The sequence below is a fragment of the uncultured Clostridium sp. genome (assembly GCF_947039605.1).
Lineage (GTDB): Bacteria > Bacillota > Clostridia > Clostridiales > Clostridiaceae > Sarcina.
In genome coordinates this window covers 1-48,162 of the sequence record NZ_CAMQZG010000027.1, presented here as the reverse complement: position 1 = coordinate 48,162, position 48,162 = coordinate 1, and the positions used below count along the sequence as shown (strand labels likewise).

General features: G+C 27.0%; 46 protein-coding genes and 1 pseudogene. 38 read left to right on the top strand and 9 right to left on the bottom strand.

What is annotated here, in order from left to right; genetic code table 11:
• The 6 genes from Q0V24_RS11120 to Q0V24_RS11095 all read left to right on the top strand — a co-directional run.
• On the top strand, positions 1-233 hold a 233-nt coding region (locus Q0V24_RS11120), incomplete at its 5' end, for a hypothetical protein (protein WP_297521463.1).
• Positions 234-356: 123 nt separating this feature from the next.
• A complete protein-coding gene (locus Q0V24_RS11115) occupies positions 357-1,307 on the top strand; it encodes a hypothetical protein (RefSeq protein WP_297521461.1) in 951 nt (316 codons plus the stop codon).
• 18 nt (positions 1,308-1,325) lie between these two features.
• On the top strand, positions 1,326-2,066 hold the full coding sequence (locus Q0V24_RS11110) for a class B sortase (RefSeq protein ID WP_297521459.1): 741 nt from the start codon (positions 1,326-1,328) through the stop codon (positions 2,064-2,066).
• A gap of 909 nt (positions 2,067-2,975) precedes the next feature.
• A complete protein-coding gene (gene pnuC / locus Q0V24_RS11105; protein WP_297521457.1) occupies positions 2,976-3,776 on the top strand; it encodes a nicotinamide riboside transporter PnuC in 801 nt (266 codons plus the stop codon).
• Positions 3,777-4,023: 247 nt separating this feature from the next.
• Positions 4,024-4,449 (top strand): hypothetical protein, encoded by a 426-nt coding sequence (locus Q0V24_RS11100; RefSeq protein ID WP_297521455.1) that lies wholly within the window; start codon positions 4,024-4,026, stop codon positions 4,447-4,449.
• Positions 4,450-4,495: 46 nt separating this feature from the next.
• Positions 4,496-5,023: a hypothetical protein gene (locus Q0V24_RS11095; RefSeq protein WP_297521453.1), complete on the top strand. Its 528-nt coding sequence runs from the start codon at positions 4,496-4,498 to the stop codon at positions 5,021-5,023.
• A gap of 58 nt (positions 5,024-5,081) precedes the next feature.
• Here Q0V24_RS11095 and Q0V24_RS11090 read toward each other — a convergent pair whose 3' ends face one another.
• The gene (locus Q0V24_RS11090) at positions 5,082-6,215 is read right to left on the bottom strand and encodes a hypothetical protein (RefSeq protein ID WP_297521451.1); all 1,134 of its coding nucleotides are present in this window, start codon (positions 6,213-6,215) and stop codon (positions 5,082-5,084) included.
• 190 nt (positions 6,216-6,405) lie between these two features.
• Here Q0V24_RS11090 and Q0V24_RS11085 point away from each other — a divergent pair, with 190 nt between their 5' ends.
• The 9 genes from Q0V24_RS11085 to Q0V24_RS11045 all read left to right on the top strand — a co-directional run bounded on the left by Q0V24_RS11085 (position 6,406) and on the right by Q0V24_RS11045 (position 14,052).
• Positions 6,406-7,392, top strand: a complete 987-nt coding sequence (locus tag Q0V24_RS11085) for a hypothetical protein (RefSeq protein ID WP_297521449.1) — start codon at positions 6,406-6,408, stop codon at positions 7,390-7,392.
• 151 nt (positions 7,393-7,543) lie between these two features.
• Positions 7,544-8,272, top strand: coding sequence for a VanZ family protein (locus Q0V24_RS11080; RefSeq protein WP_297521467.1), 729 nt, complete (start codon positions 7,544-7,546; stop codon positions 8,270-8,272).
• Positions 8,273-8,383: 111 nt separating this feature from the next.
• Positions 8,384-8,893, top strand: a complete 510-nt coding sequence (locus Q0V24_RS11075; protein ID WP_297521447.1) for a hypothetical protein — start codon at positions 8,384-8,386, stop codon at positions 8,891-8,893.
• 153 nt (positions 8,894-9,046) lie between these two features.
• Positions 9,047-9,367, top strand: a complete 321-nt coding sequence (locus Q0V24_RS11070; protein ID WP_297521446.1) for a hypothetical protein — start codon at positions 9,047-9,049, stop codon at positions 9,365-9,367.
• 538 nt (positions 9,368-9,905) lie between these two features.
• On the top strand, positions 9,906-10,049 hold the full coding sequence (locus Q0V24_RS11065) for a hypothetical protein (RefSeq protein WP_297521444.1): 144 nt from the start codon (positions 9,906-9,908) through the stop codon (positions 10,047-10,049).
• A gap of 112 nt (positions 10,050-10,161) precedes the next feature.
• Entirely contained in the window at positions 10,162-11,400 is a 1,239-nt protein-coding gene (locus Q0V24_RS11060; protein WP_297521442.1) for a DUF1576 domain-containing protein, read from the top strand.
• Between the two features lie 6 nt (positions 11,401-11,406).
• Complete coding sequence (locus Q0V24_RS11055) at positions 11,407-11,748, top strand: hypothetical protein (RefSeq protein WP_297521440.1); 342 nt, start codon at positions 11,407-11,409, stop codon at positions 11,746-11,748.
• Between the two features lie 170 nt (positions 11,749-11,918).
• Positions 11,919-12,791 (top strand): UTP--glucose-1-phosphate uridylyltransferase GalU, encoded by an 873-nt coding sequence (galU, locus tag Q0V24_RS11050; RefSeq protein WP_297521465.1) that lies wholly within the window; start codon positions 11,919-11,921, stop codon positions 12,789-12,791.
• A gap of 163 nt (positions 12,792-12,954) precedes the next feature.
• Positions 12,955-14,052: an aminoglycoside phosphotransferase family protein gene (locus tag Q0V24_RS11045; RefSeq protein ID WP_297521438.1), complete on the top strand. Its 1,098-nt coding sequence runs from the start codon at positions 12,955-12,957 to the stop codon at positions 14,050-14,052.
• 56 nt (positions 14,053-14,108) lie between these two features.
• Here the strand turns inward: Q0V24_RS11045 and Q0V24_RS11040 are convergent, their stop codons facing one another.
• Positions 14,109-15,503 carry an O-antigen ligase family protein gene (locus Q0V24_RS11040; protein WP_297521436.1) on the bottom strand — a complete coding sequence of 465 codons (1,395 nt, stop codon included), beginning with the start codon at positions 15,501-15,503 and terminating at the stop codon, positions 14,109-14,111.
• 1,091 nt (positions 15,504-16,594) lie between these two features.
• Here Q0V24_RS11040 and Q0V24_RS11035 point away from each other — a divergent pair.
• From Q0V24_RS11035 to Q0V24_RS11020, 4 genes and pseudogenes are all read left to right on the top strand, one after another.
• The gene (locus Q0V24_RS11035; RefSeq protein WP_297521434.1) at positions 16,595-17,557 is read left to right on the top strand and encodes a hypothetical protein; all 963 of its coding nucleotides are present in this window, start codon (positions 16,595-16,597) and stop codon (positions 17,555-17,557) included.
• 25 nt (positions 17,558-17,582) lie between these two features.
• On the top strand, positions 17,583-18,035 hold the full coding sequence (locus Q0V24_RS11030; protein ID WP_297521432.1) for a hypothetical protein: 453 nt from the start codon (positions 17,583-17,585) through the stop codon (positions 18,033-18,035).
• 105 nt (positions 18,036-18,140) lie between these two features.
• Positions 18,141-18,272, top strand: a pseudogene (locus Q0V24_RS11025) (RNA-guided endonuclease TnpB family protein); the annotation flags it as partial.
• Positions 18,273-18,429: 157 nt separating this feature from the next.
• On the top strand, positions 18,430-19,035 hold the full coding sequence (locus tag Q0V24_RS11020; RefSeq protein WP_297521430.1) for a sortase: 606 nt from the start codon (positions 18,430-18,432) through the stop codon (positions 19,033-19,035).
• A gap of 77 nt (positions 19,036-19,112) precedes the next feature.
• Here Q0V24_RS11020 and Q0V24_RS11015 read toward each other — a convergent pair whose 3' ends face one another.
• The gene (locus Q0V24_RS11015) at positions 19,113-20,240 is read right to left on the bottom strand and encodes a hypothetical protein (RefSeq protein ID WP_297521429.1); all 1,128 of its coding nucleotides are present in this window, start codon (positions 20,238-20,240) and stop codon (positions 19,113-19,115) included.
• Positions 20,241-21,250: 1,010 nt separating this feature from the next.
• On the opposite strand from Q0V24_RS11015, the gene Q0V24_RS11010 reads away from it, so the two are divergent.
• The 12 genes from Q0V24_RS11010 to Q0V24_RS10955 all read left to right on the top strand — a co-directional run bounded on the left by Q0V24_RS11010 (position 21,251) and on the right by Q0V24_RS10955 (position 34,782).
• On the top strand, positions 21,251-21,880 hold the full coding sequence (locus Q0V24_RS11010) for a sugar transferase (RefSeq protein ID WP_297521428.1): 630 nt from the start codon (positions 21,251-21,253) through the stop codon (positions 21,878-21,880).
• 243 nt (positions 21,881-22,123) lie between these two features.
• Positions 22,124-23,305 (top strand): glycosyltransferase, encoded by a 1,182-nt coding sequence (locus Q0V24_RS11005; protein ID WP_297521427.1) that lies wholly within the window; start codon positions 22,124-22,126, stop codon positions 23,303-23,305.
• Positions 23,298-23,948 (top strand): haloacid dehalogenase-like hydrolase, encoded by a 651-nt coding sequence (locus Q0V24_RS11000; protein ID WP_297521426.1) that lies wholly within the window; start codon positions 23,298-23,300, stop codon positions 23,946-23,948. Before Q0V24_RS11005 ends, Q0V24_RS11000 begins: the two co-directional genes overlap by 8 nt.
• Positions 23,949-23,951: 3 nt before the next feature.
• Entirely contained in the window at positions 23,952-24,752 is an 801-nt protein-coding gene (locus Q0V24_RS10995) for a hypothetical protein (RefSeq protein ID WP_297521425.1), read from the top strand.
• Positions 24,753-24,787: 35 nt separating this feature from the next.
• The gene (locus tag Q0V24_RS10990; RefSeq protein ID WP_297521424.1) at positions 24,788-25,600 is read left to right on the top strand and encodes a glycosyltransferase; all 813 of its coding nucleotides are present in this window, start codon (positions 24,788-24,790) and stop codon (positions 25,598-25,600) included.
• Between the two features lie 32 nt (positions 25,601-25,632).
• Positions 25,633-26,664 carry a glycosyltransferase gene (locus Q0V24_RS10985; RefSeq protein ID WP_297521423.1) on the top strand — a complete coding sequence of 344 codons (1,032 nt, stop codon included), beginning with the start codon at positions 25,633-25,635 and terminating at the stop codon, positions 26,662-26,664.
• Between the two features lie 5 nt (positions 26,665-26,669).
• Positions 26,670-28,187, top strand: a complete 1,518-nt coding sequence (locus Q0V24_RS10980) for an O-unit flippase (RefSeq protein WP_297521422.1) — start codon at positions 26,670-26,672, stop codon at positions 28,185-28,187.
• 154 nt (positions 28,188-28,341) lie between these two features.
• Positions 28,342-29,436: an LCP family protein gene (locus Q0V24_RS10975; protein ID WP_297521421.1), complete on the top strand. Its 1,095-nt coding sequence runs from the start codon at positions 28,342-28,344 to the stop codon at positions 29,434-29,436.
• Positions 29,437-29,490: 54 nt separating this feature from the next.
• Complete coding sequence (galU, locus tag Q0V24_RS10970) at positions 29,491-30,363, top strand: UTP--glucose-1-phosphate uridylyltransferase GalU (protein WP_297521419.1); 873 nt, start codon at positions 29,491-29,493, stop codon at positions 30,361-30,363.
• A gap of 80 nt (positions 30,364-30,443) precedes the next feature.
• On the top strand, positions 30,444-31,454 hold the full coding sequence (galE, locus tag Q0V24_RS10965) for a UDP-glucose 4-epimerase GalE (RefSeq protein WP_297521417.1): 1,011 nt from the start codon (positions 30,444-30,446) through the stop codon (positions 31,452-31,454).
• Between the two features lie 150 nt (positions 31,455-31,604).
• The gene (locus tag Q0V24_RS10960; protein WP_297521415.1) at positions 31,605-32,660 is read left to right on the top strand and encodes a M24 family metallopeptidase; all 1,056 of its coding nucleotides are present in this window, start codon (positions 31,605-31,607) and stop codon (positions 32,658-32,660) included.
• Positions 32,661-33,108: 448 nt separating this feature from the next.
• Positions 33,109-34,782: a polysaccharide biosynthesis protein gene (locus Q0V24_RS10955; protein WP_297521413.1), complete on the top strand. Its 1,674-nt coding sequence runs from the start codon at positions 33,109-33,111 to the stop codon at positions 34,780-34,782.
• Positions 34,783-34,861: 79 nt separating this feature from the next.
• Here Q0V24_RS10955 and Q0V24_RS10950 read toward each other — a convergent pair whose 3' ends face one another.
• The 5 genes from Q0V24_RS10950 to Q0V24_RS10930 form a co-directional block, all read right to left on the bottom strand.
• Positions 34,862-35,143 carry a hypothetical protein gene (locus Q0V24_RS10950; RefSeq protein WP_297521411.1) on the bottom strand — a complete coding sequence of 94 codons (282 nt, stop codon included), beginning with the start codon at positions 35,141-35,143 and terminating at the stop codon, positions 34,862-34,864.
• Between the two features lie 236 nt (positions 35,144-35,379).
• Positions 35,380-36,012, bottom strand: coding sequence for a response regulator transcription factor (locus Q0V24_RS10945; protein WP_297521409.1), 633 nt, complete (start codon positions 36,010-36,012; stop codon positions 35,380-35,382).
• The gene (locus Q0V24_RS10940) at positions 36,005-36,739 is read right to left on the bottom strand and encodes a histidine kinase (RefSeq protein ID WP_297521407.1); all 735 of its coding nucleotides are present in this window, start codon (positions 36,737-36,739) and stop codon (positions 36,005-36,007) included. Before Q0V24_RS10940 ends, Q0V24_RS10945 begins: the two co-directional genes overlap by 8 nt.
• A gap of 440 nt (positions 36,740-37,179) precedes the next feature.
• Positions 37,180-37,653 (bottom strand): CcdC protein domain-containing protein, encoded by a 474-nt coding sequence (locus Q0V24_RS10935; RefSeq protein ID WP_297521405.1) that lies wholly within the window; start codon positions 37,651-37,653, stop codon positions 37,180-37,182.
• Positions 37,654-37,822: 169 nt separating this feature from the next.
• Positions 37,823-38,299, bottom strand: a complete 477-nt coding sequence (locus Q0V24_RS10930; RefSeq protein WP_297521403.1) for a CcdC protein domain-containing protein — start codon at positions 38,297-38,299, stop codon at positions 37,823-37,825.
• Positions 38,300-38,508: 209 nt separating this feature from the next.
• On the opposite strand from Q0V24_RS10930, the gene Q0V24_RS10925 reads away from it, so the two are divergent.
• From Q0V24_RS10925 to Q0V24_RS10905, 5 genes are all read left to right on the top strand, one after another.
• Positions 38,509-40,200 carry a hypothetical protein gene (locus Q0V24_RS10925; RefSeq protein WP_297521401.1) on the top strand — a complete coding sequence of 564 codons (1,692 nt, stop codon included), beginning with the start codon at positions 38,509-38,511 and terminating at the stop codon, positions 40,198-40,200.
• 20 nt (positions 40,201-40,220) lie between these two features.
• Complete coding sequence (locus Q0V24_RS10920; RefSeq protein WP_297521399.1) at positions 40,221-40,424, top strand: hypothetical protein; 204 nt, start codon at positions 40,221-40,223, stop codon at positions 40,422-40,424.
• A 6-nt stretch (positions 40,425-40,430) separates the two neighbouring features.
• On the top strand, positions 40,431-41,396 hold the full coding sequence (locus Q0V24_RS10915; protein WP_297521397.1) for a GTPase domain-containing protein: 966 nt from the start codon (positions 40,431-40,433) through the stop codon (positions 41,394-41,396).
• 285 nt (positions 41,397-41,681) lie between these two features.
• The gene (locus Q0V24_RS10910) at positions 41,682-42,494 is read left to right on the top strand and encodes an LCP family protein (protein WP_297521395.1); all 813 of its coding nucleotides are present in this window, start codon (positions 41,682-41,684) and stop codon (positions 42,492-42,494) included.
• Between the two features lie 206 nt (positions 42,495-42,700).
• Positions 42,701-42,907, top strand: a complete 207-nt coding sequence (locus tag Q0V24_RS10905; protein WP_297521393.1) for a hypothetical protein — start codon at positions 42,701-42,703, stop codon at positions 42,905-42,907.
• A 72-nt stretch (positions 42,908-42,979) separates the two neighbouring features.
• Here Q0V24_RS10905 and Q0V24_RS10900 read toward each other — a convergent pair whose 3' ends face one another.
• Positions 42,980-43,411 (bottom strand): hypothetical protein, encoded by a 432-nt coding sequence (locus Q0V24_RS10900; protein ID WP_297521391.1) that lies wholly within the window; start codon positions 43,409-43,411, stop codon positions 42,980-42,982.
• Between the two features lie 155 nt (positions 43,412-43,566).
• Here Q0V24_RS10900 and Q0V24_RS10895 point away from each other — a divergent pair, with 155 nt between their 5' ends.
• Positions 43,567-44,661 (top strand): mechanosensitive ion channel family protein, encoded by a 1,095-nt coding sequence (locus tag Q0V24_RS10895; RefSeq protein ID WP_297521389.1) that lies wholly within the window; start codon positions 43,567-43,569, stop codon positions 44,659-44,661.
• 571 nt (positions 44,662-45,232) lie between these two features.
• Positions 45,233-48,162, top strand: a 2,930-nt coding sequence (locus Q0V24_RS10890; protein ID WP_297521387.1) for a SpaA isopeptide-forming pilin-related protein, incomplete at its 3' end; no start/stop codon positions are given.

Sequence of the window (48,162 nt, the reverse complement as noted above, 5' to 3'; positions counted from 1 at the left end):
TGACACCAGTGACACCAGTGACACCAGTGACACCAGTGACACCAGTGACACCAGTGACACCAGTAATACCAGTAACACCAGTGACACCAGTGACACCAGTAACACCAGTAATAACTAAACTTCCTGATACGGGAATTAATTATATCGGAGCAGTTGAAGATACTGGTAAAGTATTAGGTCTTATAAGCTTGCTTGGATTAGGTTTAGGCTTATTATTAAGAAAAAAAAGATAATATTTTGAAATAAGTAGAAAAATGATTTAAGTAATATGAGATTAATTTTAAATGTAAGGTATGAAGTATTCATATCTTACATTTTTTTAAAAAAAGTTAAATATAGAGGTTAGGAGAGTACAAATGAAAAAAAAAATATTGACTTTACTGTTGGTGGGGAGTATTACAACAATAGCTTCTACGCAAGTCTTAGCAGATAGCAATGAACAAGTGAAGGATAATATTGTTTCTGTCGGCGAACAATCAAAAGTAAATAATTTAATTACATATACTACAGGTACAAATAATCTTTCGGAGATAAGCAGTGAAAAAGGAATAATATTTGATAAACCTAAGGCTACTGATAGAGGGATATTATTAAAAATGGATAATACTATAATTCAAACTCAATATGGTAAAATGAAGATAGTAAATGAAGGGGAGAATAATGGTTACAAGGTAATAAATATCAGTAATCCTAAAGCTCCTATTTTAAAAGTTGGGATTGTAAATAATATTTATGAAGTTGGTAATCAAGTTGATTTAAAAGCTTTGGTGGCACCGGTTTTATATAATAGCAGTGGAGAAAAGATAAAGGGGGATATAATATTTCCGAATGTGGATACATCTAAGGAATCTTATAATGAAACATATATTAAGGCAAGTGATGGAGCTGGAAACATTACAATTGCACCATTTATTTATAATGTAGTGAGATTTAAGGCAACTATAAATGTTTCAAGGGATTTTAATGTGCAAGATTTATCTGTTAAAGATATCTTAAGTGGTGGTGAAGGTAACTTAAGGGCATATATCGCTCACTACGATAAAAATTCTAATAAGATAATTGTTGGTGTGAGCAGAGGTGTAGCATCTATAAGAAAAGAAATACCTATAATATTTGGTGAAAAGAATAATATTAATCAGGTATCTAGCATTAAAAAAAATAATCCTAAAAAAGAAAATTCTGTACAAAAGAAGGGTGAGAATACTGACTATAGTGTGTCGGTATTTATGCAAATATTTATTAGTCCAATTACATATTTTGTGATTGGTGCATTATTAATTGCATTGATATCTTTTTTATTTTTATAAGTAAAGGAGTAGAGTTTTTTGAAAAAAAGAAAAAAAAGAAAAAAATTAGCTATTGTTTTAATAGCTTTAGTTATTATTATATTAGGAAGTATTTACGGTTATGTAAAATGGACATATAGTACATATATGAATATGGATTTAAGTTTTGCAACTCCGCAAGGAAGTATAGCTACAACAGATAGCTTTATAGCTCCGATTGAGAAGGTTGGAGACTTAAAGACTTATTATGATAAAGCTCATAATATAAATAATGGTGTAATTGGATGGATTGCAATTCCAGGGACTAATATAAATTATCCTGTTAATTTTGGTAAGGGTGATAACTATTATTTAGATCATAATTGGAAAGGTGACTCTTACTGGAATGGTTCAGTATTTTTATCAGAACATAATAAAGGTGGTTTTGGAGCTGTCTCTTTAATTAATGGACATAATATGTTAAATGGAATTATGTTTTCACAGTTACAAACTTTTGCTAATAAAAATGCTTTTGAAAATCAAGTTATTTATGTTTATAATGGCCAAACTAAGCAATTAGAAAAATTTAAAGCTATAATTGCTATGTATTCTGTACCGACGGTAGCTATGACATTAGGAAATTTAAGTAAGGAAGAAAAAATTAAGGAGGTTGATTCACTTATGAAAGATTCAATATATGGTAAACAAGAGTATAGCGGAAATAATTTAATGATACTTAATACTTGTTTATCAAATGGATCAGGAAAACATTTTTTAGTTGTTGCTGAAAGGGTAAATTAAGATATAGATAAAGAAAAATTTATAACAATAAATTAGTATTGAATTGTAAGTGTTCGTATGATATTAAAAATCTTGAAAAAGAAAACTTCCGTGGAATTATAAAATTCTAGGGAAGTTTTTTTATAAAGCTAAGAGGATTAGAATTAGCAGATGAAGAATAGCAGTATGTAGAAAATAAAGGTGTTATTATAAATAATTATGCTATAAAGCTTATGGAAGCTGAGAATAAGAAATTACAAGAAATTATATTATATTTAAATTATTTTTTTAAATAGGAGTTTATAAAAATTTAAAGATACAATATATGTAATAAAATTATTTGAAAAATGATGAAGGATTAGAAGGAAATAGTAAAAAATAAGAATTATTCCCTTAAAATTACAAAAAAACTTGTGAAATGAGATTACCTTAGAAATTTTAGAATAAGTAGATTTATATAAAAATTTATTAAAATTCATAAAACAAAAAAATGTCGAAAAATATCAATTAGTTTTTGTATATAAATAACTTTTAAGGTGATAGAATATAAATTGTAATAATTGTTAAAGTATTTTAGTTAAGACAGGGGTAGTTTTCAGCTAAGGTAATGAGTAGTGGGATAATTTGAGAGAGATAAATAAGTAGTAGTCATGCCAAGGGGTTGGTATGGCTATTTTTTTATTTATAATTAAATATTCGGAAATATAAAAATATTAATACTGACAATAGTATAAAAATTTGAGAATAGAAAAGTTTAAATAAAAAAAGACGAATGAAATTATAATAAAATTAAATAAAAAACGATTAATTTTGTGAAAAGTATTGAAATTTTGCGAAAAATGTATTAAGATTTAAAAGTAATATTCGTTAGATATTAACACATAAGATAAATTTTATATTAATTTAATATAATATGGAGGGATTTTTTTAATGCAATTTTTTAAGCAATTATCACCTTTTCAAAAAGGATTTTTAGTATTTTTCATAGTAGCCTCATTTGTATCATTCTTTATTCCATTAATAATGGGACAAGAGTCATTTATAGGATTGTTCGGTTTCTTTAGTATAATAGGACTTATATCAGCTATTTCAGGGGTACTAGCATCTATCTTCCAAGTTAGAGCAAAAGCTGCATATTATTTATGGTTCTTATTAAATACAGTAACATATGCAATTATTTGTCTACATGAAAATTTATATGGACAGTTCATACAAAACTTTATTATTTTACTTCCTTTAGAGGTAGCAGGTTTTATAGCTTGGAAAAAGCATATTGAAAATTCTAAGGAAAAGAAGCTTATAGTTAGAAGATTTACAAAGATGAATTGGGTTGTATCAATTATACTTGCTATTATAGCTTGGGGAGTATATGCAGTTTTCCTTAAGTATTTACCTAATATATTTAGTTCATTATTTGGCATGCAAATAGCAGCAGATCCACAATTTAAACTTGATGCATTAACATCAGTTATGACTATATTTGCAGTTTATATAACATCTAAAAGATTTATTGAGCAATGGTATTTTTGGCTTGTTGCAAATGCAGGAATTATAATATTTATAAAAAGTATTATTGAGAGTGGAGTATTCTCTATGTCAGATTTATCTGGTGCAATAGTTCTAGGTCAGTATGGAGTAATTTCTCTTTATGGATTATATTCTTGGATAAAAATGTACAAAAAACAAAAAGAACAAGAAAATGTACATGCTACATCAATTGAAAGAGCATAGTAATTAAATAGATATAAAAGGCATCTTCAAGTTTGTGAGGGTGTCTTTTTAGTTAGAAATATTTATGCCTTTGATAGTATTCTATAAAAAACACTTTACGTATTCTTAATAATTGTTCTTATATTGCTAAAGTAAATTTAAAGTTCTAGTCACAAAAAATCAAATTACCTTTTATTTTTATATGGTTTAATAGATATATAGTGTTTTAGTTCAGAAAAAATATTTTAGCAATAAGGAGTAATTGTATATGAGGTATATCGAGGGGGACATAAGCTTAGAACTTGCAAATATCTTAGATAAGAAGCTAGGTAAGTTATTAGGTTTGATTTTTGAATTCAATAGTGAAATTATAGGTGAAATAACTTGTGAGTTTCCAAGTATAGTGACAGTGAGCAAAGAATTAAATGAAAGTTTAATTGAAAAAATAGAATTGTATAGCGAAATGTTTGTAGGACTTAAAATTAGTGAAGAGTTTTCTTTAGCGATAGATAGAAATCTTAGTGGTGAATTTAATAATGAGGTTAGTGCACTTATAGCTATTAGTTATAAGTTAGCTAAGGGGATAGAAAATTCGAGTTTAGATGAGTTGGAAAATAGCATATCAGAGTTTGAAGATATTTGTAAGGAATATAACGAAGAAATTATTTTAGTTGGGGATTATGATTCTATATAAGTTATAAGGATAGTACTTTAAAATTGGGGCTAGATTTTATATATTAATGAAGGGTATAAAGGAAATAGTTATGAAGATTAAAGTTTTAATGGTTATTATGGGTGCGGTTTTGTTTTCAGGGTGTGCAGGTGGTGAAAATACTTCGATAGAAGATTTTAAGGATAAGTTTACTAGTGAAAATTATTATCTTGCAAGTAAGGTATATAAGGAGAATATAAAAGATTCTAATTTTAAGAAGTTTGCAAATACATTTATAGAAAATGATATAAATGGTAAGAGTGGATACTTAAATAGTTTAAATTTTACAGAAATTGAAAAAGATTTAAATGGAATATCAACTTTTTATAATAGTGATAATTTAGTATTAGCTAGAGGTAAAGTTGGTGAACTAAAAAATAGTGGTGTAAATGAAAGACAGGAATTAGTGGAAACTAATAATTCTTTAAAGGAAACTAATAGGATTTTAGAGGAAGAACTAAGTAAAGTTATTGATGAAAAAACTAAGCTAGAAGCAGATATAATTGTACAAGCTAAGGAAAAAGATGAAAATTCTATAGAAAATCAAGAGGGATAATATAGAATTTAGTGTATACATAATAAAGGACAAGCTTGCTGAGAGCTTGTCTTTAAATTTAATGATGTAAAAATGCAGAGGATGCAAACTGATTTAGTAAATTATAAGATTCCATTTGAGTAAGTCTAATTGACATTCGCTTTTTAGCAAGCTCATTTTCAAGTGGGTTTGAGTACATTTGTCCTTCTAGATTAACCATTTGTTTTTTATAGTTAAGCCATATTTTATCATACTCATAAGGTGTTTCAGATTGTTTACTTACATTACTTAGTTCTTGATAAACATCATTTAATGTATCATTCCAAGCACCTAAAACATTATTATATGCGGTTGTCATAGATATTTTACTTTGTTTAGCTGCATTTATATAATTATTAGAAATTTGAGTTGTTTCTAAAAATTCATTTTTATATTGATTAATAAGGTCTAATTGTTGTGGAGTGTAGTCAGGTATATGTCCATTATCAGCTAAGAATATATTTGAATTAGATGAGGCATATTCATCAGTGAATTGTGGATTTTCTCCATTATCGATTATATAGTTATAGAGCAAGAAATTTGCAGCTCTACCAGACATATAAAGTCTCTGAGTTGCAGATTCAAGGTATTGCATACTACCACCACTATGTGCATTTTGAGTTTCTTTAACTTCGTTCTTTATAAATTCTTTGCTAATTTTAATTTGTTCATTAAAGATTTTAAGTTGCTTTTCACCAAGGTTATTTTGAATATTTAAAAGTATTTTATCTATCTGTGCATTCCAGAGGTTAGCAGAGGTTATATTACCATCAACCATAGAATTTATGTTACCTTTATCATTTACTGACGTTTTAAGTATTTGAGTTATTCTATTTTCTATGTTTTTAAATTCTAATATGTAGATATTACTTGAAGGTTTTAGGTTAGCTGTTTTGGCAATATTTATATTTTGGGATGCTATGATTGGATTTATTGGATTTTTTGTAGTATTAGAAGTTTGGGTAGTGGTTGTATTTATTTTAGAGCTAGTAGTAGTGGTTGGGATAGTTTTAATTAAAGAATTAGTATTATTGCTTTTATTTACTGGGGTGATAATTTGGTTATTAGCTAAGGTTGTATGTGATATATATCTATAGTTTATAGCATAGTAAGATATGCCACTAATTAGTATTGTAGCAATGACTGATATTCCGACGATTCCAGTTCTTTTCATTAGTATTCTCCTGTTGTGTAGTATAAGTTTTAATTCAGTCTAATTTTACTCTAAGGGGAAATTTTAAAAGTTACAAAAAAGTCTTGAAAATACTAAAGTTTTTTGAAGAAAAACCGACAATAAATTAATATAACTATTTTAAGGCATAAATTAATTATATTAATTAGTTTAAGACATCAAGGGGGATAATATGAAAAAATATTTAATAGTAGGGCTAGTTTTAGCTACTATGTTTACAACAGTTGCATGTGGAAGCAAGGCAGTAGAAGAAGTTAAAGAAGTATCAAAGGTAATGGAAGAGGCAAAGATAGCAGTGGCCTCAGAAGAGTATGAAAAGGCTAGAAATTTATTTAAATTAGCTAGTGATGAGGTAAGTGGAGAGGAAAAAAATTTAGCTACTTCAAGTTATAAGCTTTTAGAAAGTTTTATTTTTGCAGAAAAAGCAGTTGAAGATGGAGATCTTGAGGAAGCAAAGCTACAGCTTAAAAAAATAGAGAGTAATACTACATATGAGAATTTAGTTGAAGATATAAAGGCATTGAAAGTTCAAATAGAAGAAAGAGAAAGTTTAGATTCTAAGATAGAAGAAAAGTTACAGATAGTAAGTAATTTTTTAGAAGAAAAAAAATTAGAGGAAGCTAAAAAGACATTTGCTGAAATTAATTTAGAGGGTTTATCAGATGAAGCTAATAAAAAGTATGCAGATATGAGTTTAGAGATTAAGGCATTAGAAGAAAAAGTCGAGGCTACTAAAAAAGCAGAGGCTGATAAAGAAAAAGTTGAAGATGAAAAAAAAGAAAATAGAGATAAGTTATTTAATGGAACGAGTAAAATTTATATAGATTATGAAGATTCAGCATCAATTGATAGTTTTGAAAGTTTTATGTTTAGAAAATTAGAAACAGGAGAATTAGAAGTATCAGTAGGAAGTGAAAAAGCATGTCCTAGTGGAACTTTAAGAAAAATAGCCGATACATCATGGACCGGTTCTTTATATGATTCAGCATTTGGTATGGATGCATTTTATGATGTTGTGACAACTGAGAATGCTATTAAAATCATTCAATCTAGTGATCAAAATGTAAGAACAATAATACTATATTTAAAGAGTCAAACATATGAAACAACTAATACAAATTCAGAGATTACGGAAAAAGGAAGTTTCACTTTAAAATAAATAGAGAATTAAATATTTTAGAAGCCTTTGACCTTAGCATATATATGCTAAGGTCAAAAGCTTTTTCTATAAATGTTTAGTTTGGAAAGTTTTGGGACATAATCAGGAGAGAGTTCATAGATTTAGAGTGAGGGGGAACTGTCGAGTGATAATGATAAGTCAAAATGGATTTGCACTAACAATTGTTGGGGTATATTTAATATTAAAAGTTTTAAGGTTAGCTAATTTTCTGGAATTTAGAGTAATAAATAAGGTTAGAAAATCATTTAAAGGATTAATACTTGGTGAGAGTGCAAAATTTGATGTGAAGTCAGGGGAGTACAATTATTTTAATAAAAAGCAAAATAATGATTTGTATAGTAGAGAGGGTACTAAAGCTTTAAAACATAATTATTTATTTAATGAAATAATATTTACATCTTTTATAATTTATCTTATATTTTTGATTTCAAAAATATATTTTCCTATAAGTTTTTCTATAGGTGAGGAAGTTATTCATAGAATGCCCAATATATGGCTTAGACCATTATGGAGTTTAAGAGAGGTATATGAAGGTGGTGGAATATATGGTTTCATATATCAAATAGGTGGAAATCTAATATTATTAGCACCGTTAGCATTTTATATGATGTATTTTAAAACAAAAAAATTTAAAAGGTTGAAAAGTGTACTTGCACTTTGTTTAAAAGTTACTATTTGTATAGAAACTTCACAGGTTTTATTGTCAGTATTAATTCCAAGTGTGCAAAGGTATTTTGAAATAAATGATATTATATGTAATACACTTGGTGGTGTAATAGGATTTGGGCTATATAAACTATTTGATTATTTGCTTGAAAGGTATGAAGTTTATATAAAGAGAAAGCAAGAAATTATATAGATAAGTAAAAAAAAAAATTTTTTAAAAGGAATTTAGAAAAGAATATAGAACTTACTTATAGAGTGAGTAATGAGAGTTTATAAAAATAAAATAAAGTTTAGGGTGGATTTTATGAAAAAGAAGTTTGTTTTAGGATGTATGTTAGTTGCAGTGGTAGGTATGACGGGGTTAATGGGATGTGGCGGAGAAGAAGAGGTGAAAAAAGAGGTAGGAAAAGAGACTTTACAGGAAGCAGATAAAAAAGAAGGCGATGCTAAAGCTAAAAAAGGTGAAAATCCTGCAGGAGAGTTTAGTAAGGAAGCACAAGATAAAATAGTAGCAGAGGCACAAGTTATTTTAGATTCTTATAGTTATAAGAAAATTGCGGTAGCGGAGTTTATAACTACTAATGAGGATTATATTAAAGAACTTCAGAATAAAGATTTATGTCATATAACAGAGGTGGGGCAGGATAGTCCCTCAGAATTTTATTATGATTATAAATCAAAAGAGCTTTATCATATAAATCAAGGCTTTTGGTTTGTTGTGACAGATGATTATAGAAATGTAACTCCTGATATTGCAGGTATGAAAGAAATGGGTGATGAGGCTAGAGAAGCATTCAAAAGAGAGAAAAAATAAAAATAAAAAATAGTATAGAAAACCACAGTGATAAAGTAATTTTATTCTGTGGTTTTTTGATTTGAAATTTCAAAATAATTTCAAAGGTAATTTGGAATAATAAAGTATAAAGGAAAATAGATAAGTTGATATAAATGAAAGGTGGAAAAGAATATGAGTTATGGAAAAGATGATTTAAATGATCCTATGTATAGAGAGTATGTAGAAAGAATTACTGAGGAAGGTCAAATTGAAAGTATTCACAGAAGAGCTGTAGAAGATAGGATTTTTGAAGAAGAAGAAAATATTGAATTAAGAAATGAAGGGATTGTAGAAATAGAAGGATTTAATTCTATAAATAATGAAAATATGATAGATAGAGGCCTTGCAAGAGAGGGGATATTAGAAGCAAATAATCTTTATGATTTGGAAGCAGAGCAAGAATTAGAAGAGGATATGGATATAATGCAAGAAGATAGAGATTTAAGTTGGTAAAAAAAAATTTTATTAATAAAAGTAAAAATAAAAAAGTTTTTTTAAAAAGTTTTTTTATAGGCTTTTTTTTAAAGTAATACAAAATAAAGTTTAAGTTTTTATTATATTACTTTAAAAAGAGATAGAAATTAGACAAATTTTAATTGGTATACATAAAGCATACCAATTAAAAAGAGAGTTTAATCTAATATAAACTTTTAATAAAAAAAATGTAGTAAAAAGGGGGAAAAAACTATTTTAAAGTGAAGTGTATCGAATGGTATAATTTATTTGAAGAAAAAACTAAATAGGATTGAAAACCTTTATTTAGAACTAAAGATAAAAATTTCACCAATAATTTAAGGAAAACTTTAAAACGCTAAGTAGCAATTATGTGATTTGCTACTTAGCGTTTTATTTTTATGTGAAGGAAGAATTCATAGAACTAAACATATTTTAAACTTACTCTAGTAATGCTTTTTCTGTTGAGATAAATCAAACTTATACTAAAAAGTTAAATGATATAAATAATAAATTAATAGAAATACAAAAAGCTCAGATGAATGAGGAGGAGTGTGATAATGACATTGATATAACACCAACAGATTTTACAAGACTTTTAGCGACAATAGAAGAAGTTGTATTTAGGGTTCAAAATATGCTTAAAATAAATTGGAAGTTTACTGCAAAAAGTCTAGAATAGTAATTTTAAATCAAATACAACCAAAATATTATAATAATTGAATAAATTACCATTATGTACTAGAATTGATTTAGATATTTTCTTGGGTCGAAAATACAGAAGAGGTGATTTATTGGATAGTAAGAAAAACTTTTATCCACCTTATATTGTTTTAGTTATTTTATATACATTTTTTATAGTGTTTGCATTTATTATTGATACACCAAGCGAAATTTTCGTGGGGTTTAGAAAAATACTTAAATCTCCAGATATTTTAATTAGTGATTACATGGCAATTGGGGGGATTGGTGCAACACTTGTTAATGCAGCAATTACAGGGAGTTTTTGTCTTGGAATACTTATAAAGAATAAAGTAAAGCCAAATGGGTCTACTATTATGGCTATGTGGCTTGTTACAGGGTTTTCTTTTCTTGGAAAAAATATTTTCAATATAATACCTGTTATATTAGGAGTTTATTTATTTTCAAGGTATCAAAAAGAGCCATTTTTAAATTATATACTTGTAGCATTGCTTGGTACATCACTTGCACCAGTTGTAAGTCAACTTAGTTTTGGGTCAGGAATGCCACTGGAAATTTCTATTATTGTGGGGATAATACTTGGAATACTTTTAGGGTTTATTCTACCACCAATAGCATCTTACTCGATCAAAGTACATAATGGTTATAATTTATATAATATAGGGTTTGCTAGTGGGCTAGTAGCAACGTTGTTAATGTCTTTTCTAAGAGGTTTAGGAATAGATTTTGATGAAAGATTAATGTGGCATACAGGGGATAATGTTACGTTACTTATATTTTTACTTATAGTATCTAGTTATCTTATTTTGATAGGAGTTATTAAGGGTGGGAATGATAAGGAGAAGTTTAAGGTTTTAACAAATCAAAGTGGAAGACTTATAAGTGACTTTTATATTTTATTTGGACCTACAGCTTATATAAACATGGGAGTTTTAGGGGTATTTAGTACATTTGTAGTTTTAATTTTAGATGGGGATTTAAATGGGGCTACCATTTGTGCTATTTTTACAATTGTTGGATTTGGAGCCTTTGGTAAAAATATAAAAAATATTACACCAGTAATGATTGGTGCAATAATTGCAGCTATTTTTATTGAAGGACCAGTAAATTCTCCGCATAGTATGCTTGCTATACTATTTTCTACATGTCTTGCACCTATTGCAGGAAAGTTTGGATGGATAGTAGGGATAATAGCTGGAATAATTCATGTGAATATAGTTTCTAATATAGGCTATATGCATGGGGGCTTAAATCTTTATAACAATGGACTTGCAGGTGGTTTTGTAGCTATGATTTTAATGCCACTTATAACAACTTTTAAGAAGGAGTAGTAGGGGATGAAATTTACAATTGAGAAAAATATAAGAATACTAGATGAGCTTGTGACTTATTATAATAAGCTTGGAAATACTAATGTGCATATTGATATGAGCGAGGAAGATAATAAGCATCATTTTTTTATATCTGGAGTAGTTGAGAATATGTCAGAGGATGAGCTTTTAAATTTAAAGGTTCTTTTAAGCACACCAAGGCAACGTGAGATTGAAGAATATTATTGGCAACTTGGTGGAGAAATAAGTTTTGATTGTGAACTTACGCTTGTTGGTATGATGATTGATGAGGCTCAGATAAGTTATAGGGATAGTATATTAACGATAAAAGTTATGAGAGTAGATTAATAAAAAGGAGAGTTATAATTAAATTTATAGCTCTTTTTACATTATTTAAAATATTTAATCATATAAATTAAAAAATATGTAAAAGATTGTTAACTACAAGTTCTCATATAATAGTATAATTTTAGTTAATATATAAAGTATAGGGTTAATAGAAGAGGGATAAGGGGATTATTATGAGCAAAATAAGAAAAGCAATTATACCAGCAGCAGGTCTTGGGACAAGATTTTTACCTGCTACAAAGTCACAACCAAAAGAAATGTTACCAATAGTTGATAAACCAACTATTCAATATATAATAGAAGAGGCAATAGCTTCAGGGATAGAAGAAATATTAATAATTACAGGAAGAAGTAAAAAGTGTATAGAAGATCACTTTGATAAATCAGTAGAACTTGAACTTGAACTTGAAAAGTCAGGTAAGGTAGAAATGCTTAAAATGGTTAGAGAAATATCAGATATGGTTGATATTCATTTTATAAGACAAAAAGAACCAAGAGGACTTGGCCATGCTATAGGATGTGCTAGAACATTTGTAGGAAATGAGCCATTTGCAGTTCTTCTTGGGGATGATATAGTTTATAATGATGAAGAGCCTTGTCTTGGTCAATTAATAAAATGTTTTAATGAGTATAAGACATCAGTACTTGGGGTACAAACAGTAGAACAGGATGATGTTGATAAATATGGAATAGTTGATTGCATACACATTGAAGACAATGTATATAAAGTTAAGGGACTTGTTGAAAAGCCAGATAAAGAAGTAGCACCTAGTAATGTTGCTATTCTTGGAAGATATATAATAACTCCTAGAATATTTGATTTATTAGAAAAAACTCCAGCAGGTAAGGGTGGAGAGATTCAGCTTACGGATGCATTATTACGACTTGTTGAAGAAGAGGCTATGTATGCTTTTGACTTTAAGGGTAGAAGATATGATGTTGGGTCAAAGCAAGGTTTCTTAGAGGCAACAGTTGAGTATGCACTAAGAAGAGATGAGCTTAAAGATGATTTTATGAAATATTTAAAAGGGATAGTTAAATAGTTTTAGAATATAAAATAATTTAGAATCATAGATATAGTTTATGAATCTAATTTTGGAATGAATATATATAAGATGAAAAAAATAAAAGCCTCTATAAATTTTAGGGGCTTTTATAAATTTTTCATAAAATGATTATAAATTAATTTTAGAGGAGAGAATTTGTATGGAAAGTAATGCATTATTAGAAGAGATTTTGAGCAATTTTAAGTTTGAGGGAAAACTACATAAACAAAAGCAACATCATGTTGGAAATATTAATGATACATTTATACTTACTTTTATGGATGGGGATAAAAAGAATAAGTATATTGTACAAAGAATTAATCATCATGTTTTTACAGAGCCAAAAAGACTTATGGATAATATGGTTAAAGTAACACAGCATATTGCAAGTAAGATAAAAGAAGTTGGTGGAGATGTTTCAAGGGAAACTTTAAATTTAATCATGACTAATGATGGAAAAGCTTTTTATGAAACAGAGTCAGGAAATTATTATAGAGCATTTCCATTTATATCAAAAGCTCAGACATATATGAAAGTAGAGAGTGATGTGCATATATATGAGGCTGGAAAAGCACTTGGAAAGTTCCAAAAACAATTATCAGATTTTGAACCTTCAGAATTATTTGAAGTTATAAAAGATTTTCATAATACACCTGTAAGATATTTAGCTTTTGAAAAAGCTATTGAAGAAGATGTAGCAGATAGAGTTAAACTTGCTATGAATGAAATTAAGTTTATTATGGATAGAAGAAAAGATTTAAGTAAACTTACAGAGTTATTAGAAGAAGGGAAATTACCTCTTAGAGTTACTCATAATGACACTAAGTTTAACAATATTATGATAGATGATGAAACAGGAAAGGCTATTTGTGTTATAGACTTAGATACTGTTATGTCAGGGTTATCATTATATGATTTTGGTGATGCTATAAGATCAGGTTGTAGTACAGCAACTGAGGATGAAACGAATCTTGCTGATGTTACAATAGATTTAAATTTATATAAAAAGTTTGTTGAGGGTGTAATGGAAGAGTGTGAGGATACATTAAACTCATATGAAGTAGAGAACATACCTTTCTCAGCAAAACTTATAACAATGGAACTTGCTATGAGATTTTTAACTGATTATTTAAATGGAGATACTTATTTTAAGGTTAATAGTGATACACATAACCTTGAAAGAACAAAAAATCAGTTGAAACTTGCATATGAAATGGAAGCAAACATGGACTATATGGAAGAATGTTTAGCTAAATAAAATTTAAAGGCTGATATAAAAGATTTAAAATCTTTTATATCAGCCTTTTATGTGTATTATTTTAATAGTAATTCTTCTGTAGAAGTTTCATTTAATATCCCAGAATCACTTCTATAATGCTGTGTTGCAAGACCAAGAAGTATCCAATATATTGGTGCTACTTGAATTACACTTATATTAAAGAAGGCTTGTGCTAAATATCCAACTATAATTAATATAAATATTTTTGATATATCATTCTTTCTTTTCTTTATAAGGTGAACTAATAATGATATTACAATGGCTAAGTATCCTATAAGTGTTGATATACCACCAGTAGCAGTATATTCTAAGTACTCATTATGAGCTTTATCAGGATATTGACTAGATGTAATCATCATATATAACACTTCATCTTCTAAATCTCTCATAAGTCTATGGTGAAGTGTATCAGGACCAGTACCTATAATAGGATTTTGCATTATAGATCTAAATGTCATACTCCAAATCTTACCTCTACCAGAACCAATAGAATCTAATGCAGAGCTTGTAGTAGCATCTTCTAAAGCACTACCAACTGTTCCTATATCTGTTGTTAGAGTTTTCATTCTACCAAGAATTTCTCCACTACTTGTAAAGTTTAGACCAAATAAAGTTCCTGTAAAGCAAATTAAAATTATAAACATTCTTATTAAATGTTGTTTTGATTTGATTATGAATAGTAAACCGGTAAAGGACATTACTATAAAAGCAATCCAAACACCTCTAGTTTGTCCACTTAAAATACCACCAAATATTATTATGCTATATATAAGGTAACGTTTATTTTTGAAAAACATAAAAGCACCCATAGTTATAGCTTCGAATAATAAAAGATATGTTGATAAGAAGTTTCTATTACCTATTGTTCCAAATTCAGAATGAGCTTTATCTACATTTCTTAGATAAGAATATATAGGGTCAATTCCATGAAGTTGAAAAATAGTTAATATAGCCATCAAAGTTGCAAGTATACAAGATACTTCAATAAGTTTTTTATTAACTTTCATATATTTTTTTGCTGCTATAAATAACATAAAATATACTCCGTAAATAAGAAGCCCTTCATATCTATTTTTATTTCCAAGTAAAGAAACCATAATAGCTGGTCCAATTAGTGAAAATATAGCATAAGAGATAAATATTAATAGAATACCTTTTTCTTCTAAGTTATTTTTGAAGAAATTTTTAACCTTATCTTTAGTAAAAGATATTGATTTGAAAGAAGTTTTAAATTTAAAAAGTGATTTTAAATAATTAATATTATCTTTTATTAGTAGAAATAGAAGTAGAACACCCATTACATAAGTAAAAACAACTTTGCCCATTAGATAATTAGGTTTCATACTTTTGACTACTATAAAAGGCATAAACATAATCATTGAATAAAGAATAAAATTTATAATTTCAGAATTTGAAAAATCTCTTTTCAAAAAATTTTTAACATTTTGAAAAATAGTAAACACCCCCTTGTTTATAAATATATAATACCATAAATAACAAAATATTACATATTGGAAGATAGGGGGATAAAAATAGAGAAACATTTATGAGGTGAACAACTTTTTTGAAGAAGTTTACTTTAATTAGCAGAAAAAATGTTGAAAAATATAAAAATATCCAAAAAAACAGAAAATTTAATAATTTATTCAAGTCTAGAACATGCTTTATTAAAATTTATACAATATAATTATAAGTGTCAGAGGGAGATGAAAATTCTAATGATATTCGAAATTCTGACTAGGTCTTCTTGGTGAAAGACAATTAGGGGTACAAAAATAGTTAATGGAGTGTTGGGGGACAGGAAATTAACGAATTAGTTTTAGCTATTAATGACAAAATATTTGAATTGAATTTCAAAGTTAAGGGAAAACTTAAAATTTAAAGTTTTAAGTTGAAAAAATCTCTGTGTTATTGAGGTTTAGAATTTTTGAGTGAATTTGAATGTAAAATGTCAAAAAAAATGAGAAAAAATAGAAAAAGTTCACAAAATGTTTAAATGTTCACAATTAAATGTTAATAAATATTGTTTATAATACATATTGTACAAAAAAGTGTTTTGTTACGTTAGTAAGTGTTTAGTGAACTTCAAAAATTAAATATGTAAAATTACGTGTACATAAAATATTAGCTGTAGGGGATTAATATTTTATATATTAGCTATAAATAGAACGGAAATGAAAAAAGAATAAATGTGTGTGATAGTTTTAAAGTCTAATGGTAGTGTGTTAGACTTTATTTTTTTTGAGAAATATTAAAAATAAATATTTTAGAGGAAAGTAGTTTGAAAATATTCAAACTACTTTCTATTTTTTGAGGATTTAAAAAATTTTAGACGTATTTAATTGTAGAATGATAAAAATACGTATCTGAAATTTAACTAAAAAGACTTTTCTAAAAACTATAAATTCTATATTATATTTATATAATTAGAATAATATTTTAGATTTTAAACTATGAAATAGACAGTTAAGATTAGACATTTAATCTACATAAAAGTAGATATAAGAAAGAAGAGGGAGAAATGAAAAAAATAGCTATAGTTGTAATTGTACTTGTCGGAGGTGGTATCTTTGCAGGGTATATGATCAATTCAAATCATAAAGCTACACCGGTAAAAGATACTACTCCTACTAAAATAGTTAGTACAGTTCCTGTAAAGAGTGCAAAAAAGAGTGATATTGATATAGTAGGAAATAAAGAGGTAGATAGTGCAAATGCTTCAATTAATAAAATTGATAATAATTCAAAAATAGTTAATGCTAAAAATGAGACTATAAATCAAAATGAAAATAGTTCAAATAAGATTGATACTACAAGTGTAAAAAATAGCAATACAGAGAGTGAATCTGATAATAAAAACAGTAATAAAATTGTAGATAATAAAGAAAGTAGTAATAAAGTTGTAGATAACAATCAAAATAGTAATAAAGTTGTAGATAATAATCAAAATAGTAATAAAGTTGTAGATAACAATCAAAATAGTAATAAAGTTGTAGATAACAATCAAAATAGTAATAAAATTGATAATAACAGTCAAAGTGGTAATATAGTTAGTAATAATAAAATAGCTTCACATAGTAGCACGATTGATAATAAGATAAAAGTTATGCCAGAAGTAGTAAGTATTAAAAAAGATATTGATGCAACTTCTAAAGAAAGAGTTAAGCCCGAGGTTAAAAAAAGTGTTACTGAAAATTCAGTAAATGATAATAAAAATGTAAGTAAAGATATTATTAGTAATAAAGCTGAGGCTAGTAGTTTAGTTAAAAAATATTATACAGATAAATATGTAGGAATGAATCAAAAAAATTGGTCAACAGATGTGACTGAAAATCAAACTATTGATGGGAAAAAGGGTTATTTAGTAAGATTATATAATTACATGAATAGTCATTCTAACAATATAGCTTGGATTTTAGTTTTACCAAATGGTGAAATGTATAACACGGAGTCAGGTGATGGCCCTTTATCAAAAATAAACTAAAGTTTCAAATTTAGGAGGTTTTTTTATGAATGGAAAAATAAAAACAATATTATTAGTGGGTTTATTAATAGTCGTAGGAGCAGTAGGGATATACAAAACTGAAAAAACACATGAAGCAAAAGATAAGGCTATGGTAATTCAAGAACAAAAAGCACAAGCAGTAAAAGAACAAAAAGCACAAGAACAAGAAGCACAAAAGTTAGCATATGAGAAGCAGAAAGCAGAACAACAAGGTACACAAGTGGCAGGGACAACATCATACTCTGATGGTGAACTTATAAATGTAGCTAATGAGAACTATGCCCAGTTTATGCAAAATAATAATTCATATAATTTTGAAAGTGTTTTAGGTAGACAAACAAATGGAGATGTTCTAACAGTAACATTTTCAGCAACTGCTAATGGAAAACCAGAAACAATAACAATGAATTTCAAGCAAATTAATAGTGTAGTGAGAATAGTAGCAAACAACGCATAATAGATGAAAAAGATAAGAGTATTTTAAAATACTTTTATCTTTTTTGTTATTTTTAAAATATAAAATTGAATTCTATAACGAGTTTAAAGAAGAAAAGATTAATAAAAAAGATTAGAAAGAAAACTAAAAAAAGAACAAAGAACTCTTTCAAGAAAATATGAAAGTTTAAAATTTAGAAAAAATAAAGAAAAAGGAGAAGCTACTAGACAAAATATCCAAAAACAAATAGCAAAGGTATAATAACGTAAAATAGATATTTATATATGTACCGTTGGCTAGACGGGGATTTATGACTGTTGAGCATTATATCAAATTTTGGTAAAGCAAGATGCTAGGAAACAGTAAAATATCGATATGGGTATATTTGTCCATATTTTGAGTAATAGAAAGATTGATGAAAAGAAAAATAATTTATACTGTACTTATATTATTATTGCTTATAGGGGGAGGATTAATAGGGACAAGTATTTATGTTAAGTATGAAACTAAAGTTCAAGAAAATGATATGATTCAACAATATATTAACTCAGAAAATAATAAAACTAATATAGTAAGTGATACATCAAAGAAAGAAATTAAAAATACTCAAAATAATTTAGAGAGTAATTCAACAACTAAAGATGTCATTGGAATAATAGAAATTCCATCTATAGGGGTTAAAGCACCTATTGTAGAAGGAACTACATGGGATGATATGAAGTATGCGGTAGGGCATTTTGATAATACAGCAGAACCGGGTGAAAAAGGAAATACATGCTTTGCAGCTCATGATAATATTTATGGAGATATTTTTAGTGATTTAAGTAAGGTTAAAAATGGAGAAAAAATTATAGTTGATTATAATGGTGAAAAATATATGTATGAAATAACTTCACAGACTATAGTTAAACCAGATAATGTATCTGTTTTAGAAAAGACAAAAGATGCTACAATGACTTTAGTGACTTGTACACCAGGTGCGACAGAAAGAATTATTGTAAAGGCAAAAATCATTCAATAAAAAAATATTGTAGATACAATTTTAGTTGTAGCTACAATATTTTTTTTGTTTTTAAAATATTTAATTAGATAGTCTAACTAATCTCGTACTCTTTCAAATCGGAAATTTTTAGTGATCCTGAATTTTTTACTATAGTAGAAAAGTAAATATCCAAATACTAGGTAAAGAGCTATATTTCTTCTAGGATTTGTCATTATAGTTTCTGTAAATCCATAGATTAAGAATGCAGCAATGAAAATTACATCAACTAGTAATTTCTTTTTCAACATAAGATGCATACATAGAGTAATTCCACCTAAGACTATTATTGTTACTAGTATTCCATCTATAGCTAGTAATGAAATATAACTAGTGTCTAGAGGGTAGTTATTTTGATGCATTATGGCTACAATATGATTATTTCTTCCAAAGAATGTTGGTGTACAATGGAATTTATAAAAGAAATCGTGCCAAATTGATGGTCTTCTTGAAAGGACCTTATTTAAAAAAGCATTATGTCCAAAATACACTGCTAGTATAGTGGATAGTCCTAAAAGAAATGCAGGTAGTAAAAGTATTAACTGCTTGAACTTTCCTAAGGGTCTCATAAATTTCTTATCATAAATAGAAAATGCTATATATGTTATACCATATGTTAGAATAGCTGTTCTTGTAAAAGTTATGTATAAAATAACTACTGGAAATACTACTGTTGCTAATATAAATAAAAATTTATTATATTTTTCTTTTTTATAAATATACATAGCACATATAGCAATGACAAACATTCTCATTGCTGTTATATTAGGATTTCCAAATCCTAAGTCATATCTAGGACTTCTGCCTGATGTGTAGTAAATCCTACTATGAATCATTCCTATTAAATCTAATATTAGAATTAACACAAAGAAAAAAATCTCAATTGTTAATATTCTTTTTGCTATTGTTGTAAAACTTGTTTCACTATCTGTACATACGGCACAAACTCCTAAAACACCATATAAGAACATTCCATTCTTAGTTACTATGAATAGAATACCTGCGATGCCTATTGAAATAACTCTTAGTAGCCATGTATTATCTTTTCTAGCAGCATAAATAGATGCTAATCCCAATATTACATTAATGCCTAAAAATATTTTAGCATCTATATGGAATATCATGGGATTGTATACACTAAAAGTCATAAAAAATATAGCTAATATAGAAATATACTTCTTTATCATATGTTCTTTCCTCCATTAATCAATTTTATTCAAAATAAAGTATATCATATATTTATATTATTTTTTTATTTCTTTATTTTTTTCGTAGATTAATAAAATTTTTAAACTTATACAATTAAAAAAACAAATTTAATTATCTTTTAGTTCAAAATTTATAAAATTCATAATAAAAAAAGAAATTCAAAAAGAAATTGAAAATTTGTTTTATTTCTAAATTTTAAACATATTTTACTTGAATATTATATTTTTAGTCACCAAAAAATAGTATTTTATTTTAAATTACTTTGGAATAGTTATTTCTTATAATATAATGTGAAATTTAATATTGTTTGAATTATAGAGCAAGTGATTAAAATTATTTGATTAAAATTTAAATAAAAATAATAGAAAAAATAGGAATTATTAATATTTCATCTAATTATTTAAAGGTTTTTATAAAATTAATGACATTTAATATAGAATGTAATAAATATTTTAGAATGCTATTAACATAAATACTTTCATTCTAAAAGATTATTGAAGTAAAAAGTATTATAATCTATACTTGGGATTTATTAGATATTATAAAATTGAAGATGATAATCAGAAGAAATTTGACAAATAACTTCAAAAACTTCCAAAAATATGTTTTTTCTTTTTTTAGAATTAAAAAGATGTTATAATAAATTTTAGTTAATTAACAAAATATTAATAAAAATATAGTTTAAATTTAAAGATCACGAGACTATATTTTAGAAGGCTTTTCAGAATATTATATAAAGATAGAGATATGTTAATGATGAAAGTTGATTATTATACATAGTTCTCTTTTAGTTTGAATATATAGGAAAATGTTTATACTTGAAATATGGATGGGAGGATGGTGTAAATAAGGTTTAGAGTCAGTTTAAAGAGCAGACTCGTAACTTTTAATTTAAATAAATGTTTTTTTATACTTATTGAAATTAAAGGTTAAGATACTCTTGAATATAATATATATGAAAAGTATTGAGATAAATTTGGAGGAATATATGAAACATAAGATAAAAGGCATAGATGGGTCATTAAATGCAGAAGTTTCAGGTGGATATTTATTATTTAAAAGAGTAGTTGATTTAATAATAGCTATAGCTGGATTAGTAATAACTTTGCCTATAATAGCAATTACTTGTGCAATTGTAAGGTTAGAAAGTAAAGGAAATCCTATTTACAAGCAAAAAAGAGTAGGCCTTAATAATAAGGAATTTAATATTTATAAGATTAGATCGATGGTTTCTAATGCAGAATCAAAAGGTGCACAGTGGGCAACTAAAAATGATGCGAGGGTTACTAGTGTTGGTAAATTTATAAGAAAAACTAGAATAGATGAACTTCCACAATTTTTTAATATATTAAAGGGTGATATGACTATAATTGGTCCAAGACCAGAGCGAGAAATTTTTTATAAGGAATTTGAAAAGGATATTCCTAATTTTAGAGATAGATTGCTAATTAAGCCAGGTCTAACAGGATATGCTCAAGTTCATGGGGGATACGATGTTATGCCTAAAGAAAAGTTAGATTTGGATATATATTATATTGAAAATGTTAATTTAGGTTTAGATATTAAGATAATATTACAGACAGCTTGTATAGTAGTAACTGGAAGTGGTGCAAGATAGTATATGCTGTGTCGTATAACTTGAAATGTTAAGGATAACTTTAGTTCGGGATATTTTTACTTATATAAATGATGCAAAGTTAAAAATTAAAAATTAGATATGTTAGAAAAGTATATAAAATAAATTATTTATCTTTCTGGCAATTTTTCATTTTAGATTTAGAAACTATGCAATTAGTGGGTAAACTACTATGAAGTTATATTAGTAGCAGTATTTTTATATAAAGTAGGAGGACGGATACAAATGAAAAAAATAGGTATAATTATACCATCATTATCGGATGGTGGGGCAGAAAAGGTTGCAGCTAATTTATCAATCATATACAAGGAGCTTGGATATGAAGTTTACATAATATTATATGAAAATAGAGTTAGTTTTGAACATGAAGGTACAATTATAGATTTAAATATAAAACAACGTACTGGAGTTGGAAAGATATTTAAAGATTATGAGATTTATTCAAAATTAAAAAAAGTGAAAAAGGAATATGATTTTGATGTTGTTATTAGTCATTTACCAAAGACAGATTTATTAAACTGTTTAACAAAAAAAAATGAAAAAATTATTACAACTATTCATAATAATATTGATATTGATTACCCCAATTATATGCAAAAGTTATTTCCGTATATTATAAAAAAAGCTGATTTAATAGCTTCTGTATCAAAAGTTGGAGAAAAATGTTTAGTAGATAGATATGGTGCGAAAAATGTTAGAACAATTTATAATCCTCAACTTTTAGATAATATAATTGATAGGGGAAATGAGAAAATAGATGAGATTTCAGAAGAAATTTTAAATGGTGAAATAATCGTTAATATTGGAAGGGTAAATATTCAAAAAGGACAGTGGCATTTGATAAGAGCTTTTAGTGAATTGGTTAAAAATAAACCTAATGCAAAACTCTTATTAATAGGGCAAGGCATTTTAGAGGTGAATTTAAAGAATTTAGTGAAAAATTTAAATATAGCTGAAAATGTTCTTTTCCTTGGATTTAATAAAAATCCATATAAATTTATCAAGCAATCAAATCTTTATGTAGGAACATCATTATATGAGGGGTTTGGGATGACTTTAGTTGAGGCGATGACATTTGGAGTTCCTGTAATTTCAACGGATTGTATTTCGGGGCCAAGAGAGATAATTGCACCTGAATTATTTGGAAAAGAAATCAATTATGATAATGTTCAAACATATGGAATATTAGTTGAAAATTTTGGTGACTTTGATTTACTTGATAACTTAAAAGTAAGTGATAGTGAAAAAGCTTTAGCTAAAAAGATTGAATATTTACTAGATAATAAAGAGATATACAATGAGTTATCTCTAAAGGTCAAAGAGAGAAGCAAAGACTTTGATTATAAAAATATAAAAAAAATATGGAAGAAAGAATTAGATAATTTATTAGGAGAAAATAATGGATAAAATTTTAGCAGTAGACCTTTGCAATACGTTATATAAATCAAATACTACACAAGATTTTTTTAGTTATGTATTTGCAAAAGATGATGTCTATAAAAAGTTGAAAAGAAAAAATTCGAACTTTGGTTTTAAAGTAGTTAATAAACTAAGTAATAAAATTTTTAAATATGATATGAGTAGAGCGTTAATAACTAAAATTTTAAAGGGTAAATCATCAAAAGAAATTGACAATTTGGTTGATGGGTTTATTGATGATTTTTTAGAGGAAAGAAAAATATCAGAGGTTCATAAGATTATAACTGAATATAAAGAGAATAGTTACAAGGTAGTTATAATTTCAGCTTCTTATGGTTTTATAGCTAAAAGAATAGTAGAAAGACTTGGAATAAATGCATATATCTCATCTGAAGCTGAAGTTTTAGATGGAATATATACAGGTAGAGTTAGCAAGGATATTTTATATACAAAATTTAATGAGTTCAGCAGTTTATATGCAACTTACGAAGATTTAGTTATGATCACTGATAATATAACAGATTATGAGTTTGTTAAAAAGACAAAAAACTCTTATATTGTTATTAATAAAGAAAATAAAGCTTTTTGGAGCGGTAAAAAAGAAGAAAAATTTATATTTGTGGAGGAGTAACCAATGACGAAATATATTATTCCATTCTTTTATACTCTTTATACAAGAACAAAAGGAATGGGGAAAAAAGTAGCTTATTTATTTACATTTATATTTCCAGTATTATTATATGCAGTAACTGTTGCGTATAATAATAAATCAAATTTTTTATTAACTATAGTAACAATAATTATATCTTTAATAGGTACAATGTCGATATATGAAATCGGATATATAAGAAATGATGTTTTTACAATTAAAAAAGAAAAAAATCCAACATTAAGGTTAAGAAGGGAGGAACTAGAGTATGTAGAAAAGAAGATTATTCCAATTCTTATAATAAAATATGGAATAGCAATTTTAAGTATAGTATTAACATTTGTATTAGGAATGAACTTTATCAATTACATAATTGGCCTAATTCTTATAGAAGTTTTTTATTTTATACATAATAGTGTAAGAGGAAAATTATCAATAGGTAGCTTTTTTGTTTTAAGTACACTAAGATATATAACACCACTTATGGTTTTACATACAAATGTAGTATCTACAATCATAGTGTTTATTTTAATTATATCAATTCCAAGAACATTAGAAAAAGCGGCAGAGAAAAAGTTTAATATAAAAAATTTGAGTTTTATAAGAAATAGTAATTTAAATATTTTACGTGCAATTTACTATATAATACTTTTAGCAGTTATTCTTATACAAAATTTCACAATAGGAATTTCATTAGTATATATTGTTTCAGCTATATATTATTTGGTATATAGAGGACTAATAGCAATAGGATATTTAGGAAAAAAATCATTTAAAAGAGCTTAAAAGCAAAAAATCTAAAGATGAAGGAAATGGTAAAAATGAATATATCAGTTTTAATGTCGGTGTATTTTAAAGAATCACCTGTATTTTTAAAAGAAGCAATTGATAGTATATTACAGCAAACTGTAAAAGCTGATGAGATAGTATGTATAAAAGATGGTAAATTAACAAAGGAACTTGATTCTTTATTAGATAAATATGATGAAGAAAATCCAGGGCTTTTTAAATTTATTGTATTTGAAGAAAATAAAGGACTTGGAAATGCTCTAAGAAATGGTGTAGAAGCATGTTCAAATGAAATAATAGCAAGAATGGATACTGATGATATTGCATTACCAACAAGGTTTGAAAAGCAATTTACTAGAATGAAAGAGAATGATTTAGATATAGTAGGAAGTAATATTTTAGAGTTTGATGGAAGTGTAGATAATATATTATCAGAAAGAAAGGTACCATCTACATATGAAATGATAAAAGCTTATGCTAAAAAAAGAAATCCTTTTAATCATATGACTGTTATGTACAAAAAGTCAGCTGTATTAAAAGCTGGAAATTATAAAGATTTCTTATGGTTTGAAGATTATAATTTGTGGGTAAGAATGATTTTAAATGGAGCTAAAATGTATAATATACAAGAAGATTTAGTATATGCTAGAACTGGAAAAAGTATGTTTGGGAGAAGAGGTGGATTAGAGTATATTAAAAGAGAATATAAAATGCAAAAAAATATGAAAGAGCTTAAATTTATTAGTAATTTTGAGTTTTGCAAAAATATTATAGCAAGATCAGTTATAAGATTAATTCCTAATAGTTTAAGAGAAATTATTTATCTTAAGGTGTTAAGAGGATAATATTAGGGGAAATTCAAATAAGAGGTGATAGTATGAATCTGTCAATTATAGTTCCAGTTTATAATGGTGGGAAATTTTTAAAAAAATGCATTGAAAATATTTTAGAACAAACAGATAAAGACCTTGAAGTAATTATTGTAAATGATGGGTCAACTGATGATACAAAAGCTATATGTGATGGTTATGATATTAGTGATAAAAGAGTGAGATTTATACATATAGAAAATAGTGGAGTTAGTACTGCAAGAAATATAGGAGTTGAAGCAGCGAGAGGAAAGTATATTGGTTTTCTTGATTGTGATGATAGAATTGATAATAAAATGTATAGTAGCATGATTGGGATTTTAGAGAAAGAATCTGTAGATATGGTTATGTGTTCTTATGTTAGTGAGTTTGATGATCATAATGAAGAAAAGTTATTTGATATTGCGAATATTAAGCTTGAAGATAAGTCGATAAAAAATGAAATTATGATTAAAATGGTATCTTCTATAAATGAAAATGGTAGCTATAATGAAGTTATCATGGGGAGTGTTTGTAGATGTCTATATAAAAAAGAAATTATAGAAAGCAATTATATAAAGTTTGATAAAGAACTGAAATATTCAGAGGATTTAGTATTTGTGCTAGAATATTTAGATGCTTGTAAATCAGTTTATTTAACAAATGATATTTATTATTTTTACAATAGAAAAACAGCAGATTTATCTACAACTCAAAAACATATAATAGGTCTTGAGGATAACATCGATAAAGTGCATAAAAAGTTTTTAGAAATTTTAGATACACCAAATTTAAAATCTAAAAAATCATGGGCTTTAAGAGAAATAACTAATATGTACACAATATCTGTTAATATAGCGATTCAAAATGATAAGACTTTTAGTGAAAAGGTCAAGGAATTAAGAAGAATGCTTAAAAGAAGAGAGTTTGATTTATATATTAAAAAGTTAAATTCTAATGAGTATTATGGCCTTAATAAATTAGTTGTTCTTAGTCTAAAATATAAACTTTATTTTTTAGTTATTAAATATTACTCTAAAAAATGGGGCGAAAGTAGGTAGTAGGTTTGAGATTTAAAAAATCATTAATGAATTCAGTAATAGGAATGGTAACATTTATTATTTCTTTTTTGCCTATCTTTATTGTTAGGAAAGTATTTATTGATGTATTAGGTAGTGATTTAGCAGGATTAACATCTTTATATACCAATATAATAGGATATTTAACAATTATTGAAATGGGAGTTGGAACAGCTATAATTTGTTCTTTATATAAGCCTTTTGATGAGAATAATCAAGAGAAAGTTGTAGGATATTTAAAATACTATAGAAAATTTTATAGATTAGCAGCTTTATTTATATTTGTAGCTGGGATAATTTTAGTTCCATTTTTACATGTGTTTATTAAAGGCAGTATAAATACAGGATATATTAAAATTGGGTTTATATTATTTTTAATTAATACAGTCATTATATATTTATTTGGATATAAGCAGTGCATACTAAACGTTGCACAAGAGGGTTATAAGATTTCAATAGCATTAACAAGTGCAAAAGTTCTAATAGCCATTGCTCAAATATTTATAGTGGAAAAATATAAAAGTTTTTATGGTTACTTAATAGCACAAATAATAATTAATATAATATTTTATGCACTTATAAATTATTATACTGATAGGAGCTATCCTTGGTTAAGAAAAACTAAAGGAAAAATCAATAGTGAAGAGAAAAAAGAGTTAGTAAAAACTATAAAAGGAATATCACTTCACAAAATAGGTGCAGTTTTAGTATTTGGGACTGATAATATAGTAATTTCAGCATTTATAGGTTTGAACTCTGTAACATTATATAATAACTATATAATTGTTATTAATGCATTTGGAGGAATTGTAAATCAAGCTGTAGTAGGAGTAACTGCTAGTATTGGGAATTTATTATTAGATGATGATAAAGAACATACGTATAAAACACATAAACGGTTATTTTTAGCTAATTTTTGGATTGCTTCATTTATTTCAATCACTCTAGTAAATACACTCACATCATTTGTTGAGCTATGGCTTGGGAAACAATTTGCATTAAGTTGGGAGATTGTGGCATTATTAGTTATAAATCTATATTTCCAAATGATTCGGGGTCAGGTAGAACAATTTAAAAATGCAAGTGGAGAGTTTTATAGAGATAGATTTGCACCTTTATTTGAGGGCGCGATAAATTTAGTTATTTCTCTTATCTTAGTACGCTATATAGGGCTAGCAGGAGTTTTAATTGGAACTGTAGTAAGTAATTTTACAGTCATATTTTGGACACAACCATATGTGGTCTATAAATATGTTTTCAAGAAACCTTTACATGAATACTTTGCACGGTACTTTAAATATATTTTAGTAGGGATTATACCATTAATTTTAACAATGGCTTTAACTTATTATTTAAAAGCAGATGTTACTTTCCTTAGCTTTATAATAAATTGTTTTATCAATATTTTAGTTATAAATATATTTTATTTAATAGTATTTTGGAGAACAGAAGAGTTTCAATTTTTCAAAAATTTAGCTTTTAGAATTTTAAAAAGAGGGAATTAAAAGATAGTAAGTAAAAGTATATATCATTTTGAAATGTTTTTTTATTGTTTTTGTAATTTAGATTGATTTGAAGCTTGATATTATAGCAAGTAGGGGTATTTCGAGTTTTAGGGTGGGTGGTAGGCAAACAAAAAACAAAAGGAGAGTAAGTCAAATGAGCGATATAGATAACACGCAGTCATTCCCTGATGGGCTGATACCAGAAGATAATAATGGTGGAGACAACAGAAATGACAGAAATGACAGAAGACGCAAAAAGAAAAGCTCTAAAGGAAAAGTTGCTGGGATTATTATAGCAATAATAGCGATTTTATTTATAGGTTCTATAGGTGGCGGATATTTATATGTAACACATTCACTTAATAACTTAAATAGAGTGGAACTTAATCCTAAAGATTTAGGAATCAATAGTCAAGTTGAAGCTGAATTAGATAAGTTTACAGGAATTACAAATGTAGTTATTTTTGGAGTTGATGAACCGACGGGGACACCAGGTAGATCAGATACTATAATGATAGCGACAATAGATTCTAATAATGACACACTTAAACTTACATCAATAATGAGAGACTCATATGTAAATATACCAGGTTATGGAATGAATAAAATCAATGCAGCATATGCATTTGGTGGTCCACAACTTGCACTTAAAACAATAAATGAAAATTATGGTATGAATTTAAAATACTATGTAACACAAAACTTTACAACTTTACCTAAACTTGTTAATATGTTAGGTGGTATTACTGTAAACCTTTCACAAGCAGAAGTTCATGCAATGAAGGCGCCACAAGGGCAGTTAAATCAAATGTTCCATGAGAATGTTCCGTATATTGTAACTCCAGGAGAGCATACGCTTAATGGAATACAAGCTATGTCATATACTAGAATAAGACATGGTACAGGTGGAGATTATGCTAGAACATATAGACAAAGAGCTGTGATGCAGCAAATATTCACAAAGATTAAAGCAATGCATGTGACTGAAATGCCAGAACTTGTTGATCAATTATTGCCAACAGTTCAAACAAATCTAAGCAACTCACAAATAATGAGTATGGGAGCCAAGATATTAAAGATGGGAACAGCAACAATTAATCAAGCAAGACTTCCATTAAATCAGGATAGTCATGGGTCAATGATTAGTGGACAATGGTATCTTGTATTTAATCAAGCAAAAACAAATCAACAATTGCATGACTTTATATTTGAAAATAAAGCATTACCAAATGAGGACCTAGATACTTAATTATAATAGAAATATTAAAAATAGTATTAGGACGTAAATAAGGAGTTTATTATAATGAATAAAAAAATAAGAAAAGCTATTATTCCAGCAGCAGGTCTTGGAACAAGATTTTTACCAGCTACAAAGGCACAACCAAAGGAAATGCTTCCAATAGTTGATAAACCAACTATACAGTATATTATTGAAGAAGCTATAGCTTCAGGAATAGAAGAAATACTTATAATCACAGGTAAAGGAAAGAAATGTATCGAAGATCACTTTGATAAATCATTAGAGCTTGAAATGCAACTTGAGAAGTCAGGAAAAGATGAGCTTTTAAAAATGGTTAGAGAAATTTCAGATATGGTTGATATTCATTTTATCAGACAAAAAGAGCCAAAAGGTCTTGGTCATGCTATCGGATGTGCAAAAACATTTGTTGGAAATGAGCCGTTTGCAGTTCTTCTTGGAGATGATATTGTTTATAATGATGAAAAACCTTGTCTTGGACAACTAATTGAATGTTTCAATGAATATAATACAAGTATACTTGGAGTTCAACAAGTTGCGCATGAAGATGTAAACAAATATGGAATAGTTGATGGAGTTCATGTTGAAAATGGAGTTTATAAGGTTAGAAATCTTATAGAAAAGCCACCAGTAGATGAAGCACCAACAGATGTTGCTATATTAGGTAGATATATAATTACACCTAAAATTTTTGAAATATTAGAGAATACAAAGCCTGGTAAGGGTGGAGAAATCCAATTAACAGACGCGCTTTTAACTTTAATAAATCAAGAAGCTATGTATGCTTTTAACTTTGAGGGTGTAAGATATGATGTTGGAGATAAGCTAGGTTTCTTAAAAGCAACAGTAGAATATGCATTAAGAAGACCGGAACTTAAAGAAGAATTTAACGAATATTTAAAAACAGTAGTTAAATAATTAAGTTATAATAAGTATGTAGATAGCAAGGTGCTATCTATGTGCTTTTTAAATATATTTATGGGAAAGGAAGTTTTAAGATGAATGTTTTAGTAACAGGTGGTATGGGTTATATAGGAAGTCATACTTGTGTAGAATTGTTAAAAGAAGGACATAACGTAATAGTTATAGATGATTTAAGTAATAGTAAAGAGCTTGTTAAAGATAGAATAAAGACTATAACAGGTAAAAATATAAAATTTTATGAGTATAATTTACTTGATGCAGGTAATGTTGAAAAGGTATTTGAAGAGAATAAAATTGATTCAGTAATACATTTTGCGGCATTTAAAGCAGTTGGAGAGTCAACACAAAAACCATTAGAGTATTATCATAATAATATAACAAGTACTTTAGTGTTACTTCAAATAATGAGAAAGTTTGGAGTTAAGAACTTTGTATTTAGTTCATCAGCTACAGTTTATGGAGATAGTAAAGTAATTCCAATACATGAAGGGTGTGATTTATCAGCTACAAACCCTTATGGTGCTACAAAACTTATGATAGAAGATATCTTAAGAGATTTATATAAATCAGATGATTCATGGAATATTGCATTACTTAGATATTTCAATCCAGTTGGAGCACATGAGAGTGGTTTAATTGGTGAGGATCCATCAGGAATTCCAAATAATTTAATGCCTTATATAACAAAAGTAGCTATTGGAGAACTTAAAGAGTTAAGCGTTTTTGGCAGTGATTATGACACTAAAGATGGTACAGGTGTAAGAGATTATATTCACGTAGTAGATTTAGCTATAGGTCATATTAAAGCATTAAGTAAGCTAAATGGGAATTCAGGGCTTGTAACTTATAATCTTGGAACAGGAAATGGATATTCAGTTTTAGAACTTGTAGAAGCTTTTGCAAAAGCTAGTGGAAAACCACTTCCATATAAGTTAGTAGAAAGAAGAGCGGGTGATGTAGCAGTATGTTATGCAGATCCTAAAAAAGCTAATGAAGAACTTGGATGGTTTGCTACTAAAAATGTTGATGATATGTGTAGCGATTCATGGAATTGGCAAAGCAATAACCCAAAAGGTTATAACTAATATAATAAGTATTTCCAATGAAGTGAAAATATATAATAGATGAAATAATAGTACTAATTGAAAATTAAATATAAACTTTAAGTGAAAGCATAGCAATATCTTTATAAGTCTAGTTATAATTAGGTTAATTCAGTAAAGGGGGATTAATTTATGAGAATTAGTAAACTGAGAGAAGCTATGCTTTCTTTAGGATTAGATGCAGTTATTATTAACGGAAAGGCAAATAAGATATATTTTGGTGGATTAGGTGGTAGTGGTGTTAAACTTTTAATCACTAAAAAGAGTCAATATCAAATTATGGATTCAAGATATATAAATGAAGCAAATAAGAATTCAAAGGAATTTATAAATATAGATTATAAGGATAGTTTTGTTAAAAGGGTAAAAGAAATTTTTAGTAAAGATAGATTATTCTTTTTAGGGTTAGAAGGAAGTCATACTCTTGCTAAAGAGTATATAAGTTATCAAGATATAACAAGTGAGTTGGTATTATTAAATGATGAGATAGAAAAAATTAGAGGTATTAAAGACTTAACTGAAATAGACAAAATAAGAAAAGCTTGTGAGCTTACAGATTTTATATTTAGTGAAGTGATAAAAGAAATCAAGGTTGGAGTTACAGAGCTAGATATAGCTGCAAAGATAAATTACCTAGCTATGACTAAAGGCGCTAGTGGAATGAGCTTTGATACAATAGTAGCTTCAGGATATAGAAGTGCAATGCCTCATGGTAGACCAACTATGAAAAGATTAGAAAAAGGTGATGCTGTAGTTTTAGATTTTGGTGTACTACTAGATGGGTATCAATCAGATATGACTAGAACAGTTTTTGTGGAAGAGATTAGTGATAAGATGAGGAGTATCTATAATATTGTTTTAGAGGCACATCTAAGAGGGATAAAAGCAATAGCTGATGGAAAGGTTGGGAAAGATATAGATTCTATTGCAAGAGACTATATAGAGCAAACTGGGTATGGTGAATATTTTGGACATGGACTTGGACATGGAATTGGTATGGGAGGGGATATTCCTATATTAAATAAAAAGTCAGAAGATATTTTAGAAGAGGGTATGGTTATGTCTGTTGAACCTGGAATATATATATCAGGATTTGGTGGTATAAGAATTGAAGATGATGTTGCTATAATTGATGGAAAGGGAGTTCCTTTAAATAAAAGTAGTAAAGAAATTTTAATATTGAAATAAAAAAGAGCTGTATTATCAAAAGGATAATACAGCTCTTTAGACGTAAATATTTTCATTCTTGTGGGTAAGAATGAGTTATATCAAGTAAACTATTTATGATATAAGATTACCACAAAATAAACTTTAAATAAATTAAATAAAAGTATTAAATTCCTTATTTTTATATCTATTTATAATATATTTAAGGGAAATAGGAGTGAAGTTTTAGTAATATGAATAATAAATCAAGAAAATTATCTATTTTGCTCAATATTTCCCAAATATTAAATATTAATAATGAAATGCTTTTGATTGGAGAAATTGCAAAAAAAGAGCCTATTTATTTAAGAATATTTTTATATAAATGGAGAAATAATAGTATAATGAGATTTTATAGGTAAAACTAAAATTGACAATTTAAACAAAATTATTTAATATAAAATTTTGAAGAGAAATAGATATCTTTTTAATGTATAAAGTAAAAAATATAACAAAAGAAAAGATTTACCTAAAGGAGGTAATTAAAATTACTACGAGGAATGCATCAAGAGGGGTGCTTATACTAACACTTACAAATGTATTGTCTAAAATACTTTCGTTAGTATATATACCACTTCTTATAATAAACATAGGTGAGGCTGGTTATGGTAACTATGGTTCAGCTTATTTAATATATACTTTTGTGTATATGGTTACAATTGCAGGGTCATCTAGTGCGATACCTAAATTAATATCAGAATATAGTGCAACAGGTCATGAGAGAGATGCTATGGCAAGTTTTAAACTTGGAAGAACATTTCTTATAGGAATGGGAGTTCTTATGACAATACTTTTATTATTATTTACTAATGTTTTTGTTAAAATGACAGGATTTGATAATAGTAAAATAGCTATATATGCACTTGCACCAGCTATACTTATAACAGCTGTAAGTAGTGCTTATAGAGGATATTTCCAAGGTAGAAACAATCTTGTACCACTTGGAATATCACAATTTATAGAACAGGCTTTAAATGTAGTATTAAGTTTAATATGTTCGTTTGCTCTTATGAAAATTAGCCTTCCATGGGGAGTTGCAGGGGGGGCTATTGGGACAGCAGTTGGAGCTTTAGCATCTGTAATTTATCTAAAAATCAAATATGATAAAGATTTAAAAGTAAGAGGAAGAGTTAAATCTGAGCCTAGAAAACATAGTAACCAGCATATTGTAAGATATATCTTTAAATATTCATGGCCACTTATAGTTTCAGCTTTAATTCTTTATGCAGGTAACAATGTATTTGACCAAATAATTATTAATAGAAGTTTAGAATGGCTAGGGTATACTCAGACAGATGCAAGTACACTGTTTGCTTATTTCAACCAATATTTATCACTTATAAATCTTCCAATGATTCTTATAAGTTCAATAGCTTTATCAGTATTCCCTATTATTGCAAGAGAGAATGCATCAGAGGATAAAACTAAACTTAGAGAAGGAATTGATAAATTATTTAAACTTGGATTTATGATATCACTACCAGCCGCGATAGGACTTTCAGTATTAAGTGCACCAATATATCACTTTATATTCTTTAAAATGTCTAATACTAGTGGGTCTATCCTTATGAGATTTGGTGGATATGTCTTTATATTCTCATCAATATATCAACTTACAGTTACTATGATAAACAGTCTTGGTAAAGTGAAATCTGGTACTGCAACAGCTCTTGTATCAGTAGCAATAAGACTTATTGTAGACATAATTTTTGTGAGAATTGCATTTATAAATATTTATGGAGCAGTAATAGGATTACTTCTTTCAAATTATATAGGAATGTTATTAAATATGAGAATAGTAGAAAAACATACAAAGACAAAAGAATCTTATTTAAGAAATATAATTAAACCAGCTATTGCAGCAGCAATAATGGGAGTAGTAATGTACTTTGTATATCTTGCAGTTGGGGCAATAATTGGATTTGTTTTAGGAGCGCCAACAAATGCAAACTTTGCAGGTTATATTTCTAATGCGATATCACTTGGAATTACAGGTTATATAGGTGGAATTGTATATCTTCAAGTAATGATTAAGATAAAAGGAATGAATAGTGAGGATTTAGCTATCTTCCCAAGAAAAATCAGAAGATTATTTTTTGCATAAATAATAAAGAGTCGTAATTTTTTTAATTACGACTCTTTATTAATTTATATTTAATTATCAAAATTCAATTTATAAAATATTATTTTTCTATAAGTATTGCAACTTCTGATAAGTAATTGCTATCTGTTGTTATATATCTTTTTTCAAGCAAATATAATTTTCCATCAAGGTAAATAAGTGGGAATGCCCCATATGTTTCGCCATTGTCATTACAAGTCATACCAATGCTATTTAGGTAAGTAACAACAGTTTCCTTGAAATTATTTCGTTTAATTGAAGTTTCTTTATCAAATTTTATTGTGAATGTTTCCTTACCTATGCTATACATTGGTTTGATTAAATCCTTAAATAATGTTGCCAAACAAAAATCCTCCTTCTTTATTAAAACCTTTACACTAATAATTAATTCTGTTTTCAAAATAATTATATACCAATTAAGCAATCATGTAAACGTTATATGGATAAAAAAGTAAAAATTTTGAAAGTATTTAATTAAAATTAAAAATATACTTTCAAAATTCATAAAGTATTATATTTTTTTTGGATTAATTTAAGAAATTCAAAAAAATAAAGTATACAAATTTACAAAATATTATGTTAAGAAAGTAAAATGGCGAGTTCTGTCCTATTTTCAAGGTTAAGTTTATCTAAAACTTTACTAACGTAATTTTTAACTGTGCCTTCTGAAAGAAATAATTTTGAAGATATTTCTTTATTTGCAAGACCTTGTGCTACAAGTATTGCAACTTCTTTTTCTCTATCAGTTAGCTGTGAAAGATCAAAAATATCTTTTTGAATCGGCACTTCTGATTTTGAATTTAATACAGCACTAAGTTTTAGTGCTATTGCAGGGTGAATAAGAATATTCCCTTTATGAACACTTTTTATTGCTGAAATAATATCATCTGGGTCTGCATCTTTTAAAAGATAACCAGAGGCACCATTTTTAAGTGAATCAAAGATATAATCATTATCATTAAATGTTGTAAGTATCAAAATTTTTATATTAGGAAATTCATTTTTGATTTCAAGTGTTGCCTCAACACCATTTTTAAGTGGCATTCTAATATCCATTAAAAGAACATCAGGAGTATATTTTTTGCAAAGAGAAATAGCCACAACACCATTTTCACCTTCATCTAATATATTTAGTTCATCATCAAGAGAAAGAATCATTTTAAGTCCTTCCCTTATTATCTTTTGGTCATCTATAATTAGTAAATTAATCAATTTTATCTTCCTTTCGTATGGGGATTATGGCTAGGACTAAGAAACCATCATTTAAAATTTTAAAATCACAAGTTCCTCTAGTGAGTGATATTCTCTCATTGATTCCTTTTAGTCCATTTGATTTAATTATATCACTTGGAGGGATACCATAATTTCGTATAGATATATTAATACTTTCATTAACTTTAACTTTAATTTCAAATTCAGTGGATTTTCCATGCTTGATTCCATTAGTTAAAGACTCTTGTACTGTTTTATAAATTATAGTTTTTATAAATGGGGAGAAGTTTTCAATTGCACTATCTATATCTACACTAAATTTAATTTCTGATAATGGAGATGTAGTTTGAAGAAGATCATTTATAGATTCTGATAAAATTGTTGAGTTTTTCATCTCTTTAAGTTCGAAAACTGTATTACGAAGTTCTGCAATACTATCTTTAACTATAAGTTTTGTTTTATCTAATACTTGTTCTGACTTTTGAGGAGAGTCTTTTAATTTTTTTAGAATATCAAGATGCATAGATATTGCCATAAGATAATGACCAAGTGAATCATGTAATTCCTGTGCAACTCTATTTCGCTCATCAGATAAAGTTAACTCTTCAATTTGAGATGCATATTCTTGAAGTTTTTTATTTTGAATAGTTAGCTCGGTATTAAGTGTAGAAATTTCTAATCTAGAAGTTCTTCTGTTATATCCTAAAAGACTAAATCCAATAGTCAAAAGGTACGGTAGGAAATAGGCATAGATATGATGTAGGTAATTTTGTAGAGAACTAAAAGGAAGCCCTTTTAGAGTAATAACAAGTAAGAAACTTAGCATTAAAAGACTAAGGTAAATAAAAGTTTCTTTTGTATGTTTAGCATATATAGATAAATATGTTAAGACATATATATATACATAAATTAAAGAAGAACTATGGTCAAAATACATTGTTATAAAAATAGGGATAGGTATAATGTATTTGAAAATAGTATAAAGCCTAGCATTAATTTTATAGGTAGAAAGAATTTCTAAAATTAGTGATATAGACATTAATAAAATAAGAATAGCCCTAATAGGGGAATCAGATTTAGAAACAAGATTCCAAAGTATTAGAGCTAAAAGTATATATTTAAAAATGGGAAGTTTAGATTCAGTGTTATATTTAAGTGTTTTCATAATTATATAATATCCTTATTGTCTTGATGTTTTGAGTAGTTTATAAACATAATTACTCGTCTAGCGCTTACAGAAGCAGTTGCTAAAATTAATAAAGAAGAATTTATAAGTGTAAATAAGTTTGCTTCATAAGATTTAAATACAAATCTTAAAAGTGATTCAATTATTATATAAGCAATAAGTATTATAACATCAGTTAAACCTCTTTTATAGACTACATGACCTTCTTCATTTTTTGAGTAAGAGTAAAATTTTGAACGAAATAGTCCAAAGAATATACCAATTATTCCAGCGACTATAAATATTCCATAGTAGTAAGTTGGCATATTAGTAATTTTTGAAACAGATTGGTAAACCGCACTAAGTAAAAGTAATGGGATTATTATTATTGATATTGGTTTTATTTTTCTTTCCTTTCCTTTAAGACTATTTTTTATTATTAAAAAAACGATTAAAATCATTACTATTATATTCATTTAATATTTGCCTCCAAAAATTTATCATTTGTTTTGTTAAGCTATATTCTAATTATAAAATATATAAGATGTTATGTAATGTTACTAAAGTAATAAGAAAAGTCATAAATTTTAAATCCTCTTTTCTTAAAGCTAATAATAGTTTTAGAAAAAGAGGATTTTATATGTATTAAAGTCTTTTTTTTATTTCTCGATACTTTAAAAACATGGCAACTCTTCTTATTGCAATTGATGAAGTTGCTAAAATTATAAGAGCTGTATTTATAAGTACAAAAAGACTAGAGTCATATATTTTAAATACATATCTTATTAAACCTTCTAGGGATAGTAAAATTATTAATATTATAGAATCCCATATTTCTTTTTTATAAAAAACATCTCCATCGGCATTGATTGCGAAAGAATATGATTTTGATCTTGAATAGCCAATAAGTCCACCAAGCAGTGCAGCTATAATAAATACAAAGTAATAGTAGAGTGGTAGATGTGTTGATGTGTGAAAGATTCCATATAAGTATATTAGAATAAGGACAGGTAATAAAATAAATGACCTTGCCTTAACTCTTTTTTGTGTTCCGCTAGAATATCTTTTTATATTTTTTATCAATATAAGAAGAATGATTATAAATGGTAAAAAATGCGACATATTATCCCTCCAGTTTTTATCTTAAGTTTAAATTCAATACATATTAGTATTATAATTTATTTTAAAAAAAATTTCTTGTTATTAATCTAAGTTATATTTACATATAAATATAAAAAAACAAATTTACGTTAAAAAGATTGTGCAAAATAATGGTAAAAATAAATAAAATTGGTATAATTTACTTATAAGAGTTTTGAGGAGAGGGTTAAATGAGTGGGGTTGAGAGAGATAAAATCAAATCTTTAATAGAATCGAGGGAAAATTTGGAGAAATCTAAGTTTCTTATAGTGGGAAAAGAATCTTCAGGGAGCAATATTATAAGAAATTTATTTAATAAGAATTTTAATGAAGACGATTTAAAAAGTGGAGATTTAGCAGTTAAAAATTTGAATATTGGAAAAGAAACAAGTGTTACTTTTTCTAGTAAATTTGAAGTGAAAAATGGACTTTTAGATTTTAGCAGTTTTGATTATATTATTTGTGGGATTTCTCTTTTGAAAAAAAGAGTAAATATCCAAAGCTTAAAATTAATTAATAATATTATTACGAGTAATGGTAATGTTATTATAGCATTAACAGATGTAGAATTTTTAGACCTGAGAGAATTTGAAGAAATGAAAGAAATTATAGCTAGAGAAATAAATAATGAAATTGAAATCATAAGTGTTATGGATTTAGATATATCTTCTAAATATAATCAGTGGGGAGATTTAGTAGAATCTATTAAAAATAATTTAGATAGCAATAGTAAAGTAAGTTTTATGAAATCTCAAATTATTGATAATTCATTTAAAGATAATATGTGTGATGAAACAGTAAGATTTTATATTGAGTTATTTAATGAACTTGAGGTGGAAACACTTAGTGAAGCGGACCTTGTTTATATACAAACATATATGGTTAGTGAAATATTAGGCTTGTACCCACATGGAGATGAAGTTAGACAAGTTGTTATAGATTTAGTAGAAGGTAATATTTCAAAGTTAGTTGCTATTAAAAGAGAAAAAATAGAAGTTATTTTAAAGGTAGAAGAAGAAGAAAGATTAAGATTAAAGGCTGAAGAAGATGAAAGACTAAAAGTTGAAGAAGAGGCAAGGCTTGCAGAAGAAGAAAAACTTAGATTAGAAGAAGAGGCAAGAGTTGCAGAGGAAGATAGAGTTAAGATAGAGGAAGAAGCAAAACTTAAAGCACAGGAAGATGCAAGAATTGCGGAAGAAGAAAGACTTAGACTTGAAGAGGAAGCAAGAATTATAGAGGAAGAAAGAGTTAAAGTAGAAGAAAAAGCAAGACTTAAAGCACAGGAAGATGCAAGAATTGCAGAGGAAGAAAGACTTAGAGTTGAAGAAGAAGAAAGAATTGCAGAGGAAAAAAGAATTAAAGAAGAGACTGAGAAAAAAATAAAATTAGAAGAAGAAAAAAGAGCTGCGGAAGAAGCAGAAAAAATAAGAATTAAAAAAGAGCGTATAGAAGCAAAGGAAAAAGCAAGACTTCAAGTTGAAGAAGAGAAAAGAAAAAGAATTGAAGCTGAGGCAAAGAGAAAAAAAGCTGAAGAAGATTTAAAAATTAAAGAAGAAAAACTAAATCAACAGAGAATTGATTTAATTGAACTTAGAAAACTTGAAGAAGAAAGAAAGATAATAAATGAAAAAATTAAAAAATTAAATAAAAGTCTTAGAAAGAATGCAATCGAAGATGTAGATTCAACTATAGAGGATATGATAATTGAGGCAAGTTTTACTGTGGATGATTCTGATGGAATAGAACCAAAACATGCCGTTAATGAAATAGAGGCAAGAATTGATGGAATAATCTATGAAGCAATTGCGATAAGAATGGAAGATTTAATTGAACAGGTTAGAAATGAGATAAAAGAGAAGTTGAAAGATAATAGCATAATTTAATACTTTAAAGGAGGTTTATTATGTCAAATAGAGATTTGGAGAATATTGGTATCGAAAAAGATATTGCTATAAGTATGACTAAAGAATTAGGTAGCAAAATTTCAGAAGTAATAAAATCGAATTTTCTTATTGAGAAGGATGATGAGAGCAGAGATTTTAATATTATTGATGATTTAAAAAAAATAGAGGTAAAAGAAGCATTTAAGTTAGAGGAAGAGAGGTGATAATATATGGCAATACCATTAAATCTTTTAGTTATAGGTAAGACAGGTTCTGGAAAGAGTGCACTTGTAAATTATATTGCAGATGCTAACTTAACTAAGGTTGGTGCTGGTAGTGAGGTAACACAGGAAGTTTTAAAAAGATTTGATTATATTCATAGTGGTGCAAAAGTAGCAATTTATGATACAAAAGCAATTAATTTAGAAGAAAGTATTGAAACTAGTATATTATCTACTTTTGCAACTGATAGGAAAAGAGCAGATTTTGATTTGATATTATATTGTATGTCAGCATTCCAAACTAGTATTGAAGCAAAAGAAATTGAAAAAATTGTTGAGATAAGAAAACAAAATAAAAATATAATATTTGTGGTTACAGGTGATGATATTATAAAAGGTGAAAATAAGGAATTATTAGGAAAAATAAAAGATTTAGGTTTTAAAGAAGCTGATTTTGTAAAAGTAAGTTCTGAGGAAAAAGAATACTTATCAGGAAATACAGGTAATAGATATGGGAAAACAGAATTATTTGAAAGTATAAAAATAAAATTGAGAGAACATATATCAAAAAGTGTTATTGATGAATTTACTATAGTTATAGAAAGACGAGTTCCTATGTGGAATTTAAGATGTAAAAGCGAACTTAAAAATAATAAAAGTTTATTTGTAAGAAAGCATGAAAAGAGAACTGAAGATGAACTTGTAAAAGATTTTAACCTATATTTAAAAGAGACAGAAGATGCATTAAATGATGAACTTTCAAGTATATTAAAAAGTATATATAGAAAATATAACTTTATGTATACTGAGGATGTTTTAGAGTTTTGTGAGGATATAAATATAAATTCACAGCTATATCTTCCTGATAAACTTAAAAAAAGTTATAATTTTGCAATTATAGATAAGATACAAAAAAACTTAGCAAGACATTGGAGTGAGGCAATGAAAGAAACAATAAGTAAATTTGGAGTTTAAGAGTTTAGAGATATGTGCAAACATATCTCTTTTTTTTATTGATGAAATATATTAGTTTTTTATTAAGAAGGCGTTAACTTTAGCATTTTAATAGAATTTTTTGTTAAAATGAAAAATAGACTATAGAGTAAAGGTTAATAGGGGGAGATTAAAATTAGCGGTAATAGACAGGAAAGAAATAATCCGAAAAAAAGTAAAAAGAAAATAATAATAATAAGTATATTTTTAACTATTATAGGGATATTTGTAGCAGGAGGAGCTTATGTTGTAAATCTTTTAAATAGTATGGAAAAGGTTGAGATAAATGAAGAAAATCTAGGTGTGAGTAAAGATTTAACTGAGGAACAAAAAAATATTAGAAATATAGCTTTATTTGGAATTGATTCAACAGGGGACAAGGGTCGTTCAGATGCTATAATGATACTTACGCTTGATGAAAAGCATAATAAAGTTAAACTTACATCAATAATGAGAGATTCATATGTAGATATAAAAGGACAAAAAGATAAGATAAATCATGCATATGCCTATGGTGGACCAGAACTTGCAATTAAAACTATAAATGAGAATTTTGGTTTAAATATAAAAGATTTTATATCAGTTAATTTTGATTCACTTGGAGCAATAATTGACGAATTAGGTGGAGTTTCAATTAAAATTACGGAAGAGGAAGTAACTCATATTCCAGGGATATCAGCCACAGGAGTTCATAATTTAACAGGGGCACAGGCGCTTGCTTATTCAAGAATAAGGTATGCCTCTGGTGGAGATTACCAGAGAACACAAAGACAAAGAAATATTATGCAAGGAATATATGAGAGTTTTAGATATACTGAGCTTACAGAATATCCAGGACTTATAAGTTCATTTCTACCATATGTAACAAGTAATATGGGTGGGACAGAGATGATTGGGATAGGGACAGAATATGCAGCTATAATGAGTTCTGGTCTTGATCAAATAAGATTCCCAAGAGATGGAGAAGGTCAAAATAAAATGATAAATGGAGTTTATTATCTAGAGTATGATATCGAAAAGGCTGGAAAAGCAATGAGATCTTATATTTTTGATGATGAAAGAATTCCTTTTGAAAAATAATAATTAGTTTGAAGAGTAGCAAAGCAATTTGCTACTTTTTTAACTTATAAAGGAGTAATATATGAAAAGTAAAGTAATAAAGGAATTCAAGTAAGAAACTAATAAATTTAAAAATGATAAAATATAGTTTTATTAATAAAGTAAAATAGACTTTTATTAAATTGGCTTATATAATTTAATAAAAATTACCTTAGGAGGAAAAGTTTGTGACTGTATATATAAAAGATGTGTTTATTAGGTTAAATAATTATAGAATGAGAATTCTTATAGTTCCATTGATATATGGGGTACTTATGTATTTAGTAAGTGATAACTTAAATAAAGCGATTTCAAATTATTTAGGTTTTTTTGCTGGATATACAGGACTAATGTTAATTGGGATTATTTTTAGTAAAGCTAGGAGAAAAAATTAAAAGACTTTCTATAAAATTTTGATTTTATAGAAAGTCTTTTTTTTATGGCTATGTCTTATGTAACTTTGAAATTTAGATAATTTGAATTTTATCCTTTAAAAAAGAAAAATCTTTCTTAAGAATCCAACCTCTAGAGTTTACGTTATTTATTGAATCAAGTTCTACATAAAGCCAAATTTCATTAGCGATTACACATTCCTGAAGAATTGGAACATCAGATGCTTCTACAAGTTTGCAAACTGATTTTGTTTTGTCTATTGGAGTAAAATATACAAAAATATTTTCTTTAGTAATTCCAGAAGAGAAAGACTGTGGAACATATTTTATTTTAAGATTTTTAAGAGTAGCACCACTAGGCGATAATTTCCCTTTAACGGCAGTAAATTGTTGATTTAAAAGTCTATACTGACGTCTAAGCTCTCTAAGTTTTGTATCAAAGTAGAAAAATTCTAAGCCACAAAAACAAACAAGAGCTATACATAAGATGAGTAAAAATGTAGTCATATGAAACCTCCCAAAAGATTATTTATATAAATATATATTTATATAAAATTCTTATAATAACCAATTTTAAGAATTAATGAAGTAAAAGAGTATAATAATTGATTTACTATCAAAAAATAAATTAAATTTAAAATGTTAAGTAGGGAGAGATTAATTTGAATCATATAGAGGTATTCTTTAATAATTTAGTTAAGTTATCATTTAAGCAAATGTTAATAGCTAGTTTAATATTGCTTGTATTTATTTTAATTAATAAATTATTAATTGATAGATTAATTAAACTTGCAAGTAAATTTGTTAAAAAAACTAATACAAGATTAGATGATAATATAATTAAATCTATAAGTAGACCTTTAAAGTTTTTTGTAGTTGGAATTGGCATATATTTTTCTCTAAGAAGTATAAATATTGATCTTATGCCAAGTGATATGCTATCAAGTTATAAGTATCTAAAGATTTTGATAGTTATAACTATTTGCATGTTTTTATATAATTTAACTTTAGAAAATTCTATTCTTCATCATAGTTCATCAGAAAATAATAGTGATAATAAAGTAGTATTTCCTTTTGTGGCAATAGTAATGAGAGTAATAATTATAATTATAGCTGTGATAACAATAGCGCATGAATTTGGATTAACAGGTTTTTTAACTGGACTTGGAATAAGTGGTATAGTTGTAGCTTTTGCGGCTCAAGATACATGTTCTAATCTTTTTGGGGGCATGATGATAGTTTTAGATAAACCCTTTGCATTAGGTGATTGGGTTCAAACACAAGAAGTTGAGGGGATAGTTGAAGAGATAACTTTTAGAAGTACAAGAATAAGAACATTTTGTAAGTCACTTGTAACGGTACCAAATTCTAAATTAACTAATAATAATATAATTAATTATTCTAAAAGAAATAAGTGGCAAATAACTTTTAAACTAATAATTGATTTATCAGCAACAGCAGAAGAAATTGAAAAAATAGTTGATGGAATGAAAATAATAATAGAATCAAAAGATGAAGTGCAAAAGGAACTGATAATAGTAAGCTTTACAGAGATAACGGTAAATGGTTATGCAATACTAGTATATTTTTATACTGATATGGTTAGCTTTTATAGGTATCAAGAAATAAAAGAAGAAATAAATATGGCAATAGTATCTATTTTAAATCATTATAAAGTTCCGCTTAGTAGAGGAACTTTAATTGATGTAAAGAATAGTGTCTTATCAAGAAATTGTACTATACAAAATAAAAGTTAAGTATAAAATATAGTAAAACATTATATTGTATATATAAAGAAACTTAGATAATTATATAAAATAAAATAAAGGTCGAATGATGCAAAAATTATTTAGGTACTAATATGAATTAAAAGTTAATAAATAAAATATGAGTAAAATAATAAGATGAAAAGACTATTTGAAATAGTCTTTTTTTTATTTGAGTTAAAGTCTATAAAAGAGTTGAAGAAATAACAAAAATATCTGAAAATAGGGGGTTTTCAAAGATTAGTTAAGCAAAATTAAAAAGAAGATTAAACTAAAAAATGTTAGATATATACTAATTTGTATAGAAAAAATAATATTTAGTTAGGTTATGTTAAAAATAATTTTATGTTAACAGAAAGTTTAAAAATGATGTTGGTTTTCAGAGGGAAATAAATAGGAAAATAGCATTCTTAAATGGTAGAATTTAACTATAGATAACAAGAATTTTTGTTTTGGAAAAGAAAAAATATCTTGTGGAAATTAAATAAAATTTAAAATTAACCATATACATAATAAAAAGCAGCTACTTTGGTTGGGAAATTTTTAAGTGAGGAGAGAGATTATGAGAGTAGAAAATTTAAAAAGAAAGCTAGCAATGTTACTGACAGGAGTTTTATGTACAAATATGATATGGTCAAATATAGCAATAGCTGAGCCAGTGGAAAAGAGAAATCCAAATTGGCCAGCAGAAATAACTAGTTTAGGGGATTATAAAACTTATAATGCAGTTGTGTGGGGAGAACATACAGCGTCACAAGCAGACGTAGAAGGAAGACTTGCTGTAAAAGGAAATTTAAGTGCACCAACAGTAAGAAAGGCTTTTGATATAGGAGCAGCATATAAAGAGAATACTGTAGCAATAGGATCTCCAATAATAGATTATTCAGTACCAGTTTTATTATTAGGTGGCAATATTATAGATAATGGAATCGTAGAAGATACTTTTTATGGAGAGCAGAATAAACAAAGAATTGTAAGGGTATCATCAGGAGCGATAGCCCTTACAGAAAAGGTTACAGAAGCTACTAAAGTAAAATTAATAAAAGATGGTTGGTATTATAAAGGTGATTTCTTAGTGGAGAATACTGAGGTTAATCAAGTTTTTGATGAAATTAAAAAAGAAATAGATGAAAAAATTGATATAGCAAAAAGATTAGAAATCGCACCAGATAGTGTAGCAAATGGACATTTGGGGATAGTGAGTACTACAAATACAAAAATCCTTACAAATACTGAAAAGGGAACTAGTGAATTGTTTGAGATAAAAGGGAAAGATGGAAGTTTTAATTTACCTATATTAGAAGAAAAAGAAAAACTTATAGTATATTCAGATGCTAAAAATATAAACTTTAATGATCAAATATACTATAATGGTAAATTACTTTCAACTACAACAGAAAAAGCATTAGTAACAGAATTAGCACCAAAAATATTATGGGTATTCCCAAATGCAGAAAAAGTTATATCTACACAAAAAGATATTCCAGGAAGTGTAATAGCACCAAATGCAGATATTGATATACATGGTGGTTCAATAAATGGACAAGTGTTTGCTAATAATTTAAATCAAATTCCAGGAAAAAATGGTGGATTTGGAGCTGAAGTTCATAATTTTGTATTTGACTGGGATATTTTTGATGATTTAAAAGAGAAATCAGGAGATATTACATTAACTAAATTAAATGAAGGTAGAGAACCTTTAGAGAATGTTGAATTTATAATAAGAAATGAAAAAGGTGAAGAAGTAAGAAAAGGTAAAACAGATACAAATGGAAAAGTTACTTTTGCTAAGCTTCCAGAGGGAAACTATACTTACGAGGAAGTAGCAGCACCAGAAGGATATGTAAGAGATACAAAAAAACATTCATTTACAATAGTTAATGGAGAAGTTGTTCAAGAAGAAGTAATTAATAAAGAAATTAAAGGAAATTTAAAACTGAAAAAAGCATCATCAGAATTAGATGAAGATGGAAAACAAATATTTTTACAAGGGGCAGAATTTGTTATAAAGGATGCTGATAAAAATATTGTAAAAAAGGGTCTCATAACAAATAAAGATGGAATAATTGATGTTACAGATTTAAAATATGGAGTTTATTATTATCAAGAAGTTAAAGCACCAGAGGGGCACATATTAGATGATAATGAATATAAGTTTGAAATAAAAGAAGATGGTGAAATAGTAGAAATTACAGCGGAAAATATAAAATTAAGCGAAGTTAAAATAGTAAAAATAGATGCTGAAACAAATGAACCACTAAGTAATGCTAAATTTATAATTAAAGATGCAAGTGGAAAAAAAGTTGGTGAAGGGTCTACAGATAAAGATGGTATTTTAATCGTAGGAAGTCTTCCAGTTGGAACTTATACTTATGAAGAAGTACAAGCGCCAGAAGGTTATGAATTTAGTGATAATAGTACAGGCTCATTTAAAGTAAAGGAAAGTGGAGAAGTTGTACTTGTTAAAGTTATTAATATAAAGATAGAAGGACCAAAGCCTGAAGTAACTGGAGAGTTGAAAATTACTAAAAAAGGTGATGATGGAAAACTTCTTGCAGGAGCAAAATTTATAGTTAAAGATTCAACAGGGAAAATTGTAGCTGAAGATATTACAGATGATAAAGGGCAAGCAAATATTACAGCGCTTATACCGGGTGAATATACATTTGAAGAAGTAGTAGCACCAGAAGGGTATGAACTTGATAAAACAATTTTCAAATTTGCAATAAGAGAAACTTCAAATGGAACTCAAGTAATTGTGAGAGAAGTTATCAATAAAAAAGAAGAAAAACCAGTTCCACCAACACCAATCAATGGATATTTAGAAATTAAAAAGTTAGATGCAGATAATGGAGTGGTTTTAGTAGGTGCTGAATTTACAGTGCTTAATGAAGAAAATAAGGAAGTAGGAAAAGGTATAAGTAATAATGAAGGTATGGTTAGAATTTCAAACTTACCTCATGGAAAATATAAAGCAATTGAAACAAAAACACCAGAAGGATATGAAACGATTGGAAGCAATGAATTTGAATTTGAAATAACTGCTGATGGAAAAGTTTATACTAAAATAGTTTATAATAAAAAAATTGTCAGTGGACTTGGAAATATTGAATTAAAGAAAATTGATAAAAATTCTAAAGATCCTTTAAGTGGAGCTAAGTTTGCTATCAAAATTCCAAAAAATGAAAATATAGGAGAGCAAGATAGATTAGTAGCAGTAGGGATAACTGATGCCAATGGAATAGTAAGATTTGAAGAAATTCCTTTTGGAGAATATGTTTATCAAGAAACAGAAGCACCTGAAGGTTATATTTTAGATTCTACAGAGTATCCAATCACAGTAGAAAGAAATGGATTCTTATGGTTATCAAAAACAGTAGATGCAACTATCACTAATAAAAAAAGTGAAGTTCCACCAACACCAATCAATGGATACTTAGAAATAACAAAAGTAGATGCAGATGATAATAAGAAATTATTAAAAGGTGCAGA

Excerpts from the sequence above, each read along its gene's own strand:
- Q0V24_RS11065 (WP_297521444.1), top strand. The coding sequence starts at position 9,906 with ATGAATGAGGAGGAGTGTGATAATGACATTGATATAACACCAACAGAT.
- Q0V24_RS10930 (WP_297521403.1), bottom strand. The coding sequence starts at position 38,299 with ATGTCGCATTTTTTACCATTTATAATCATTCTTCTTATATTGATAAAA.
- Q0V24_RS11045 (WP_297521438.1), top strand. The coding sequence starts at position 12,955 with ATGGAAAGTAATGCATTATTAGAAGAGATTTTGAGCAATTTTAAGTTT.
- Q0V24_RS11090 (WP_297521451.1), bottom strand. The coding sequence starts at position 6,215 with ATGAAAAGAACTGGAATCGTCGGAATATCAGTCATTGCTACAATACTA.
- Q0V24_RS11080 (WP_297521467.1), top strand. The coding sequence starts at position 7,544 with ATGATAAGTCAAAATGGATTTGCACTAACAATTGTTGGGGTATATTTA.
- Q0V24_RS10990 (WP_297521424.1), top strand. The coding sequence starts at position 24,788 with ATGAATATATCAGTTTTAATGTCGGTGTATTTTAAAGAATCACCTGTA.
- Q0V24_RS10920 (WP_297521399.1), top strand. The coding sequence starts at position 40,221 with ATGTCAAATAGAGATTTGGAGAATATTGGTATCGAAAAAGATATTGCT.
- Q0V24_RS10900 (WP_297521391.1), bottom strand. The coding sequence starts at position 43,411 with ATGACTACATTTTTACTCATCTTATGTATAGCTCTTGTTTGTTTTTGT.
- Q0V24_RS11100 (WP_297521455.1), top strand. The coding sequence starts at position 4,024 with ATGAGGTATATCGAGGGGGACATAAGCTTAGAACTTGCAAATATCTTA.
- Q0V24_RS11030 (WP_297521432.1), top strand. The coding sequence starts at position 17,583 with ATGAATGGAAAAATAAAAACAATATTATTAGTGGGTTTATTAATAGTC.
- Q0V24_RS11005 (WP_297521427.1), top strand. The coding sequence starts at position 22,124 with ATGAAAAAAATAGGTATAATTATACCATCATTATCGGATGGTGGGGCA.
- Q0V24_RS11055 (WP_297521440.1), top strand. The coding sequence starts at position 11,407 with ATGAAATTTACAATTGAGAAAAATATAAGAATACTAGATGAGCTTGTG.
- pnuC (WP_297521457.1), top strand. The coding sequence starts at position 2,976 with ATGCAATTTTTTAAGCAATTATCACCTTTTCAAAAAGGATTTTTAGTA.
- Q0V24_RS10910 (WP_297521395.1), top strand. The coding sequence starts at position 41,682 with ATGGAAAAGGTTGAGATAAATGAAGAAAATCTAGGTGTGAGTAAAGAT.
- galU (WP_297521419.1), top strand. The coding sequence starts at position 29,491 with ATGAATAAAAAAATAAGAAAAGCTATTATTCCAGCAGCAGGTCTTGGA.
- Q0V24_RS10995 (WP_297521425.1), top strand. The coding sequence starts at position 23,952 with ATGACGAAATATATTATTCCATTCTTTTATACTCTTTATACAAGAACA.
- Q0V24_RS11070 (WP_297521446.1), top strand. The coding sequence starts at position 9,047 with ATGAGTTATGGAAAAGATGATTTAAATGATCCTATGTATAGAGAGTAT.
- Q0V24_RS11000 (WP_297521426.1), top strand. The coding sequence starts at position 23,298 with ATGGATAAAATTTTAGCAGTAGACCTTTGCAATACGTTATATAAATCA.
- Q0V24_RS11095 (WP_297521453.1), top strand. The coding sequence starts at position 4,496 with ATGAAGGGTATAAAGGAAATAGTTATGAAGATTAAAGTTTTAATGGTT.
- Q0V24_RS10915 (WP_297521397.1), top strand. The coding sequence starts at position 40,431 with ATGGCAATACCATTAAATCTTTTAGTTATAGGTAAGACAGGTTCTGGA.
- Q0V24_RS10955 (WP_297521413.1), top strand. The coding sequence starts at position 33,109 with ATGTATAAAGTAAAAAATATAACAAAAGAAAAGATTTACCTAAAGGAG.
- Q0V24_RS10960 (WP_297521415.1), top strand. The coding sequence starts at position 31,605 with ATGAGAATTAGTAAACTGAGAGAAGCTATGCTTTCTTTAGGATTAGAT.
- galE (WP_297521417.1), top strand. The coding sequence starts at position 30,444 with ATGAATGTTTTAGTAACAGGTGGTATGGGTTATATAGGAAGTCATACT.
- Q0V24_RS10985 (WP_297521423.1), top strand. The coding sequence starts at position 25,633 with ATGAATCTGTCAATTATAGTTCCAGTTTATAATGGTGGGAAATTTTTA.
- Q0V24_RS11075 (WP_297521447.1), top strand. The coding sequence starts at position 8,384 with ATGAAAAAGAAGTTTGTTTTAGGATGTATGTTAGTTGCAGTGGTAGGT.
- Q0V24_RS11015 (WP_297521429.1), bottom strand. The coding sequence starts at position 20,240 with ATGATAAAGAAGTATATTTCTATATTAGCTATATTTTTTATGACTTTT.
- Q0V24_RS11115 (WP_297521461.1), top strand. The coding sequence starts at position 357 with ATGAAAAAAAAAATATTGACTTTACTGTTGGTGGGGAGTATTACAACA.
- Q0V24_RS11085 (WP_297521449.1), top strand. The coding sequence starts at position 6,406 with ATGAAAAAATATTTAATAGTAGGGCTAGTTTTAGCTACTATGTTTACA.
- Q0V24_RS11010 (WP_297521428.1), top strand. The coding sequence starts at position 21,251 with ATGAAACATAAGATAAAAGGCATAGATGGGTCATTAAATGCAGAAGTT.
- Q0V24_RS10935 (WP_297521405.1), bottom strand. The coding sequence starts at position 37,653 with ATGAATATAATAGTAATGATTTTAATCGTTTTTTTAATAATAAAAAAT.
- Q0V24_RS10925 (WP_297521401.1), top strand. The coding sequence starts at position 38,509 with ATGAGTGGGGTTGAGAGAGATAAAATCAAATCTTTAATAGAATCGAGG.
- Q0V24_RS10975 (WP_297521421.1), top strand. The coding sequence starts at position 28,342 with ATGAGCGATATAGATAACACGCAGTCATTCCCTGATGGGCTGATACCA.
- Q0V24_RS11020 (WP_297521430.1), top strand. The coding sequence starts at position 18,430 with ATGAAAAGAAAAATAATTTATACTGTACTTATATTATTATTGCTTATA.
- Q0V24_RS11035 (WP_297521434.1), top strand. The coding sequence starts at position 16,595 with ATGAAAAAAATAGCTATAGTTGTAATTGTACTTGTCGGAGGTGGTATC.